This window comes from Leclercia sp. (assembly GCF_036780805.1).
In the GTDB taxonomy this organism is placed as follows: Bacteria; Pseudomonadota; Gammaproteobacteria; order Enterobacterales; family Enterobacteriaceae; genus Enterobacter.
Map to the genome: position 1 here is coordinate 1 of NZ_DAIQCE010000020.1, position 48,720 is coordinate 48,720.

Here is a 48,720-nt window from a genome sequence, read left to right on the forward strand (position 1 = left end):
TGGCGTTTGGCCGGGATGCCGCGGGCTGGCACTGGGCGAGCGGGGCGATGCTCGACGAGCTGCTGCCGTGGCGCGCGCCGCGTATTTTTGCCGCGCTGATTGCCGGGGTGATGCTGGCGGTCGCCGGGTGCATTATCCAGCGCCTGACCGGCAACCCGATGGCGAGCCCGGAAGTGTTGGGGATCAGCTCTGGTGCGGCGTTCGGCGTGGTGGTGATGCTGTTCTTTGTGCCGGGTAATGCCTTCGGCTGGCTGATGCCGGCGGGCAGTATCGGTGCGGCGGTCACGCTGCTGATCATCATGATTGCCGCCGGACGCGGCGGCTTCTCGCCGCATCGGATGCTGCTGGCGGGGATGGCGCTGAGCACCGCCTTCACCATGCTGCTGATGATGCTGCAGGCCAGCGGCGATCCGCGCATGGCGCAGATCCTGACCTGGATTGCCGGCTCGACCTATAACGCCACCAACGAACAGGTGGTGAGTACGGGGCTGGCGATGATCGTGCTGCTGGCGCTGGTGCCGCTGTGCCGTCGCTGGCTGACGGTGCTGCCGCTGGGGGGCGACACGGCCCGTTCGGTGGGGATGGCGCTGAGCGCCTCGCGCATCGGCCTGCTGCTGCTGGCGGCGTCGCTGACGGCTACCGCGACCCTGACCATTGGTCCGCTGAGCTTTATCGGGCTGATGGCGCCGCATATCGCGCGGATGATGGGCTTCCGTCGGACGATGCCGCACATTGTGATGTCGGCATTAACGGGGGGGATTTTGCTGGTGTTCGCTGACTGGTGCGGCCGGATGGTGCTGTTCCCGTATCAGATCCCGGCGGGGCTGCTGTCGACCTTTATCGGAGCGCCGTACTTTATCTATCTGCTGCGCAAGCAGAGTCGGTAAAACGTGCGGCCTGTTGCCCTCTCCCGCAGGGAGAGGGTGCAAACATAAAAAACGGCAACCATTTGGTTGCCGTTTTGCATTGACCTCGTAGGCCGGGTAAGGCGAAGCCGCCACCCGGCAAAACACCACTCAGAGCTTCGCAAACACCCGGCGCGCCGCATCGATGGTGTTATTGATATCCTCTTCGCTGTGCGCGACCGACATAAAGCCTGCCTCAAACGCTGACGGCGCCAGGTAGACACCTTCCTCCAGCATCAGATGGAAGAAACGCTTGAAGCGTTCAACGTCGCACTTCACCACGTCCTGATAGCGGGTCACGGTTTTCGCATCGGTGAAGAAGATGCCGAACATGCCGCCGACGTGGTTTACCACCAGCGGAATACCGGCCTCTTCAGCCGCGTCCAGCAGGCCGTTTGCCAGCTGGGTGGTGCGCTCGGTGAGGGTGGAGTGGATGCCCGGCTGCGCGACTTCGGTCAGACAGGCGAAACCTGCCGCCATGGCGATTGGGTTACCGGAGAGCGTACCCGCCTGATAGACCGGGCCGGTTGGGGCCAGCGCGTCCATTACCTCTCTACGACCACCAAAGGCACCTACCGGCATGCCGCCGCCGATGATTTTGCCGAGACAGGTCAGATCCGGAACCACGTCGTAATACGCCTGCGCACCCGCGAGGGCAACGCGGAAACCGGTCATCACTTCGTCGATAATCAGCAGCGCGCCGAACTCGTCGCACAGCGCCCGCAGGCCCTGCAGGAAGCCCGGCTGCGGTGGAATACAGTTCATATTGCCCGCTACCGGTTCGACGATGATGCAGGCAATCTCCTGCGGATACTGCTCAAAGGCGGCACGCACCGAATCGAGATCGTTATAGGTGCAGGTCAGGGTGTGCTTCGCGAAGTCTGCCGGCACGCCCGGGGAGTTCGGCTGGCCGAGGGTCAGCGCGCCGGAACCCGCTTTCACCAGCAGGCAGTCGGCGTGGCCGTGGTAGCAGCCTTCGAATTTGATGATTTTGTCACGGCCGGTAAAGCCGCGGGCCAGACGGATGGCGCTCATGGTCGCTTCGGTACCGGAGTTCACCATACGTACCATATCCATGGTCGGCACCAGCTCGGTCACCAGCGCCGCCATTTTCACTTCCATCTCGGTTGGCGCACCGAAACTTAACCCACGCTGTGCCGCTTCGATCACCGCGTTGCGGATCGCCGGGTGGTTATGTCCCAGCACCATCGGGCCCCATGAGCCGACATAATCGATATAGGCTTTGCCATCCACATCGTACAGATAGGCACCATCGGCACGTTCGATAAACAGCGGTGTACCGCCGACGCCGGTAAAGGCACGGACCGGGGAGTTCACACCACCGGGGATAAGCTCGCGGGCTGCACTGTAGAGGTTTTCAGACTTGCTCATGGCGTCGTTCCTGGCTCGTATAAAATGATTAAGCCCACTATTCTAAGTGATTCGTGGAAGGTTATGAAATGTTTACCCGGGTAATCCATTAACAATTGTTAAGTAATTTTCCCGAGACGGTGGGACGGTCTCTGGTAAAATCCCTGCGGCGATTTGTATGACGAAAAACTAACAGGCAATGAAAGCAGATTCTCCCTCATTTGAAGAACAACAGCTTGCGCGGGCGCGATACCGTATCAGCATCCGGCAGCTGCTTAACCGCGACAAGACTCCCCTGGCGATTTTGCTGGGTGCCGCCGTGGTCGGCACGCTGGCGGGGCTGGTAGGCGTCGCGTTCGAAAAGGCCGTTAATGCCGTGCTGAACTGGCGTATCGGTACCGTTGCGGGCTATGCCGATCGTGAAGGGCTGGTCTGGATCCTGGCGTTTGGTTTATCCGCCCTGTTGGCGATGGTCGGATATTTTTTGGTGCGTAAATTCGCCCCGGAAGCGGGCGGCTCGGGGATCCCTGAGATCGAAGGGGCGCTTGAAGAGCTGCGTCCGGTCCGCTGGTGGCGCGTCCTTCCCGTGAAGTTTATCGGCGGGATGGGGACGCTTGGCGCAGGGATGGTGCTCGGACGAGAAGGGCCGACCGTACAGCTGGGCGGTAACGTTGGCCGTATGGTCAGCGATCTGTTCAGGATGCGCAGCGCCGAAGCACGCCATACGTTGCTGGCAACCGGTGCCGCCGCGGGGCTTTCCGCCGCCTTTAATGCCCCGCTGGCGGGGATCCTGTTTATCATCGAGGAGATGCGCGCTCAGTTTCGCTATAACCTGATCTCGATTAAAGCGGTCTTCACCGGCGTGATTATGTCGAGCATTGTCTTTCGGCTGTTCAATGGCGAAGGGGCGGTGATTGAGGTCGGCAAGTTGACCAACGCGCCGGTCAATACGCTGTGGCTGTATCTGATCCTCGGCATGATTTTTGGCATTGTCGGCCCGCTGTTTAATGCGCTTATTATTCGCGCTCAGGATATGTTCCAGCGGATCCACGGCGGCAACACCACTAAATGGGTGCTGGTGGGCGGCCTGCTGGGTGGCGTGTGCGGCGTGCTGGGCTTTATCGAACCCAACGCGGCTGGCGGTGGCTTTGGCCTGATCCCCATTGCGGCGGCGGGTAATTTCAGCATCGGCCTGCTGCTGTTTATGTTTATCTCCCGGGTGATCACCACCGTACTCTGCTTCTCCTCCGGCGCGCCGGGGGGCATTTTTGCCCCGATGCTGGCGTTGGGCACGTTGCTGGGCACGGCTTTTGGCATGGCCGCTGCCGCCGGCTTCCCGGCGTATCATCTTGAGGCCGGCACCTTTGCCATCGCCGGAATGGGGGCGCTGCTGGCGGCATCGTTGCGCGCGCCGCTGACCGGGATCGTGCTGGTGCTGGAGATGACCGATAATTACCAGCTCATTTTGCCAATGATCATTACCTGCCTGGGGGCCACACTATTAGCCCAGTTCCTCGGCGGACAACCGCTATACTCCACCATTCTTGCCCGTACCCTGGCGAAGCAGAATACTTGAATGAATTACCAGGGTATTAGATAATGACAACAAGAATTGGGTGATTTTTACCCACTAGCAGTATTCATGGGAGCATAAGATGAGTGATGACGTAGCGCTGCCGTTGCAGTTTACCGAAGCAGCAGCCAAAAAAGTAAAAGACCTGATTGCCGATGAAGACAACCCGGCGCTGAAATTGCGTGTGTACATTACGGGCGGCGGCTGCAGCGGCTTCCAGTATGGTTTCACCTTTGACGATCAGGTTAACGACGGCGATATGACCATTGAGAAGCAGGGCGTTGCGCTGGTCGTTGACCCGATGAGCCTGCAGTATCTGGTGGGCGGCGCGGTGGACTATACCGAAGGTCTGGAAGGTTCCCGCTTTGTGGTGACCAACCCGAACGCAACCAGCACCTGCGGGTGTGGCTCGTCGTTCAGCATCTAAAGAGTGTGCGGCCGGGTGCCCTCACCCCGGCCCTCTCCCACAGGGAGAGGGAGCAAACACTAAAAACGGTAACCCTGAGGTTACCGTTTTGCTTTTTACCTTCCGTTCTCATCCAGCGCAAAGGTTGGCAGCTTCAGGTGCCAGCGGATTGCCGCCAGGCGGATCCCCAGCGTGACCACCATCCCCAGCATCGCCGCCTGTTCCAGCGGGACGTGAAACGTGTACCAGGCCGTGGCGTGGACGATCCCACCCAGAATACAGGCCGTAGCGTAGATTTCCGTTCTGAGGATCATCGGCACTTCGCGCGCCAGAATATCGCGGATAATCCCGCCGCCTACGCCGGTGACCACTCCCATACAGATCGCCACCAGCGGGCCGGTGTCGGCCATAAAGGCTTTGTTAACGCCAATGCCGACAAACACCGCGAGGCCAACCGCATCCAGCACCGGCAGCAGCCATTTCGGCAGGCGGCGCGGCTGACGGACCAGGATAATGGTTAACATACAGGTGACCATCGCCACCACCAGATCGGTGGGATCCTTGACCCAGAATACCGGGCCATGATCGAGCGCCATGTCGCGGATCGTTCCACCCCCCACGGCGGTGACCACCCCTAACACCAGCACGCCAAACGGATCCATGCGTAATTTACCGGCCAGCAGAACGCCGGAGATCGCAAAAACGGCTGTGCCAAGAATATCCAGCCAATAAACGAGCATCGTCATCCTCGTGATAATGAGTGGCTCTGCGACAGCGCAGAGCAGAGTTGTTTTGCGGCGAGGATAATACGCGGGCTCGCGCGCTCAAACCAGTCGCTGTTCAGCGGAATCACGGGTATTTTTAGCTGACTTTGCCAGTACTGTTCTATTTTAGGAATATCGCCCGCCGAACCGCCTACCACAATCGCCTGCGGCTGGCGCGCCAGCACCTGCTCACGGCTCACCTGAGGCCAGGGAACACGGCTGGCGGCAAAGATATTTTCACCACCGCACACCTCAACTATCTGATGTTGCAGGGAGCCCTGGCTGGTAGTGAACAGCGGCTGTTGGCCAAACTGGATAAATACCCGCTTTTTCGGCAGGGCGCCGTAGGTGGTTTTTAAGGCGGCATAATCGGTCAGCATTTGCTGTGCGGCCTGTCGGGCCTTGTCTGGCGTCGGGCTCCAGGGTGCGAGGTCACGAAGGGCCTGGGCGACCTGTTCAATGCTGGTAGCATCGATCCACTGCACTTTTATCCCGAGCGAGGCCAGCTGGTTCACCTGACGTTCTGCGTTGCCGCCACGCCAGGCCAGCACCAGATCCGGCTTCAGGGCAACGATACGTTCGACGTTCATCCCTTGCCAGGTGGCGACCTGCTCAATTTTCGCCGCTTCAGGAGGATAGTCGGAAAAGCTGCTGACCCCGACGGGGGTGATCCCGGCGGCAAAGGCCAGTTCGGTATTGGCGGGGGAGAGGGTAATCACACGCGGCGCGGCCAGAAGCCACGCCGGTGTCAGCAGAAACAGCGCCAGTAGCGCCCTGAGGAGCGGCTTAGCCACGCGCCAGTTTCTGTACCAGAGTCTCAACCATCAGGCTGGACTGTTTGGCAGCAACCACGAGGAATTCGTCGAAGCTCAGGTGAGACTGCTGATCCGCGACGTCAGAGATGGCGCGAACCACCACGAAGGGGACGCTGAAGTTATGGCAGACGTGGGCAATGGCGGTCGCTTCCATCTCAACGGCAATCGCCTGCGGGAAGTTATGACGGATTTTTGCCAGACTCACGGAGCCATTGATAAAGGCATCGCCGCTGACAATCAGGCCACGCACGGCGTTGAGGTTCAGCTCTGCGATGCAGCTTTCTGCAGCGGCAACCAGTTTTTCGTCGGCTTTAAAACCGGCCGGGCAGCCCGGGAGCTGGCCGTACTCGTAACCGAAGGCGGTCACGTCGGCGTCGTGATAGCGTGCTTCGTCAGAAACCACGATATCGCCGACTTTCAGGGTGGGTGCCAGGCCACCCGCAGAGCCGGTGTTAATAATCACGTCTGGCTTGCAGCGTTCCAGCAGCAGGGTAGCGCCCAGCGCGGCGGAAACTTTACCGATACCCGATTTCAGCAGAGCAACTTCTGTACCGTTCAGCGTGCCGGTGTAAATCTCGCAGCCACCCAGGGAGAGGGTCTGACGGTTCTCAATTTTGTCACGCAGCAGCGTAACTTCTTCTTCCATTGCTCCAATAATACCGATTTTCATAGATTTACTCGCGATGTGCCTTGTTAAGATGCATAGTCTATCATGCGCTTCAGGGGAAACGCATTCTCACGCGGGGGAGCACATGGCACCAATCGATTTTCGCACCAAGATTAACTGGCATCGCCGGTACCGCTCTCCGCAGGGGAACAAGAGCGAACATGAGATCCTGCGGATTTTCGAAAGCGACCGCGGGCGCATCGTTAACTCGCCGGCGATCCGCCGCCTGCAGCAAAAAACGCAGGTTTTTCCCCTCGAACGCAACGCCGCCGTGCGCACCCGTTTAACCCACTCGCTGGAGGTGCAGCAGGTTGGGCGCTATATCGCCAAAGAGATCTTAAGCCGCCTCAAGGAGCAGCGCCTGCTGGAGACCTACGGGCTGGATGAGCTGACCGGGCCGTTCGAGAGTATCGTTGAGATGGCGTGCCTGATGCACGACATCGGTAATCCCCCCTTTGGTCATTTTGGCGAAGCGGCCATCAATGACTGGTTCCGCCAGCGCCTGTTCCCCTCCGATGCCGCCAGCCAGCCGCTGAGCGACGATCGCTGTCTGGTGCAGGCTCTGCGGCTGCGTGACGGCGAAGAGACGCTGAACGGGCTGCGGCGCAAGGTGCGTCAGGATCTGTGCCATTTTGAAGGTAATGCGCAGGGCATCCGTCTGGTGCACTCCCTGATGCGCATGAACCTCACCTGGGCGCAGGTGGGATGCATTCTGAAATATACCCGCCCCGCCTGGTGGCAGGGTGAGCCTCCCGCAACGCACAACTATTTAATGAAAAAACCGGGCTACTATTTCTCGGAGGAGGCGTATATCGAGCGGCTCCGTCAGGAACTTTCCCTAACGCAGTATGCGCGTTTTCCATTGACCTGGATTATGGAGGCGGCTGACGATATTTCCTATTGCGTGGCCGATCTGGAAGATGCGGTAGAAAAAAGAATTTTCAGCGTCGAGGGGCTTTATCAGCATCTTTATGATGCCTGGGACAATCACGAGAAAGGGTCTTTGTTTTCACAGGTGGTTGAAAACGCCTGGGAGAAATCACGCTCCAATTCTCTCAGTCGCAGCACCGAAGATCAGTTCTTTATGTATTTACGCGTCAATACATTAAATAAGCTGGTGCCCTACGCGGCTGAGCGTTTTATCGACAACATCGAACAGATTTACCACGGTGAATTCAACCATGCGCTGCTGGAGGATGACAGTAGCTTCAGCCAACTGCTTGAACTCTATAAAAATGTCGCCATGCGGCATGTGTTCAGCCACCCGGAGGTGGAACAGCTGGAATTACAGGGCTATCGGGTGATAACCGGCCTGCTGGAGATCTACCGTCCGCTGCTACAATTATCCGCGGAGGAGTTCAGCGAGCTGGTTGAAAAGGAACGGATGCGCCGTTTCCCGATTGAATCCCGGCTATTTCATAAACTGTCGCCGCGCCATCGGCTGGCGTATGTGGAATCGGTCAGTAAATTTGACCGGCATCAGCCCGACTGGCCGGTGCTGGAGTTTTATTATCGCTGCCGCCTGATTCAGGACTATATCAGCGGAATGACAGATTTGTATGCATGGGATGAATATCGCAAGTTGATGGCGGTGGAATAAGGCTGAGTTTTGTAAAGACGACCAATAAATTTTTACTTTTTCCAGAAACTTAATGCCGGAACTAAGCGCGTCGAAACGAATCTGATATACACAGCAATTGTGCGTGACCTGTAAATCGAGATTAAGAAACATGAAAAAAACCACTTTAGCAATGAGTGCACTGGCTCTGAGTTTAGGTTTAGCGTTATCCCCTCTGTCTGCCAGCGCAGCAGAGACCGTCTCTTCCGCAGCCACTGCGCAACAGATGCCAAGCCTGGCACCGATGCTGGAAAAAGTGATGCCGTCGGTGGTGAGTATCAACGTCGAAGGCAGCACCACCGTCAACACGCCGCGCATGCCGCGTAACTTCCAGCAGTTCTTCGGCGATAACTCGCCGTTCTGCCAGGAAGGTTCGCCGTTCCAGAGTTCGCCATTCTGCCAGGGCGGTGGCCCGGGTGACGATGGCGGTAACGGCGGCGGTCAGCAGCAGAAGTTTATGGCGCTGGGCTCCGGCGTGATCATTGACGCGGCCAAAGGCTATGTCGTCACCAACAACCACGTAGTGGACAATGCCAGCACCATCAAGGTTCAGCTGAGCGACGGGCGCAAGCTTGACGCCAAAGTCGTCGGGAAAGACCCGCGCTCTGATATCGCCCTGATTCAGATTCAGGATCCGAAAAACCTGACCGCGATTAAGCTGGCCGACTCTGACGCGCTGCGCGTCGGGGATTACACCGTGGCGATCGGTAACCCGTTTGGTCTGGGTGAGACGGTCACCTCCGGTATCGTTTCTGCCCTCGGCCGTAGCGGTCTGAACGCGGAAAACTACGAAAACTTTATCCAGACCGATGCGGCGATTAACCGCGGTAACTCCGGTGGTGCGCTGGTCAACCTGAACGGTGAGCTGATCGGGATTAACACCGCGATCCTCGCCCCTGACGGCGGCAACATCGGGATTGGCTTTGCGATCCCAAGCAACATGGTGAAAAACCTGACCGCGCAGATGGTGGAGTTTGGCCAGGTGAAACGCGGTGAGCTGGGTATTCTGGGGACAGAGCTGAACTCCGAGCTGGCGAAAGCGATGAAAGTTGACGCCCAGCGCGGTGCCTTTGTCAGCCAGGTGATGCCGAACTCTTCCGCAGCAAAAGCGGGGATCAAAGCCGGGGATGTGATCACCACCCTGAACGGCAAACCGGTGAGCAGCTTCGCGGCACTGCGTGCGGAAGTGGGCTCTATGCCGGTGGGCAGCAAAGTCTCCCTGGGTCTGCTGCGTGAAGGGAAGCCGGTGACGGTGACGCTGGAACTGCAACAGAGCAGCCAGCAGAATCAGGCCGGTGCCGCCGCTGTCTTCAGCGGGATCGAAGGTGCGGATATGAGCAACAAAGGCCAGGATAAAGGCGTATCGGTAGAGAACGTCAAAGCCAACAGCCCGGCTGCCCGTATCGGCCTGAAGAAAGGGGACGTGATTATCGGTGCCAACCAGCAGCCGATTAAGAACGTCGACGAACTGCGCAAGATTCTCGACAGCAAACCAGCGGTGCTGGCGCTGAACATCCAGCGTGGCGATACCTCTCTCTATCTGCTGATGCAGTAATCTGTTCCGCCCCTGTTTCTGCCTGGAAACAGGGGCTTTTTCATTCCTTTCTGTGAACCCTTCCACAAGTCCATACTTCTCCCTGTGAGTTTGTGCATTTGCACAATGCGGCCCTGATTAATCTTCCTTATGCTTGAGCTCTGCTCAGAGGAGGGCGACATGGCTGGCTGGCATCTTGATACCAAAATGGCGCAGGATATCGTGGCGCGAACAATGCGCATCATCGACACCAATATAAACGTGATGGATGCACGTGGCCGGATTATTGGCAGTGGCGATCGCGAGCGTATTGGGGAATTGCACGAAGGTGCGCTGCTGGTGCTCTCTCAGGGGCGCGTAGTGGATATTGATGACGCGGTGGCGCGGCATCTGCATGGCGTGCGCCAGGGGATCAACCTGCCGCTGCGTCTGGAGGGCGAGATTGTTGGGGTTATTGGCCTGACCGGCGAGCCGGAATCCTTGCGCAAATACGGCGAGCTGGTCTGTATGACGGCAGAGATGATGCTGGAACAATCCCGTCTGATGCACCTCCTGGCGCAGGACAGCCGCCTGCGTGAAGAGCTGGTCATGAACCTGATTCAGGCAGAAGAGCATACCCCGGCGCTGACCGAATGGGCGCAGCGTCTGGGCATTGACCTCAACCAGCCCCGCGTGGTGGCGGTGATTGAGGTCGACAGCGGTCAGCTGGGGGTCGATAGCGCGATGGTGGAGCTGCAGCAGTTGCAGAACGCCCTGGCGACGCCGGAGCGCAATAACCTGGTGGCGATCGTTTCGCTGACCGAGATGGTGGTACTTAAACCGGCATTAAACCAGTTTGGGCGCTGGGATGCGGAAGATCACCGTCGGCGGGTGGAGCAATTAATCGCGCGGATGAAAGAGAACGGACAGCTGCGTTTTCGGGTGGCATTAGGCAACTACTTTACCGGGCCAGGCAGCATTGCCCGTTCCTGGCGTACGGCCCGCACCACGATGATGGTCGGCAAGCAGCGAATGCCGGAAAATCGCAGCTACTTTTATCAGGATCTAATGCTGCCGGTGCTGCTCGACAGCCTGCGCGGCGGCTGGCAGGCCAACGAACTGGCCCGCCCGCTGGTACGTCTGAAAGCGATGGATAATAACGGCCTGCTGCGGCGCACGCTGCAGGCGTGGTTCCGCCATAACGTGCAGCCGCTGGCCACCTCAAAGGCGCTCTTTATTCATCGCAATACGCTGGAGTACCGCCTGAACCGTATTTCTGAGTTAACCGGGTTGGATCTGGGGAATTTTGACGATCGGCTGTTGTTGTATGTGGCGTTGCAGTTGGATGAACAGCGGTGATGTTGTTTGCCGGGTGGCGGCTGCGCCTTACCCGGCCTACGAAAACAGGTAGGCCCGGTAAGCGTAGCGCCACCGGGCAATAAAGCGACTTATTTATTACGGGTCAACTTCTCAAGATCGGCTTCGATTTCGGCGATCTTGTGGGTAACGACGCTTTCCAGATGACGCAGGTCATCCAGGATCTTCCGCTTCAGATCCACTTCAGTGCGATCGCGCTGGCAAATCTGATCCAGCTCATCAATCACATAGCGCAGATTCGGGCTGATCTCCTGCACCTCTTTGTAACCCTGGCCGACGCCATCGGCAACGACAGTTTTACGCTGGCGTGGATATTTAAACTTCACGCTCTTGGCGAAGAACTCGCCTTTATCCTTGTGGAAATAGATTTTCAGGATATCGTTGTTGGCTTCCTGACGGAGGCTGTAACGGTCAATTTCATCAGGATTAGTAATGCCCAGACTTTTCAGATTATCGTACATAGCGGTACCCTTGATCTCAACATAACCCATGAATAATTCACGAAAAAATCTATTTTCGCCACCCTCAGATATAAAAAAAGCGGGGTTGCCCCCGCTTTTTGTTATACCCGATTAATCGATGGTACGCAGCAGTTCGTTGATGCCAACTTTGCCGCGGGTTTTCGCATCGACTTTTTTGACGATAACCGCACAGTAGAGGCTGTATTTGCCATCTTTTGATGGCAGGTTGCCGGAGACCACCACGGAACCCGCCGGTACGCGACCGTAATGTACTTCGCCGGTTTCGCGATCGTAAATACGGGTGCTCTGGCCGATATAAACGCCCATGGAGATCACGGAGCCTTCTTCCACGATCACGCCTTCAACCACTTCGGAGCGTGCGCCGATGAAGCAGTTGTCTTCGATGATGGTCGGGTTCGCCTGCAGCGGCTCCAGAACACCACCGATACCCACGCCGCCGGAGAGGTGTACGTTTTTACCGATCTGCGCACAGGAGCCCACGGTTGCCCAGGTATCCACCATGGTGCCTTCGTCAACGTAAGCGCCGATGTTCACATAGGATGGCATCAGCACGGTGTTGCGGGCGATAAACGCACCCTGACGCACCGCTGCCGGTGGTACCACGCGGAAACCTTCTTTCTGGAAACGCGCTTCGTCGTAATCAGCGAATTTCATCGGGACTTTATCGAAGTAGCGGCTTTCCGCACCGTCGATAACCTGGTTATCGTTAATACGGAAAGAGAGCAGTACCGCTTTCTTCAGCCACTGATGAGTGACCCACTGACCGTCGATCTTCTCGGCTACACGCAGTGCGCCGGAATCAAGCAGAGAAATCACCTGATTAACCGCCTCACGGGTCACGGTATCCACATTTGCCGGAGTAATGTCGGCGCGACGCTCAAAAGCGGACTCAATAACGTTCTGTAACTGCTGCATAGTTCAACTCTTTCCAGGTAAAAAAAACATCACCCTTTATCGTTTGGATTGAGGGCTGCTGTCAACCGTTGTTGCACTTCCTGTTGCAGGGCATTATTAAGCCCACGACGGTCGGCTGTGGCGATTATAAATAAATCTTCTACTCGCTCGCCAATGGTTGTAATTCTGGCGCCGTGCAGCGAAATTCCCAGATCGGCAAACACCTGCCCAACCCGCGCCAGCAGCCCAGGCTGGTCGAGGGCGATCAGCTCGAGGAAGGATTTTCGGTCGGTATGCGTCGGCAGGAAATTGACCTCGGTATCGACGGTAAAGTGGCGCAGTTTGGCCGGCTGCCGACGCGGCTGCGGTGGCTGCCAGCTGTGCTGGGTGATCGCCTGCTCCAGCCCGTAGCGAATTGGCTCGTGACGATCCGCCGACAGCGGACTGCCGTCCGGCTCCAGTACGATAAAGGTATCCATCGCCATGCCGTCGCGGGTCGTGAAGATCTGCGCATCGTGCACGCTGAGGTTACGGCGGTCGAGTTCCGCGCAGACCGCGGCAAACAGGTAAGCGCGGTCAGGGCTCCAGATAAAGATCTCCGTTCCCCCGCGGGTGGCCTGCGGACTGAGCAGGATCAGCGGCTTAGTCAGGTCGTGCTGCAGCAGATGGCGTGCGTGCCAGGCCAGCTGGTTCGGGCTGTGGCGCACAAAATAGTTGGCGCGACAGCGGGCCCAAATCAGATGCAGCGCCTCTTCATTTATATTCTCCATCCGCAACAGCGCCAGGGCCTGCATCTGGTGATGGCGCACGCGCTCGCGCATGTCCGGCGTGCTCTGCATCCCGCGACGCAGCTGCTTCTCGGTGGCGAAGTAGAGTTCGCGCAGCAGGCTCTGCTTCCAGCTGTTCCACAGCGTTTCGTTGGTGGCGCAGATATCGGCTACCGTCAGGCAGACCAGGAAACGCAGGCGATTCTCAGTCTGCACCGCTTCGGCAAACTGTTTGATCACCTCGGGATCCTGAATATCGCGCCGCTGGGCGGTGACCGACATCAGCAGGTGATGGCGTACCAGCCAGGCGACCAGCTGGGTTTCGCGCGAATTGAGCCCGTGCAGCTCGGCGAATTTCAGCACATCTTCCGCGCCCAGAATTGAGTGGTCACCGCCGCGCCCTTTGGCAATGTCATGGAACAGGGCAGCAATCAGGATCAGCTCCGGGTTGGTCAGCCGCGGCCACAGTTCCACGCAGAGCGGGTGGCGGCTGCGCACCTCCTCCTGGGCGAAGCTTTCCAGCTTCAGCATCACGCGGATGGTGTGCTCATCAACGGTATAGGCATGGAACAGGTCAAACTGCATCTGGCCGACAATATGCGACCACTGCGGCATATAGGCCCAGAGTACGCTGTGACGGTGCATCGGCAGCAGCCCGCGGCTGACCGCACCGGGGTGGCGCAACATGCTCAGAAACAGCGATCGCGCTTCCGGGATGTAGCACAAAGGCTGGGTCAGATGGCGGCGGGCATGGCGCAGGTGGCGCAGGGTGGTGGAGTAGATCCCGGTGATGGTGCTGTTACGCACCATGGCGTAGAACATCCGCAGGATCGCTTCTGGCTTACGGATAAACAGCGTTTCGTCGCGCAGGTCGATTAAGGTGCCGCGCAGCTGGAACTCATCATCAATCGGGCGCGGTTTTTCATCCGCGGTCAGGGCCAGGATCGCCTCGTCGAACAGCTGTAACAGCATCTGATTCAGTTCACCCACGCGACGGGTGACGCGGAAGAAGTCCTTCATCATCTGTTCGACCGGCTCGTTGCCCTCGCCGCTGTAGTGCAGGCGCTGGGCGACGCTCAGCTGACGGTCGAACAGCAGGCGATTATCGTAGCGGGTCACTTCAAGATGCAGGGCAAACCGGATGCGCCACAGCAGATGCAGACACTCATTCAGCTCGGTCCGTTCGGCTTCGGTGAGAAAACCAAAGCCGACCATCTCATCCAGCGAGGTGGCGCCGAAATGGCGTCGGGCGACCCACTGTAGGGTGTGAATGTCGCGCAGGCCGCCGGGGCTGCTTTTGATATCCGGCTCCAGGTTGTAGCTGGTGCCGTGGTAGCGCTGGTGACGCACCTGCTGCTCATCGACCTTCGCGGCGAAGAACTTCTCCGACGGCCAGAAGCCGTCGCTGAAAATGTGCTTTTGCAGCTCCAGGAACAGGGCCACGTCGCCGATCAGCAGGCGCGATTCAATCAGGTTGGTGGCGACGGTGAGATCGGATAACCCCTCCAGCAGGCACTCTTCCAGAGTGCGCACGCTGTGGCCGATTTCAAGCTTAACGTCCCACAGCAGGGTCAGCAGCTCGCCGATTTTCTGCGCCTGTTCGTCAGCCAGCTTTTTCCGGCTCAGGATCAGCAGGTCGATATCCGACAGGGGATGCAGCTCGCCGCGGCCATAGCCGCCGACGGCGACCAGCGCCACGTCGCCCAGTTGGCCGAAACCGTAATTAATCCATAAGCGCTGCAGGAGCTGATCGATGAATTCCGTACGCGCTTCGATAAGCGCTTCGGCGGAGATCCCGCTGTCAAAGGCGTCACCCAGCCAGCGCTGGAAGGTATCGATATGCGCTTTGATGCCGGCGCAGGTCAGATCGGCCGTCGGCCAGACGCCGGGGTTATCCGGCTGGTCAGGCAGGGTGGGGAGTGCCGTATTGGCATACTGTTCGGGTAAAAGATTACTCATTGCGCGCCACCCATAAGAAAAAACGATAGCCATTAAAAAAGCCGGCATTTGCCGGCTTCTTATCATGCGTCTTGCGAGAGTATCGCCGGGATGGTGTCATCCTTGCGTAACGTCAGAATTTCGCAGCCGTTGTCGGTCACCACAATAGTATGCTCGTACTGGGCAGACAAGCTCCGGTCTTTGGTTTTCACCGTCCAGCCATCTTTCATGGTACGGATGCGGTAGTCGCCGGCGTTGACCATCGGCTCGATGGTGAAGGTCATGCCCGCCTGGAGCACCACGCCGCCGTCATCCGCATCATAGTGCAGAACCTGTGGCTCTTCGTGGAAGACACGGCCAATCCCGTGACCGCAGTATTCGCGCACCACGGAGAAACCTTCTGCTTCAACGAATTTCTGGATAGCCGCACCGAGGGTACGCAGACGAATGCCCGGCTTGACCATCTTCAGGGCCAGGTAGAGGCTCTCCTGGGTCACTTTACACAGGCGCTCCCCCAGAATGGTCGGTTTGCCGACGATGAACATTTTGGAGGTGTCACCGTGGTACTCGTCTTTAATGACGGTCACGTCGATGTTGACGATGTCGCCATCTTTCAGCAGCTTTTCGTCATCCGGGATGCCATGGCAAACCACTTCATTAATAGAGATGCAGACTGATTTTGGGAAGCCGTGGTAGTTAAGGCATGCGGAGACCGCCTGCTGCTCGTTCACGATGTAATCATTACAGATGCGGTCCAGTTCGCCGGTGCTGACGCCCGGTTTGACGAACGGCTCGATCATTTCCAGCACTTCAGCGGCCAGACGACCGGCGACGCGCATCTTTTCAATTTCTTCAGGTGTCTTAATAGAGATAGCCATGTAATCTGTCCATCAGTGTCGTTTTTTTCGACAATACTAGTCTAAGTGTTGTCAATGGTATCAGTCTGGCGCACATGCTGCCAAATTGAGATTCCTTCACCGCACACACCGCCAACAATTGTTGGTTTCGGGTAGCGTTTTGTGGTATAAAGCGCGCCGGACTTCCGATCCATTTCAGATACACAGGATGGACGGGAGCGACAAATCTCACTTTGTGTAACAACACACACGTATCGGCACATATTCCGGGGTGCCCTTTGGGGTCGGTAATATGGGATACGTGGAGGCATAACCCCAACTTTTAAATAGAGGTTTTAAACATGGCAACTGTTTCCATGCGCGACATGCTCAAGGCTGGTGTTCACTTCGGTCACCAGACCCGTTACTGGAACCCGAAAATGAAGCCTTTCATCTTCGGCGCGCGTAACAAAGTTCACATCATCAACCTTGAGAAAACTGTACCAATGTTCAACGAAGCCCTGGCTGAGCTGAACAAGATCTCTTCCCGTAAAGGTAAGATTCTGTTCGTTGGTACTAAGCGCGCTGCAAGCGAAGCTGTGAAAGAAGCTGCTAACAGCTGCGACCAGTTCTTCGTGAACCATCGCTGGCTGGGCGGTATGCTGACTAACTGGAAAACCGTTCGTCAGTCTATCAAGCGCCTGAAAGATCTGGAAACCCAGTCTCAGGACGGTACTTTCGAAAAGCTGACCAAAAAAGAAGCGCTGATGCGCACTCGTGAGCTGGACAAGCTGGAAAACAGCCTGGGCGGTATCAAAGATATGGGCGGCCTGCCAGACGCGCTGTTCGTTATCGATGCTGACCACGAGCACATCGCAATCAAAGAAGCTAACAACCTGGGTATCCCAGTATTCGCAATCGTTGATACCAACTCCGATCCGGACGGTGTTGACTTCGTTATCCCGGGTAACGACGATGCAATCCGTGCTGTTAGCCTGTACCTGAGCGCTGTAGCTACTACCGTTCGTGAAGGCCGTTCCCAGGATCTGGCTTCTCAGGCGGAAGAAAGCTTCGTAGAAGCTGAATAATAAGGTTCTACCCCTTATTAGTACCGTGTATGAATAGGGGCCCATTATCGGCCCCTTTTTTCAATTTATACTGTTTGGCTTCTGGCCGGGCAGTTCACATCTCCCGAGGATTTAAGAATGGCTGAAATTACCGCATCCCTGGTAAAAGAGCTGCGTGAACGTACTGGCGCAGGCATGATGGATTGCAAAAAAGCGCTGACTGAAGCGAACGGCGACATCGAGCTGGCAATCGAAAACATGCGTAAATCTGGTGCGATCAAAGCAGCTAAAAAAGCAGGCAACGTTGCTGCTGACGGCGTGATCATCACTAAGATCGACGGCACCTACGGCATCATTCTGGAAGTTAACTGCCAGACTGACTTCGTTGCTAAAGATGGCGGTTTCCAGGCATTTGCTAACAAAGTTCTGGACGCAGCTATTGCTGGCAAAATCACTGACGTTGAAGTTCTGAAAGCACAGTTCGAAGAAGAGCGTGTTGCCCTGGTTGCTAAAATCGGTGAGAACATTAACATCCGTCGCGTTTCTTCCCTGGAAGGCGACGTACTGGGTTCATACCAGCACGGTGCGCGTATCGGTGTTCTGGTTGCGGCTAAAGGCGCTGACGAAGAGCTGGTTAAACAGCTGGCAATGCACATCGCTGCAAGCAAGCCAGAATTCGTTAAGCCAGAAGACGTGTCTGCTGAAGTAGTAGAAAAAGAGTACCAGGTTCAGCTGGACATCGCCATGCAGTCTGGCAAGCCAAAAGAAATCGCAGAGAAAATGGTTGAAGGCCGCATGAAGAAATTCACCGGCGAAGTTTCTCTGACTGGCCAGCCTTTCGTTATGGATCCAAGCAAAACTGTTGCTCAGCTGCTGAAAGAGCACAACGCTGACGTAACTGGCTTCATCCGCTTCGAAGTGGGCGAAGGCATCGAGAAAGTTGAGACTGACTTCGCAGCAGAAGTTGCTGCAATGTCCAAGCAGTCTTAATCAGCGAAAAGAAGCCGCCTGAGGGCGGCTTCTTTTTGTGTACGTTATGTGTAAATCAGCCAGATGCCTATAGTGTCTGTGTTGAGATGCGATATATCATGTCGCCAGAATTAACCCCATCTTAATCGTTGACAGTCCCAGGAAAGAAATATGGCTACCAATGCAAAACCCGTTTACAAACGCATTCTGCTTAAGCTGAGTGGCGAAGCGCTGCAAGGGTCGGAAGGCTTCGGTATTGACGCAAGCATCCTTGACCGCATGGCGCAGGAAATCAAAGAACTGGTTGAACTGGGTATCCAGGTTGGCGTAGTCATTGGCGGTGGTAACCTTTTCCGTGGCGCGGGTCTGGCAAAAGCAGGCATGAATCGCGTGGTGGGCGACCACATGGGTATGCTGGCAACGGTCATGAATGGCCTGGCTATGCGTGATGCACTGCATCGTGCCTATGTGAATGCACGCCTGATGTCCGCTATTCCGTTGAATGGCGTGTGTGATAACTACAGCTGGGCCGAAGCTATCAGCCTGCTGCGCAACAACCGCGTGGTGATCCTCTCCGCCGGTACGGGTAACCCGTTCTTTACTACCGATTCCGCGGCCTGCCTGCGCGGTATTGAGATCGAAGCCGACGTGGTATTGAAAGCGACCAAAGTCGATGGCGTGTTTACTGCCGATCCGGCAAAAGATCCTGCTGCGACCATGTACGATCAGCTGTCCTATAGCGAAGTGCTGGATAAAGAGCTGAAAGTAATGGATCTTGCCGCCTTCACGCTGGCTCGTGACCACAAACTGCCGATCCGTGTCTTCAACATGAACAAACCTGGCGCACTGCGTCGCGTGGTCATGGGTGAAAAAGAAGGCACTTTGATCACGGAATAATTTCCGTCGACGATAAATACAGGTAAGATTCCGCTTTACTTTGTAGTGATATCTTACCTGGACGCGCCTTTGGCGTTGTCATGAATTAAACGCGACTATACTTAGCACACCTGTAGCGATGTGCTGGTGGATAGTCTGCCTGAGACAAGTTTCCAAGGATTCGTAACGTGATTAACGACATCAGAAAAGATGCTGAAGTACGCATGGACAAATGCGTAGAAGCGTTCAAAACCCAAATCAGCAAAATCCGTACTGGCCGTGCTTCTCCAAGCCTGCTGGATGGCATCGTCGTGGAATACTACGGTACGCCAACCCCGCTGCGTCAGCTGGCACAGGTGACGGTAGAAGATACCCGTACGCTGAAGATCAACGTCTTCGATCGTTCAATGGGCCCGGCCGTTGAGAAAGCCATCATGGCCTCCGATCTGGGTCTGAACCCAAGCTCTGCAGGCACGGATATCCGTGTTCCACTGCCAGCGCTGACCGAAGAGCGTCGTAAAGATCTGATCAAAGTGGTACGTGGTGAAGCAGAGCAGGGTCGTGTGGCCGTGCGTAACGTTCGCCGTGACGCGAACGATAAAGTGAAAGCACTGCTGAAAGACAAAGAGATCAGCGAAGATGACGATCGCCGTTCTCAGGACGACGTGCAGAAACTGACCGATGCGGCTATCAAGAAACTTGATGCGGCGCTGGCAGAAAAAGAAGCGGAACTGATGCAGTTCTGATTTCTGACGTAATCTGATAAAACGCCGTACAGAAGGCCCGATGGGCTTTGCTGGCGGCGTTTTGCTTTGCTGGTTTCACTACTTCTGGATAATTCATGAAGCAATTAACACTCCTCGGCTCAACCGGCTCCATCGGTTGCAGCACGCTCGACGTCGTTCGCCACAATCCTGAACACTACACCGTGGCCGTGCTGGTCGCCGGGAAAAACGTTCAGCGGATGGTTGAACAGTGTCTTGAGTTTTCGCCACGCTATGCGGTTATGGACGACGAGGAGAGTGCTCGCCAGGTAAAAGCGTTGCTGATTGAGAACGGCAGCCGGACCGAGGTATTAAGCGGTCAGCAGGCCGCCTGCGACATGGCAGCCCTGGATGACGTAGACCAGGTGATGGCGGCTATCGTAGGTGCTGCGGGCCTGCTGCCGACGCTGGCAGCGATCGATGCCGGGAAAACGGTGCTGCTGGCCAATAAAGAGTCGCTGGTAACCTGCGGACGCCTGTTTATGGAGGCGGTGAAGCAGCGCGGTGCGCGTCTTTTGCCGGTAGATAGCGAACATAACGCTATTTTTCAGAGTTTACCGCAACCGTTCCAGCAAAACCTGGGGTACGCTGATCTGGAGCAGAATGGCGTCTCTTCTATCCTGCTTACCGGGTCTGGTGGCCCGTTCCGAGATACGCCGTTGTCTGACCTGGTCTCAATGACCCCGGATCAGGCCTGTCGTCATCCGAACTGGTCGATGGGGCGTAAAATCTCCGTTGATTCTGCCACCATGATGAATAAAGGTCTGGAATACATTGAAGCCCGCTGGTTATTTAACGCCTCGGCAGCGCAGATGGAAGTGTTGATCCACCCGCAGTCGGTGATCCACTCCATGGTCCGTTATCGGGATGGCAGCGTGATGGCGCAGTTAGGCGAGCCCGATATGCGTACGCCTATCGCCCATACGATGGCGTGGCCAAACCGCGTGGTCTCCGGCGTTAAGCCGCTCGACTTCTGCAAATTAAGTGCGCTAACGTTCAGTGCGCCGGATTATCAGCGCTATCCATGCCTGAAGCTGGCGATGGAGGCATTCGAGCAGGGACAAGCGGCGACAACCGCTCTCAACGCGGCAAACGAAGTGGCTGTCGCGGCCTTTCTTGAACAGCGGATCCGCTTTACGGATATCGCTGCGCTGAACCTGTCCGTTCTTGAGGCAATAGATTTACGCGAGCCGCAGAGTGTGGATGATGTGCTGACCGTCGATGCAAAAGCCAGGCTCACGGCGCAAAAAGCGGTGACGCACCTCGCAAGCTGGTGATAATCCAGCCGCGTGTGGTCATGCTATTTGTTAGCGTTGGGCTTCAGTGATATAGTCTGCGCCACCTGATTACGGGTAGTTGACGTTACGTGGTCAGGTAAGCCGTGGTATGACACGGCTTTTTTACGTAAAGGCTTCAGTATTCCTGAGTACCGTTAAATCCTTTCAGGGACCAAAAACGCGTTATGTTGTCTGCGAATCAACCAATAAGCGAGAACTTGCCAGCACATGGCTGTCGTCATGTAGCAATCATCATGGATGGCAATGGCCGCTGGGCGAAAAGACAAGGGAAGATCCGAGCCTTTGGGCATAAAGCTGGGGCGAAATCTGTGCGCCGCGCCGTTTCTTTTGCCGCCAATAACGGCATTGACGCGTTAACGCTCTATGCTTTCAGCAGTGAAAACTGGAATCGACCTGCGCAGGAAGTTAGCGCGTTGATGGAATTGTTCGTGTGGGCGCTCGACAGCGAAGTAAAAAGCCTGCACCGCCACAACGTTCGCCTGCGTATTATCGGCGATACCAGTCGTTTTAACTCACGTCTCCAGGAACGCATTCGTAAAGCGGAAGCGTTAACCGGGCAAAACACCGGCTTAACGCTCAATATCGCGGCGAATTATGGCGGACGTTGGGATATTGTCCAGGGTGTACGGCATTTGGCTAAACAAGTTCAGGAAGGGCTATTACAGCCGGACCAGATTGATGAAGAGGCGCTGAGTCAGCAAATCTGCATGAGTGAACTGACACCCGTGGATTTAGTAATTAGGACAGGGGGAGAACATCGCATCAGTAACTTTTTGCTGTGGCAAATTGCCTACGCCGAACTTTACTTTACAGATGTTCTTTGGCCCGAATTTGATGAACAAGACTTTGAAGGTGCGCTGCATGCCTTTGCCAATCGAGAGCGTCGTTTCGGTGGTACCGAGCCTGGTGGCGACAACGCCTGATGGGGGTAGCTTTTGCTGAAGTATCGCCTGATTTCTGCGTTTGTTTTAATACCTGTTGTCATCGCGGCGCTGTTTTTACTGCCACCGGTGGGCTTCGCTATTGTCACACTGGTCGTTTGCATGCTTGCAGCATGGGAATGGGGGCAGTTTAGCGGCTTTACCTCGCGTTCTCAGCGGGTATGGCTGGCGGTGCTATGTGGCCTGATACTGGCGCTGATGCTCTTTATGCTGCCAGAGTACCATCACAATATTCATCAGCCGATAATAGCGGGTTCGCTCTGGCTTTCGCTGGGATGGTGGCTGGCAGCACTGCTGCTGGTGCTCTTCTATCCCGGTTCGGCGTCGCTATGGCGTAATTCAAAATTACTGCGCCTCTGTTTTGGGCTATTCACCATCGTTCCTTTCTTCTGGGGAATGCTTGCCCTCCGTACCTGGCACTACGACGACAATCCTTACAGCGGGGCGTTATGGCTGCTTTATGTCATGATTCTCGTCTGGGGGGCTGACTCTGGCGCCTATATGTTTGGTAAACTGTTTGGCAAACATAAACTGGCACCTAAGGTCTCTCCGGGCAAAACCTGGCAGGGCTTTATCGGCGGCCTGTTTACGGCGGCGATTATCTCCTGGGGTTATGGCGTATGGGCCAACCTTGAGGTGGCACCGGCAACATTATTGGTCTGTTCAATTGTCGCAGCGTTGGCTTCCGTGCTGGGTGATTTGACCGAAAGTATGTTTAAGCGTGAAGCAGGGATCAAAGACAGTGGCAATCTTATTCCAGGGCACGGTGGTATCCTGGATCGCATAGACAGCCTGACGGCGGCAGTTCCCGTGTTTGCTTGCCTGTTTTTGCTGGTGTTTGGGACGATTTAACGGAAGGTTTTATGCTTAGCATTCTCTGGAATCTGGCGGCATTCATTGTTGCACTGGGTGTACTTATCACGGTGCATGAATTTGGCCATTTCTGGGTTGCTCGGCGCTGTGGCGTACGGGTAGAGCGCTTTTCAATTGGCTTTGGGAAAGCGCTCTGGCGTCGTAATGACCGCCACGGCACAGAATTTGTTATTGCCCTTATCCCACTTGGCGGCTACGTCAAAATGTTGGATGAGCGCGTAGAGCCATTGGCGCCTGAAGTGCGCCACTACGCGTTCAACAACAAAACCGTCGGCCAGCGCGCCGCCATCATTGCTGCTGGTCCGGTGGCAAACTTCATCTTCGCTATCTTTGCCTACTGGCTGGTGTTTATCATCGGTGTCCCTGGTGTTCGTCCGGTTGTTGGTGAAATTACGCCCAACTCCATCGCGGCCAGCGCGCAAATTAATCCGGGCATGGAACTTAAAGCGATTGATGGCATCGAAACCCCTGATTGGGATGCCGTGCGGTTACAACTGGTTGCCAAAATTGGCGACGAGCAGACCACCGTCAGCGTATCGCCTTTCGGTTCCAGTACGCGTCAGGATAAAGTTCTGAATTTACGCAACTGGACCTTTGAGCCAGATAAAGAAGATCCCGTTGCGGCGTTAGGCATTCGTCCACGCGGCGCGCAGATTGAACCGGTGCTGGCCGAAGTCCAGTCTGATTCCGCAGCGCGTAAAGCAGGTTTGCAAGCGGGCGACAGGATCGTTAAAGTCGATGGTCAGCCTTTAACGCAGTGGATGACCTTTGTTACTCTGGTGCGTGATAATCCAGGTACGCCGCTGGCGCTGGAGATAGAAAGGCAGGGGAGTCCGCTCTCCTTAACGCTTATCCCGGATACCAAACCGGGTGGCGGAAAGGCAGAAGGATTTGCTGGCGTGGTGCCAAAAGTGATCCCGCTGCCTGATGAGTACAAGACAATACGCCAGTATGGGCCGTTCAGCGCCATCCTTGAAGCCACGGATAAAACATGGCAACTGATGAAACTGACCGTGCAAATGCTGGGGAAATTGATTACCGGTGACGTAAAACTGAACAACCTCAGTGGGCCGATTTCGATCGCTCAGGGGGCTGGGATGTCAGCAGAGTTCGGGGTGATTTACTATCTCATGTTTCTTGCGCTCATTAGCGTGAACCTCGGGATAATCAACCTGTTCCCACTGCCTGTTTTAGATGGGGGTCATCTGCTGTTTTTAGCGATTGAGAAGCTAAAAGGCGGGCCGGTATCCGAGCGAGTTCAAGACTTTAGTTATCGCATTGGTTCGATTTTGCTGATGCTGTTAATGGGGCTTGCACTTTTCAATGATTTCTCTCGGTTGTAAGAGAGTGTTAGGAAGAACGCATAATAACGATGGCGATGAAAAAGTTGCTCATAGCGTCGCTGCTGTTTAGCAGCGCGACCGTATACGGTGCTGACGGGTTCGTAGTGAAAGATATTCATTTCGAAGGCCTTCAGCGTGTCGCCGTTGGTGCGGCCCTCCTCAGTATGCCAGTGCGCCCAGGCGACACGGTTAATGATGAAGATATTAGTAATACCATTCGCGCTCTGTTTGCCACCGGCAACTTCGAGGACGTTCGCGTTCTGCGCGATGGTGACACGCTGCTGGTTCAGGTAAAAGAGCGTCCAACGATTGCCAGCATCACCTTCTCCGGCAACAAGTCGGTGAAAGACGATATGCTCAAGCAAAACCTTGAGGCCTCTGGCGTCCGTGTCGGCGAATCTCTGGATCGCACCACCCTCTCAGATATCGAGAAAGGGCTGGAAGATTTCTACTACAGCGTCGGTAAATACAGCGCGAGCGTTAAAGCGGTGGTGACTCCGCTGCCGCGTAACCGTGTCGATCTGAAGCTGGTGTTCCAGGAAGGCGTTTCCGCGAAGATCCAGCAGATTAACATCGTCGGTAACCATGCGTTCAGCACCGATGAGCTGATCTCCACCTTCCAGCTGCGCGATGAAGTGCCGTGGTGGAACGTGGTGGGCGATCGTAAATACCAGAAACAGAAACTGGCGGGCGACCTCGAGACCCTGCGCAGCTACTATCTGGACCGCGGCTACGCGCGCTTCAACATCGACTCGACGCAGGTCAGTCTGACGCCAGATAAAAAAGGCATCTACATCACCGTTAACATTACCGAAGGCGATCAGTACAAGCTTTCTGGGGTGGAAGTGAGTGGTAACCTCGCGGGTCACTCTGCCGAGATCGAAAGCCTGACCAAACTGCAGCCGGGTGAACTGTATAGCGGCGCGAAAGTGACCAAGATGGAAGACGGCATTAAAAAGCTGCTCGGCCGTTATGGTTATGCTTACCCGCGCGTGCAGACTCAGCCTGAAATCAACGACACGGATAAAACCGTTAAGCTCCACGTTAACGTCGATGCGGGTAACCGTTTCTACGTACGTAAGATCCGCTTTGAAGGCAACGATACCTCTAAAGATGCCGTTCTGCGTCGCGAAATGCGCCAGATGGAAGGGGCGTGGCTGGGCAGCGATCTGGTTGATCAGGGTAAAGAGCGTCTGAACCGTCTGGGTTATTTCGAAACCGTCGATACCGACACCCAGCGCGTGCCAGGTAGACCGGATCAGGTAGATGTCGTCTACAAGGTTAAAGAGCGTAATACCGGTAGCTTCAACTTTGGTGTCGGTTACGGTACGGAAAGCGGGATCAGCTTCCAGGTGGGCGTGCAGCAGGATAACTGGTTAGGTACCGGCTATTCTGTGGGTATCAACGGTACCAAGAACGACTACCAGACTTACTCTGAACTCTCCGTTACTAACCCTTACTTCACCGTTGATGGTGTGAGTCTGGGCGGTCGTATTTTCTACAACGACTTTAAAGCGGATGATGCGGACCTGTCGTCGTACACCAACAAGAGCTACGGCGTTGATGGTACGCTCGGCTTCCCGATCAACGAATACAACACCCTGCGTGCTGGCTTAGGTTATGTGCATAACGACCTGTCCAACATGCAACCGCAGGTGGCGATGTGGCGTTATCTGGACTCTATCGGACAGTCCGCCAGCACCTCGGGCAGTGACAACGGCTTTGCCGCAGATGACTTCACCTTTAACTATGGCTGGACGTACAACCGCCTCGACCGTGGTTTCTTCCCGACCGAAGGTTCGCGTGTCAACCTGAACGGTAAAATCACGGTCCCGGGCTCTGATAATGAGTTCTACAAAGTCACTGTTGATACTGCGTCCTACTTCCCGATCGACGAAGATCATAAATGGGTGGTTCTGGGTCGTACGCGCTGGGGTTACGGCGACGGCTTAGGTGGCAAAGAGCTGCCATTCTATGAAAACTTCTATGCGGGCGGTTCAAGTACCGTACGTGGCTTCCAGTCTAATAACATTGGTCCGAAAGCGGCCTATTACGGCGGAAACGACGACGATAACTGTGATAAGGCTTCATCGAGCGAAGTCTGTAGCTCTGATGATGCGGTCGGTGGTAACGCCATGGGCGTCGCCAGCCTGGAGTTTATTACGCCTACGCCGTTTATTAGCGATAAGTATGCCAATTCCGTACGTACCTCCTTCTTCCTGGATGCAGGTACCGTGTGGGATACTAACTGGCAGAACACCAGTGAGACTAAAGCAGCAGGCATTCCGGACTATAGCGATCCGAGCAATATTCGTATGTCTGCAGGTCTCGCACTACAATGGATGTCACCGCTGGGGCCGTTGGTCTTCTCCTACGCCCAGCCGTTTAAGAAATACGAGGGAGACAAAGCGGAGCAGTTCCAGTTTAACATTGGTAAAACCTGGTAATTGCCCGCCGCAAAGGAATGCGTTGGCAGTGTAGCGCTGACAACTGGCGATCGCAGGATCGCCTTGCCACGCAAAGAACGGTACCTTCGGGTACCAATGGGATGGTAAGGAGTTAATTGTGAAAAAGTGGTTATTAGCTGCAGGTCTCGGTTTAGCGATGGCAACTTCTGCTCAGGCAGCGGACAAAATTGCAATCGTCAATATGGGTAACTTGTTCCAGCAGGTTGCGCAGAAAACAGGTGTTTCTGCAACTCTGGAGAACGAGTTCAAAGGCCGTGCCGGCGAACTGCAGGGTATGGAAAAAGATCTGCAAACCAAAATGCAGCGTCTGCAGCGCGATGGTTCTACCATGAAAGCGAGCGACCGCAGCAAACTGGAAAAAGACGTAATGGCTCAGCGTCAGACCTTCTCTCAGAAAGCGCAAGCTTTTGAGCAGGATCGTCAACGTCGTTCTAACGAAGAGCGCGGCAAACTGGTTACCCGTATCCAGTCCGCTGTGAAAGCTGTTGCTGCCGATCAGAGCATCGATCTGGTTGTTGATGCTAACGCTGTTGCATTCAACAGCAGCGATGTTAAAGACATCACCGCTGATGTCCTGAAACAGGTTAAATAAGTAATGCCTTCAATTCGACTCGCTGATTTAGCTCAGCAGTTGGATGCAGAATTACACGGTGATGGCGATATCGTCATCACCGCTGTTGCGTCCATGCAGTCTGCTAAAGCAGGCTCTATCACCTTCATGGTAAGCCCGAAGTACCGTGAACATCTGGCGCTTTGCCAGGCGTCTGCTGTCGTACTGACGCAGGACGATTTGCCGTTTGCCGCAGGTGCTGCGCTGGTAGTGAAGAATCCCTACCTGACGTATGCCCGTATGGCACAAATTCTCGATACCACGCCGCAGCCGGCACAGAACATCGCACCCAGTGCGATGATTGATCCGACGGCGCAGCTGGGTAACAACGTATCAATTGGGGCTAATGCGGTTATCGAATCAGACGTCGTGCTGGGCGATAACGTGGTGATTGGCCCTGGTTGCTTCGTGGGTAAAAAAACAAAAATTGGTGCAGGCTCTCGCCTGTGGGCCAATGTCTCCGTTTACCATGAGATCGAAATCGGCGAACATTGCCTGATCCAGTCCAGCACCGTCATTGGCGCGGATGGGTTCGGCTATGCTAACGATCGTGGTAACTGGGTGAAAATCCCGCAGCTGGGCCGGGTGATCATCGGCGATCGCGTCGAAATTGGTGCATGCACCACCATTGACCGTGGTGCGCTTGATGACACGATTATCGGTAATGGTGTTATCATCGATAACCAGTGCCAGATTGCACATAACGTTGTGATTGGCGACAATACTGCGGTTGCCGGTGGCGTTATTATGGCAGGCAGCCTGAAGATTGGCCGTTACTGTATGATTGGCGGTGCCAGCGTCATTAACGGGCATATGGAAATATGCGATAAAGTCACGGTCACAGGGATGGGCATGGTTATGCGTCCTATCACCGAGCCGGGCGTCTACTCCTCAGGCATACCGTTGCAGCCTAACAAGGCGTGGCGTAAAACTGCTGCCCTGGTGATGAATATTGATGATATGAGCAAGCGCCTCAAGGCCATTGAGCGCAAAATCGATCAACAAAACTAAGCGTTCACCCGTTTAACGCACACTTCCCGGCCTGTCGGCTTTCTTATAAACCGGCAGGCCGTGTTATTATTGCCATTCAGATATTTTGACAGGAAGAGTATTTTGACTACTGACACTCATACTCTGCATATTGAAGAGATTTTAGAACTTCTGCCGCACCGCTACCCGTTTTTGCTGGTAGACCGTGTGCTGGATTTTGAAGAAGGTCGTTTTCTGCGCGCAGTGAAAAATGTTTCTGTAAACGAGCCATTCTTCCAGGGGCATTTCCCTGGGAAGCCTATCTTCCCGGGCGTATTGATCCTGGAAGCGATGGCTCAGGCTACCGGTATTCTGGCGTTTAAAAGCGTTGGTAAACTGGAGCCGGGTGAGCTGTATTACTTCGCGGGTATCGACGAAGCGCGCTTTAAGCGCCCGGTTGTGCCTGGTGATCAGATGATCATGGAAGTGACTTTTGAAAAAACGCGTCGTGGCCTGACTCGCTTTAAAGGCGTAGCTCTGGTTGACGGCAAAGTTGTTTGCGAAGCTACCATGATGTGTGCGCGTAGCCGGGAGGCCTGATACGTGATTGATAAAACCGCCTTTATTCATCCAACCGCCATTGTGGAAGAGGGTGCCGTTATCGGTGCTAACGTCCACATTGGTCCATTTTGTATTGTTGGACCCGATGTCGAAATTGGTGAGGGTACCGTACTGAAATCTCACGTCGTGGTGAATGGTCATACGACCATTGGCCGCGATAACGTGATCTATCAGTTCGCCTCCATCGGCGAAGTTAACCAGGATCTGAAATATGCTGGCGAACCGACCCGTGTGGAAATTGGCGATCGTAACCGCATTCGCGAAAGCGTCACCATTCATCGTGGCACAGTACAGGGTGGTGAATTGACGAAGGTGGGCAGCGACAACCTGTTTATGGTCAACGCGCATATTGCGCATGACTGTACCGTAGGTAACCGCTGTATTCTCGCCAACAACGCAACGCTGGCGGGACACGTATCAGTTGACGATCATGCCATCATTGGCGGCATGACCGCGGTCCATCAGTTCTGCATCATTGGTGCGCACGTGATGGTTGGCGGCTGCTCCGGCGTGGCGCAGGACGTCCCGCCGTATGTGATTGCACAGGGCAACCATGCAACGCCGTTTGGCGTCAACATCGAAGGCCTGAAGCGTCGCGGCTTCAGCCGTGAAGCGATTATGGCTATCCGTAACGCCTACAAACAGCTGTACCGTAACGGTAAAACGCTGGAAGAGGCGAAGCCGGAAATCGCTGAACTGGCGAAACAGCATCCAGAGGTGAACGCGTTCGTGGAATTCTTCGCACGCTCAACTCGCGGTCTGATTCGTTAATGGTTGATAGTCGCCCGCTGACGATCGCCCTTGTCGCCGGAGAAACCTCCGGCGATATTCTTGGTGCAGGTCTTATTCGAGCGCTCAAAGCGCGCGTACCCAACGCGCGCTTTGTCGGCGTTGCTGGGCCATTGATGCAGGCTGAAGGTTGTGAAGCCTGGTACGAGATGGAAGAGCTGGCGGTGATGGGCATTGTCGAGGTGCTGGGGCGACTGCGTCGTTTACTGCACATCCGCGCCGATCTGACGCGCCGTTTTACTGAACTGAAGCCCGATGTGTTCGTTGGCATTGATGCGCCTGACTTCAATATTACCCTCGAAGGTAATCTTAAAAAGCAGGGAATCAAAACCATCCATTACGTCAGTCCGTCCGTCTGGGCGTGGCGACAGAAACGCGTTTTCAAAATAGGCAGATCGACGAATCTGGTGCTGGCCTTCCTGCCTTTCGAAAAAGCGTTTTATGATAAATTCAACGTGCCGTGCCGCTTTATCGGCCACACCATGGCCGATGCCATGCCGCTGGATCCCGATAAAAATGCGGCCCGCGACGTGCTCGGCATTCCCCATCACGTTCACTGTCTGGCCCTGCTGCCGGGGAGCCGTGGTGCAGAAGTGGAAATGCTCAGCGCAGATTTCCTGAAAACGGCACAGATCCTGCGTCAGACCTACCCTGATCTCGAAGTGGTCGTGCCGCTGGTAAATGCCAAACGCCGGGAGCAGTTCGAGCGCATTAAGGCGGAGGTCGCCCCGGATCTGCATGTTCATCTGCTGGATGGCAAAGGCCGTGAGGCGATGGTCGCCAGCGATGCCGCGCTACTGGCATCGGGCACCGCCGCGCTGGAGTGCATGCTGGCGAAATGCCCGATGGTGGTGGGCTATCGCATGAAGCCGTTCACCTTCTGGCTGGCGAAACGTCTGGTGAAAACCGATTACGTTTCCCTGCCGAACCTGCTCGCCCGACGCGAGCTGGTGAAAGAGCTGCTGCAGGATGAGTGCCAGCCGCAGGCGTTAGCCGCTGCGCTGTTGCCGCTGCTGGCCGATGGCAAGACCAGCCATGAAATGCATGACACCTTCCGGGAACTGCATCAGCAAATCCGCTGTAATGCCGATGAGCAGGCGGCTGACGCGGTGCTGGAGTTAGCGCAATGATGGAATTTGTTTACCCTCACACCCATCTGGTGGCGGGTGTGGATGAGGTGGGGCGTGGGCCGCTGGTGGGTGCCGTTGTCACTGCCGCGGTGATCCTCGATCCTGCCCGTCCAATTATCGGTCTGAATGACTCGAAGAAATTATCCGAAAAGCGCCGCCTGGCGTTATACGATGAAATTAAAGAGAAAGCGCTGGCCTGGAGTCTGGGGCGAGCGGAGCCGCATGAGATCGACGAACTGAACATTCTGCATGCCACCATGCTGGCGATGCAGCGTGCGGTGGCCGGGCTGAGCGTGGTGCCGGAGTATGTGCTGATCGACGGAAACCGTTGTCCTGTGCTGCCGATGCCATCCCTGGCAGTCGTCAAAGGCGACAGCCGGGTAGCCGAAATCAGCGCCGCCTCGATCATTGCTAAGGTCACCCGCGATGCCGAAATGGCCGCGCTGGATCTCACTTTTCCCCAGTATGGCTTTGCCCAGCATAAGGGGTATCCTACCGCTTTCCATCTGGAAAGACTGGCTGAACACGGCGCAACTGAACATCACCGCCGCAGTTTTGGACCGGTGAAACGCGCACTGGGACTGATGTCCTGAATCAAGACGCCAATAAGTAACGCGGAATCTGAAGATGGCTGAACCACGTTTCGTACACCTGCGGGTGCACAGCGACTATTCCATGATTGATGGGCTGGCGAAGACCGGGCCGCTGGTGAAAAAGGCGGCCGCGCTTGGCATGCCTGCCCTGGCGATCACCGACTTCACCAACCTGTGCGGTCTGGTGAAGTTCTACGGAACGGCGCACGGTGCCGGTATGAAGCCGGTGATTGGTGCCGATTTTCACGTTCAGAGCGAGCTTCTCGCCGATGAAATGACGCAGATCACCGTCCTGGCGATGAATAACGCGGGTTATCAGAACCTGACGCTGCTGATCTCCCGGGCCTATCAGCGCGGCTACGGTCCGCAGGGACCGTGGATCGATCGCGCATGGCTGGCGGAGCTGAACGAAGGGCTGCTGCTGATCTCCGGCGGGCGCATGGGCGACGTTGGCCGATGCCTGCTGCGTGGCAATAGCGCGCTGGTAGAACAGTGCGTCGATTTTTATAAAGAATACTTCCCGGATCGCTTCTATCTGGAGCTGATCCGCACCGGCCGTCCTGATGAAGAGAGCTATCTGCACGCCGCAGTTGCCCTTGCAGAAGAGCACGGTCTGCCGGTTGTGGCCTCTAACGATGTGCGCTTTATCAACGCCGACGATTTTGATGCCCATGAAATTCGCGTCGCTATCCACGACGGTTTTACCCTCGACGATCCGAAACGTCCGCGCAACTATTCGCCGCAGCAGTACATGCGCAGCGAAGAGGAGATGTGCGAGCTGTTTTCTGATATCCCGGAGGCGCTGGAAAACAGCGTAGAGATAGCCAAACGCTGCAACGTCACCGTCCGTCTGGGCGAGTACTTCCTGCCGCAGTTCCCGACCGGGGACATGACCACCGAAGACTTCCTGGTTGTGAAATCGAAAGAGGGTCTGGAAGAGCGTCTGGAATTCCTCTTCCCGGATCCGACCGTTCGCGCCGAGAAGCGCCCGGCCTATGACGAACGTCTGGATATTGAACTCCAGGTTATTAACCAGATGGGGTTCCCCGGCTACTTCCTGATCGTCATGGAGTTTATCCAGTGGTCGAAGGATAACGGCGTACCGGTTGGACCGGGCCGTGGTTCGGGTGCCGGCTCGCTGGTGGCCTATGCGCTGAAAATTACCGATCTCGATCCGCTGGAATTTGACCTGCTGTTTGAACGTTTCCTTAACCCGGAACGTGTCTCGATGCCCGACTTCGACGTCGACTTCTGCATGGAGAAACGCGACCAGGTGATCGAACACGTGGCGGACATGTACGGCCGTGACGCGGTATCGCAGATCATTACCTTCGGTACCATGGCGGCAAAAGCGGTTATCCGCGACGTAGGCCGCGTGCTGGGGCATCCGTACGGTTTTGTTGACCGCATCTCGAAGCTGATACCGCCCGATCCAGGGATGACCCTGGCGAAAGCCTTCGAAGCAGAACCGCAGCTGCCGGAAATCTACGAGGCTGACGAAGAGGTCAGAGCGCTGATCGACATGGCGCGCAAGCTGGAAGGCGTCACCCGTAACGCCGGTAAGCACGCCGGTGGGGTGGTTATTGCCCCGACCAAAATTACCGACTTTGCGCCGCTGTACTGCGACGAAACCGGCTCGCACCCGGTCACCCAGTTCGATAAGAACGACGTGGAATACGCCGGCCTGGTGAAGTTCGACTTCCTCGGCTTACGTACGCTCACCATCATCGACTGGGCGCTGAAGATGATCAACCCGCGCCGGGCCAAACAGGGCCTGGAGCCGATTGATATCGCCGCGATCCCGCTGGATGACAAGAAAAGCTTCGACATGCTGCAGCGCTCGGAGACCACAGCGGTCTTCCAGCTTGAATCCCGCGGCATGAAAGATCTGATCAAACGTCTGCAGCCTGACTGCTTCGAGGATATGATCGCGCTGGTGGCCCTGTTCCGTCCGGGCCCGCTGCAGTCGGGGATGGTAGATAACTTTATCGACCGTAAGCACGGTCGCGAAGAGCTCTCTTATCCTGATGTGCAGTGGCAGCATGAATCCCTGAAACCGGTACTGGAGCCCACCTACGGCATCATCCTGTATCAGGAACAGGTCATGCAGATTGCCCAGGTGCTCTCCGGCTACACCCTCGGCGGCGCGGACATGCTGCGTCGTGCGATGGGTAAGAAAAAGCCGGAAGAGATGGCCAAGCAGCGCGGCACCTTTGAAGAAGGGGCGCGGAAAAACGGCGTTGATGGCGAACTGGCAATAAAAATCTTCGATCTGGTGGAGAAGTTTGCCGGATACGGGTTTAACAAGTCCCACTCCGCGGCCTACGCGCTGGTCTCCTATCAGACGCTGTGGCTGAAAGCACACTACCCGGCAGAGTTTATGGCCGCGGTAATGACCGCCGATATGGACAACACCGAGAAGGTGGTGGGTCTGGTGGATGAGTGCTGGCGCATGGGGCTGAAGATCCTGCCGCCGGACATCAACTCCGGTCAGTACCATTTCCACGTTAACGATGACGGGGAGATTGTTTACGGTATCGGCGCCATTAAAGGCGTGGGTGAAGGTCCGATCGAAGCGATCATCGAAGCCCGTAACCAGGGCGGTTACTTCCGCGAGCTGTTCGACCTCTGCGCCCGTACCGATATCAAAAAGCTTAACCGCCGGGTGCTGGAAAAGCTGATCATGTCCGGGGCCTTTGATCGCCTTGGGCCGCATCGCGCCGCGCTGATGAACTCGCTGGCCGACGCCCTGAAGGCTGCCGATCAGCACTCGAAAGCCGAAGCCATTGGCCAGGCGGATATGTTCGGCGTGCTGGCCGAAGAGCCGGAGCAGATCGAACAATCCTATGCCAGCTGTCAGCCGTGGCCGGAACAGACGGTATTGGACGGCGAGCGTGAAACGCTGGGCCTCTACCTGACCGGGCACCCGATCAACCAGTATCTTAAAGAAATTGAGCGCTATGTCGGAGGCTACCGGCTGAAAGACATGCATCCGACAGAACGTGGTAAGATTACCACGGCTGCGGGGCTCGTCATTGCCGCGAGGGTTATGGTCACCAAGCGCGGCAATCGTATCGGCATCTGTACGCTGGATGACCGTTCCGGGCGGCTGGAGGTGATGTTATTCACCGACGCACTGGATAAATACCAGCAGTTGCTGGAAAAAGACCGCATACTTATCGTCAGCGGACAGGTCAGCTTTGATGACTTCAGCGGGGGGCTTAAAATGACCGCCCGCGAAGTGATGGACATTGACGAAGCCCGGGAAAAATATGCTCGCGGGCTTGCTATCTCGCTGACGGACAGGCAAATTGATGACCAGCTTTTAAACCGACTCCGTCAGTCTCTGGAACCCCACCGCTCGGGGACCATTCCAGTACATCTCTACTATCAGAGGGCGGATGCGCGTGCACGGTTGCGCTTTGGTGCGTCGTGGCGTGTCTCTCCGAGCGATCGTTTACTTAACGATCTGCGTGGCCTCATTGGTTCGGAGCAGGTGGAACTGGAGTTTGACTAATACAGGAATACTATGAGTCTGAATTTCCTTGATTTCGAACAGCCGATTGCAGAGCTGGAAGCGAAAATCGATTCTCTGACCGCCGTTGGCCGTCAGGATGAAAAACTGGATATTAACATCGACGAAGAAGTGCATCGTCTGCGTGAAAAGAGCGTAGAACTGACGCGCAAAATCTTTGCCGATCTCGGCGCATGGCAGGTTGCCCAGATGGCGCGCCATCCACAGCGTCCGTACACCCTGGATTATGTCCGCCTGGCGTTCGATGAATTCGACGAGCTGGCAGGCGATCGCGCCTATGCCGACGATAAAGCTATCGTTGGCGGTATCGCACGCCTCGACGGTCGTCCGGTGATGATTATTGGCCACCAGAAAGGGCGCGAAACCAAAGAAAAAATTCGCCGCAATTTCGGGATGCCAGCGCCGGAGGGTTACCGTAAAGCCCTGCGTCTGATGGAGATGGCCGAGCGTTTCAACATGCCGATCATCACCTTTATCGACACCCCGGGTGCTTACCCGGGCGTCGGTGCAGAAGAGCGCGGCCAGTCTGAAGCGATTGCCCGCAACCTGCGCGAAATGTCACGCCTGAGCGTGCCGGTTATCTGCACCGTTATCGGTGAAGGTGGCTCCGGTGGTGCGCTGGCGATTGGCGTGGGCGATAAAGTGAATATGCTGCAGTACAGCACCTATTCCGTTATCTCCCCGGAAGGCTGTGCATCCATTCTGTGGAAAAGCGCCGACAAAGCGCCGCTGGCTGCGGAAGCAATGGGGATTATCGCCCCACGCCTGAAAGAGCTGAAGCTGATCGATACCGTTATCCCGGAACCTCTGGGTGGCGCGCACCGTAAGCCAGAAGTGATGGCAGCTTCCCTGAAGGCACAGCTGCTGGCCGACCTCGCCGACCTCGACGTACTGAGCAAAGAAGATCTGCTTAACCGTCGTTACCAGCGTCTGATGAGCTACGGTTACGCCTGAGTCAGGTCATACTCCGAAAAGCCGCACATCGTTGCGGCTTTTTTTATGCCTGCGGTTTACCTCAACTATGCTTAGTGAATGTTTTTTAAGGAGGTAAACCGTGAACATCATTGCCATTATGGGGCCGCACGGCGTCTTTTATAAAGACGAACCCATCAAGGAGCTGGAGCAGGCGTTATCGTCGCGCGGGTTTCAACTCATCTGGCCGCAGAACAGCGCCGATCTACTGAAGTTTATCGAACACAACCCGCGTATTTGCGGCGTCATTTTCGACTGGGACGAATACGACCTCGAGCTGTGCAGCGATATCAATCAACTCAATGAATATTTGCCGCTGTACGCCTTTATCAATACCCACTCCACGATGGACGTCAGCGCCCACGATCTGCGGATGGCGCTGTGGTTCTTCGAATATTCGCTGGGCGTGGCAGACGACATTGCTACCCGCATTCAGCAATACACCGGGGAATACCTTGATACCATCACCCCGCCGTTTACCCGGGCGCTTTTCACCTATGTGAAAGAGGGGAAATATACTTTCTGCACCCCAGGCCATATGGCGGGAACGGCATATCAAAAAAGCCCGGTCGGCTGTCTGTTCTATGATTTCTTTGGCGGGAACACGCTGAAGGCGGATGTGTCGATCTCGGTGACGGAGCTGGGATCGCTGCTGGATCATACCGGGCCACATCTTGAAGCCGAAGAGTACATCGCCCGCACCTTTGGTGCCGAGCAGAGCTATATGGTGACCAACGGCACCTCGACTTCGAACAAGATTGTCGGCATGTACGCTGCCCCGGACGGCAGTACCCTGCTGATTGACCGCAACTGCCATAAATCGCTGGCGCATCTGCTGATGATGAGCGACGTGGTGCCGATCTGGCTGTCTCCTACCCGTAATGCGTTGGGTATTCTGGGCGGGATCCCGCGCCGTGAGTTTTCCCATGCGGCGATTGAGAGCAAAGTGGCGGCCGTGCCGGGAGCAAGCTGGCCGGTTCACGCGGTGATCACCAACTCCACCTACGACGGCCTGCTCTACAACACCAACTGGGTGAAGCAGACCCTGGATGTGCCCTCGATCCATTTTGACTCGGCGTGGGTGCCCTATACCAATTTCCACCCGATCTATGCCGGTAAGAGCGGGATGAGCGGCGATCGGGTGCCGGGAAAAGTGTTCTTTGAAACCCAGTCGACGCACAAGATGCTGGCGGCGTTTTCCCAGGCCTCGCTGATCCACATTAAAGGTGAATACGACGAAGAGACCTTCAACGAAGCCTTTATGATGCACACCACCACCTCGCCGAGCTACCCGCTGGTGGCCTCGATCGAAACAGCGGCGGCGATGCTGCGCGGTAATCCCGGTAAGCGTCTGATCAACCGCTCCGTTGAGCGTGCCCTGCATTTTCGTAAAGAGGTCCAGCGCCTTAAAGATGAGGCCGACGGCTGGTTCTTCGATATCTGGCAGCCGGACGATATCGACGAAGCCGAATGCTGGCCGGTTGCACCTGGCGAAAGCTGGCATGGCTTCCGCGATGCCGATGCGGATCATATGTTCCTCGATCCGGTCAAAGTTACCATTCTTACGCCGGGGATGGACGAGCAGGGAGTCATGAGCGAGGAGGGGATCCCGGCGGCGCTGGTGGCGAAGTTCCTGGATGAGCGCGGCGTGGTGGTTGAGAAGACCGGGCCCTATAACCTGCTGTTTCTGTTCAGTATCGGTATCGATAAAACCCGGGCGATGAGCTTGCTGCGCGGGCTGATGGAGTTTAAGCGCGCCTACGATCTGAACCTGCGGGTCAAGAACATGCTGCCGGATCTCTATGCCGAGGATCCTGACTTTTACCGCAATATGCGTATTCAGGATCTGGCCCAGGGGATCCACAAGCTTATCCGCCAGCATGACCTGCCGCGCCTGATGCTGCAGGCGTTTGACGTTCTGCCGGAGATGAAGCTCACTCCGCACCATGCCTGGCAGCGCCAGGTGAAAGGGGAAGTGGAGACGGTCGATCTGGAGGATCTGGTCGGGCGGATCTCAGCCAACATGATCCTGCCTTATCCGCCGGGCGTGCCGCTGCTGATGCCGGGGGAGATGATCACCGAGAAGAGCAGGGCAGTACTCGATTTCCTGCTTATGCTCTGCTCGATTGGTCGTCACTATCCAGGGTTCGAAACCGATATCCACGGTGCTAAACGGGATGAAAATGGCATCTACCGGGTACGGGTCCTAAAAGCGCAGTGACCCCTTGCACGGCAAGGGGGTTCGGATATAACGTTCAGGCACATTAAAAAGGAGAGACTATGCTGGGCTTAAAGCAGGTTCACCATATTGCCATTATTGCCACCAATTACGCCGCGAGTAAGGCGTTTTACTGCGATACGCTGGGATTTACCCTGCAGAGTGAGTTTTACCGCGAAGAGCGCGACTCCTGGAAGGGCGATCTGGCGCTGAACGGCCAGTACGTCATTGAGCTGTTTTCGTTCCCCTTCCCGCCGGCGCGCCCGTCCCGGCCGGAAGCCTGCGGTTTACGTCACCTCGCCTTTAGCGTGGATGACATTGACCAGGCCGTGCAGCATCTCGAATCGCATGGCGTAAAATGTGAAGCCATTCGTATCGACCCCTTCACCGGGAAACGCTTCACCTTCTTTAACGATCCTGATGGCCTGCCGTTGGAGCTGTACCAGCAGTAACGCTTGCCTCCCCGCGCAATGCCCGGTAACGTGCCGGGCATCTTCCTGCATAAATAACGACGATGACCACAGCCGATCTTCAGCAAGCCCTCCACCCGTACCGCCGACTGCTGGTGGGATTTAGCGGTGGCCTGGATTCCACGGTGTTGTTGCATCAGCTGATGCGCTGGCGTAAACAGGATCCCGGTCTCGAACTGCGCGCTATTCATGTTCATCACGGTCTGAGCCCGCATGCGGACAGCTGGGTCGCCCATTGCGAAAGTCTCTGTCGCGAATGGGCTATCCCGCTGATCGTGACGCGGGTGACGCTGGCGGAAGAGGGGCTGGGGCTGGAAGCGCAGGCGCGGAAGGCGCGTTATGCTGCGTTCCGCGAGGCGCTTCTGCCCGGCGAAGCACTGGTCACGGCGCAACACCTGGACGATCAATGTGAAACCTTTCTGCTGGCGCTAAAGCGCGGCAGCGGTCCGGCAGGGCTGTCGGCTATGCCCGCGCGGGCGCGTTTTGCCGGGACCGAACAGATTCGCCCCTTGCTCGGTGAGACGCGCGAGTCGCTTCTTGGCGAGGCGCGGCGTTGGGGCCTTCGCTGGATAGAGGATGAAAGCAACCAGGACGACAGCTATGACCGCAATTTCCTGCGGCTGCGCGTCGTCCCTCTGCTGGCACAGCGCTGGCCGCATTTTGCCCAGGCTACGGCACGCAGCGCCACGCTGTGCGCGGAGCAGGAGCAGCTGCTTGATGAGCTGCTGGCGGACGAGCTGTCGTCACTGGTCTCCGAAGACGGGGCGCTGGCTATCGCGCCATTGGAGCAGATGAGCGCGGTACGTCGGGCGGCGCTGCTGCGAAGATGGCTGGCGACGCACGGTGCCTTAATGCCGTCTCGCGCCATGCTCACCCGGCTCTGGGATGAGGTGGCGCTTGCCCGGGAGGACGCAGCACCGCAACTGCGTTCCGGTGAAGGAGAGATCCGGCGCTTTAAGGGGCAGCTGTGGTGGGTGAAAAGCCATGCCTCGCTGGCCGATCGGGTTATCGACTGGCCCTCACTGGAAAAGCCCCTGCTGCTGCCGGAAGGGCTGGGCGCACTGTATTTGAAGGCAGGGGGAAATCTGCGTCTGCCCCAGCCCGGTGAACCCGTGACGGTGCGCTTTCGCGCCAGCGGAACGCTGCACATTGTCGGGCGCAACGGTGGACGTAAGATCAAAAAAATATGGCAGGAGCTGAATATCGCCCCCTGGCGTCGGGATGCCACACCGCTGCTGTTTTACGGTGAAACGCTGATTGCGGCTGCGGGGGTGTTTGTGACGCGAGAAGGCGCGACGGATGATACGGAAACGGGGATACAGCTGGAGTGGAAAGCATAACGGACAGCGGGCTGCCCGTTACAGAGGATCAGGACTCGCTCACCACGACGGTGCCGATTTCGGGATGACTGAAGCTGGCAATTTTATCGAGGCGGAGTTCGCGCGTTGCGCCGCCGTCCTCGACCACCAGGTACTCCACATTTTTACGGGATACCAGATCGTTCGCTTTAGCCTTCAGGACTTCGCCATCTTTTAACGCCAGCGTCAGAACCAGATGATGCTGGCAGGCGAGTTCGAGGTTGTCATAGTCATCGCAATTGATGGGTTGATAAGTTTCATTCATTGACATAATCGCTCACCAGTAAATTCGCAGCAGCATAGGCTGCCTTTTCTCTGACCGATTCTGAAAGCGTGTCATCCGACGCAATTTCATTCAGAACTTTCAACACACAGCCCAACGCATCAGGGATGTATCCCAGATCGCCGCTGGCAATTTCCGCATACCGTTTGCGAATTAACTCACAATAATTATTCACATCCCCTCCTGCCAGCGCACTGACTTTACTGTGAGATACAATTAAGCCTACGAGCATAAACCCGGTTTAGCAAGGTGACTATACCATACTCATTTAAGCAATATCAGCAGGTTGATGTCGCAGACATTCGCGAGCCTGTAACAGCCTTTTGGCGGAGTTTTCGCTACAATGCGCACCTGATTCGAAAGGAGTTCTCTCATGGCGCTTAAAGCGACAATTTACAAAGCCGCGGTCAATGTGGCGGATTTAGACCGCAATCAGTTTCTGGATGCGACCCTGACGCTGGCGCGTCATCCATCAGAAACGCAGGAGCGCATGATGCTGCGTCTGCTGGCATGGATTAAGTATGCCAACGAGCGGCTGCAATTCACCCGCGGATTGAGTGCGGAAGACGAGCCGGAAGCCTGGCTGCTCAATGACCATCTGGGCATCGATCTGTGGATCGAACTTGGCCTGCCGGATGAGCGCCGTATTAAGAAAGCCTGCACCCAGTCTGCCGAAGTGGCGCTCTTCACCTATAACAGCCGCGCCGCGGAGATCTGGTGGCAGCAGAACAAGAATAAATGCGCGCAATTCAATAATCTGTCGGTCTGGTACATGAATGATGAACAGCTTTCTGCGCTGAGCGCGTTTGCCGGGCGAACCATGATCCTGCAGGCGACAATTCAGGATGGCGCCATCTGGTTATCGGATGCTGAGAATAATCTGGAAATTCATCCTGAAGCCTGGCAGTCCCGCTCATGATTGTCCTGTCCCGAACTGTCACCCTTCCTGATAACGAAGTTGAGATCACCGCAATCCGCGCGCAGGGAGCGGGCGGCCAGCATGTGAATAAAACCTCAACGGCCATTCATCTGCGCTTTGACATTCGGGCATCCAGCCTGCCAGAGTACTATAAAGAACGCCTGCTCGCCGCCAGTCATCATTTAATCACCAGCGAAGGGGTAATCATCATCAAGGCGCAGGAGTACCGCAGCCAGGAGATGAACCGTGAAGCGGCGCTGGCCCGGTTGGTGGCGGTGATCCAGGAGTTAACGGCAGTGCAAAAAAGCCGTCGGGCCACCCGTCCGACCCGCGCCTCGAAAGAGCGTCGTCTGGCTTCGAAATCACAGAAATCGTCCGTTAAGGCGCTGCGTGGCAAAGTCCGGCGCTCTCAGGATTAACGGGCGACAGTCGGGATACGATAAGGAATTTAAAGTGAAAACAGCGATATTTTCAGTAGTGGCAGCAAGCACGCTGTTCGTCCTGATGGGGTGCCATAACCGCGCAGAGATGCAGGCGCTGGAACCAACCCAGGCAGAGGCGTTAAAACCGATGCAGCAGAGCTGGCGTGGCGTCTTGCCCTGCGCCGATTGCGAAGGTATCGAAACCTCGCTGTTTCTGGAAAAAGACGGCACCTGGGTGATGAACCAACACTACCAGGGGGCTAAAGCGCCTTCTTCGTTTGCCAGCTACGGCACCTGGGCGCGAACCGCCGATAAGCTGGTGCTGACGGATACAGCGGGTGAAAAGCGCTATTTCCGTGCCAAAGGCGAAGGGCTGGAGATGCTCGATATGCAGGGCAACCCTATAGAGTCGCAGTTTAACTACACGCTCGCGCCGGTCACCGCCGCGCTGCCCGCAACGCCAATGGCAATGCGCGGGATGTATTTCTATATGGCTGATGCCGCGATTTTCACCGACTGTGCCACCGGCAAAAAGGTGAGTGTGGCGAATAACGCTCAGCTGGAGCGGGATTACGCGGCGGCGCGCGGAAGCGATACCAAACCGGTCCTGCTCACGGTTGACGGCCACTTTACGCTTGAGGCCAACCCGGACAGCGGCGAGAGAGTAAAAACGCTGGTGCCGGATCGTGGCGCCAGGTTTGAAGCAGGCAAGAATTGCGACAGCAAGTAGCTGAAATAAAAAACCCCGCCGGAGCGGGGTTTTTTGTGGCTTAGCCCTTGATGGCTTTCACCAGGTAATCAAGTACGTCACCGGTTTTGATCATTTGCTTCTCGCCGTTACGACGATACTTATACTCGATCTCTTCGTTATCGAGGTTACGATCGCCAATGACCACGGTGTGTGGAATACCGATCAGTTCCATATCGGCAAACATCACGCCCGGACGCTCTTTACGATCGTCCATCAGCACTTCGATACCCTGCGCACGCAGCTCGCTGTACAGCTTCTCGGCCAGCTCCTGCACGCGGTAGGACTTGTGCATGTTCATTGGCAGGATCGCGACCTGGAACGGCGCAATGTTATCCGGCCAGACGATACCGCGCTCGTCATGGTTCTGCTCAATCGCAGCGGCCACCACGCGTGTTACCCCGATACCGTAGCAGCCCATGGTCAGGATCTGGTTACGGCCATCTTCGCCCTGAACCGATGCGTTCAGCGCCTGGGAGTACTTGGTGCCCAGCTGGAAGATGTGACCCACTTCGATACCGCGTTTGATCTGCAGTACGCCCTGGCCATCCGGGCTCGGATCGCCTGCGACCACGTTACGAATGTCCGCCACTTCCGGCGTCGCCACGTCGCGATCCCAGTTGATGCCAAAGAAGTGCTTACCATCAACGTTGGCACCGGCAGAAAAATCGCTCATCGCTGCAACGGTACGGTCGATGACTACCGGGACCGGCATATTGACCGGGCCGAGAGAGCCTGGACCGGCATTCACCACCGCGCGGATTTCCGCTTCGGTTGCGAAGGTCAGCGGGCTGGCAACCTGTGGCAGTTTTTCGGCTTTCACTTCGTTCAGCTCATGATCGCCACGAACCAGCAGGGCAACCAGCGGGTAGCTGCTGCCTTCAACCGCTTTGACCAGCAGGGTCTTAACGGTTTTTTCAACCGGCAGATTGAACTGCTCAACCAGCTCGGCAATGGTTTTGGCGTTCGGCGTATCAACCGTGGTCATCGCTTCAGTTGCTGCTGCGCGTGGCGTCGTTGGTGCCAGGGCTTCAGCAAACTCGATGTTGGCCGCGTAGTCAGAAGTATCAGAGAAGATCACGTCGTCTTCGCCGCTCTGTGCCAGCACCTGGAATTCATGAGATGCGCTACCGCCGATGGAACCGGTATCGGCCTGCACAGCACGGAAATCCAGACCCATACGGGTGAAGATTTTGCTGTACGCGTCGTACATCTTGTCATAGGTCTCTTGCAGAGATTCCTGGGAGGTATGGAAGGAGTATGCATCCTTCATCAGGAACTCACGGGAGCGCATCACGCCAAAACGCGGGCGCACTTCGTCACGGAATTTGGTCTGGATCTGATAGAAGTTCAGCGGCAGCTGTTTGTAAGAGCTCAGCTCGTTACGGATCAGATCGGTGATCACTTCTTCATGCGTTGGACCCAGAACAAACGGACGCTCGCCGCGATCGACAAAGCGCAGCAGCTCCGGACCGTACTGCTCCCAACGGCCGCTCTCAGCCCACAGGTCTGCGGGCTGAACCACGGGCATGGACACCTCAATGGCACCGGCGTTATCCATCTCTTCACGCACGATGTTCTCGACTTTTCTCAGGACGCGCAGGCCGGTCGGCAACCAGGTATACAACCCGGAGGCCAGCTTGCGGATCATCCCGGCGCGCAGCATCAGCTGGTGGCTGATGACTTCGGCGTCGGCAGGTGTCTCCTTCAGTGTGGAGAGCAGATATTGGCTAGTACGCATGTTGTTACGGTTCCATTTCGACGATTGGAACAGGCTGACAGGGCAGCCTGACACAAAAAAAGTGGTTTAGTTTACCAGTGTGGCAATGATGCCAAAAGAGAAGAGAATAAAATTACTGCGGCTCGAGGGCAAACACTTCGAAGCCCGCCGCCGTGACGCGCCAGCGAACGTTAAAATCCAGCAGCAGAACGGCGTAGGTTTTCCCGGTCTCTTCCTCTTTTCGGTAGGCCGGACGGGGATCCTGCGCCAGCACCTCGACGATAAAATCCCGCAGGCGAGGGTAGCGTTTTTCCAGCTCGATTAACCGGGGAGCCAGCTCGTCGGTAAAGTAAACGGGCATATCCGCCTGCGGAGCCTGCTGGGCGTAACTGGCACGCGCATCCGGCACCGCTTCGGCAAAGGGCAGATAGGGTTTGATATCTACCACCGGCGTGCCGTCGACCAGATCCAGGCTGCCAAGCTCGAGGATCACCTGATCCTTCTGACAACGAATGCCTTTCAGCTCAACGAGCGACATCCCGACAGGATTCGGACGGAAGGTTGAGCGTGTGGCAAATACCCCCATCCTGGCATTACCCCCAAGACGCGGCGGGCGAACGGTCGGTCGCCAGCCGCCTGCCATGGTCTGATGAAAGATAAACAGCACCCACAGGTGGCTAAAGGCTTCCAGTCCGCGCACGGCATCGGTCTGATTATACGGGGCAAGCAAGTGAAGTTCGCCGCCACCGCTTTTTACCAGCCCGGGCTGGCGGGGTACGGCAAACTTCTCTTTATAGGGCGAGCGGATAACGCCTATCTGCTCGAACTGGAATGCACTCATTTTGCCGAGACGTTAAGGGCAGAACCCACGCAAACGGCCTGACGGTAGCAGCCTGGCGTACCGCTGGTCACTTCACAGCTGTGCAGCAGAACCGCATTAGCCTTCATTTTGGAAGCGTTGACCTGCATGCGTTTACGCGCAGTCGGGATATTCGGAGGAGAGTCCTGATTGGTGGCCTGGCAGGAATCGCCGGAGACCTCACCCAGATCGCGGAACGGTTTACCCACTAAGGCTTCAGCGCTGGTATAGATTTTGACGGGCGCAGGGCGTGGCGCTTTTGGTTTTTCAGGCTCCACTTTAGGCGGGGTTGCTGTGCTTTTAACAGGTTCAACAGGAGATCTGCTTAGCATAGAACAGCCGCTCAGCATCAGTGCTAAAAGACAGATCGGTAAAGCACGCATAATATTTCCTCTATGAATAATCAAATCGTCAGATATTGAATCAGTTGCCCGCATAAATGACAAGACGGGCTTTCGCCCGTCCTGAATGATATTACACAGAGGTCAGATTACCAGCCTTTAACTGCGCCGCCGTTAAAGACTTTGTTCGCTTCCTGGTAAACTTCGTCAGACTGGTAAGCCTGGACGAATTTCTTCACGTTTTCCGCGTCTTTATTGTCTTCACGGGTCACGATCAGGTTAACGTACGGAGAGTCTTTGTCTTCAACGAAGATACCGTCTTTCGCTGGGGTCAGGTTGATCTGGCTGGCGTAAGTGGTATTGATAACGGCCAGGGCGATCTGTGCATCATCCAGAGAACGTGGCAGCTGTGGTGCTTCCAGCTCAACAATTTTCAGGTTTTTTGGGTTCTCGGTAACGTCCAGAACGGTTGGCAGCAGGCCAACACCGTCTTTCAGTTTAATCAGGCCCACTTTCTGCAGCAGCAGCAGGGAACGGCCGAGGTTAGTTGGATCGTTCGGTACTGCAACCTGAGAACCGTCCTGCAGCTCATCCAGAGATTTGATTTTTTTAGAGTAGCCCGCGATTGGGTATACGAAGGTATTGCCTGCCGCAACCAGCTTGTAGCCGCGATCCTTGATCTGCTGATCCAGGTACGGTTTGTGCTGGAAGGCGTTAGCATCGATATCGCCTTTGCTCAGCGCTTCGTTCGGCAGAACGTAATCGTTGAAGGTTACCAGCTCAACGTCGAGGCCATATTTCTCTTTCGCCACTTTTGCGGCCGTCTCTGCAACCTGCTGTTCCGCACCGACGATAACGCCCACTTTGATGTGGTTTGGATCTTTTTCATCCTGGCCGCAGCCTACCAGTGCCAGAGAGCCGATCAGCGCGCCTACCGCAGCAAAGGTCTTCAATTTAAACGCCATGTTCTTATCCTTAACTCGTCGAGTTTGTGTTGTGTAACGTTATTTGTGCGTAACAGCCCGGACGATGCGATCGCCAGACAATTGAATGAGATAAACCAGCACAACCAGAAGAACCAGCACGGTATTCATGACGGTGGCATTGTAGCCAATGTAGCCGTACTGATAACCGATCTGACCCAGACCGCCTGCACCGACAGCTCCACCCATCGCAGAGTAACCCACCAGGGTAATCAGCGTGATAGTTGCCGCATTGACCAGACCCGGCAAGGCTTCTGGCAGTAAGATTTTGCGAACGATCTGCATCGGTGTCGCACCCATGGCGCGTGACGCTTCAATCAGACCCGATGGGATCTCTAACAGCGCGTTCTCAACCATACGGGCAATAAAGGGCGCAGCACCAACGGTGAGAGGCACAATCGCCGCCTGCAGACCGATGGAGGTTCCCACAATAACGCGGGTGAAGGGAATCATCCACACCAGCAGAATAATGAAGGGAATCGAACGGAAGATGTTCACCAGCGCAGAGAGCGTGCGATACAGCTTTGCGTTCTCAATAATTTGACCCGGGCGGGTGACATACAGCAGCACGCCCACCGGCAGACCAATGACAAAACCGAAAAAGCCGGATACAAAGGTCATCGCCAGCGTTTCCCATACGCCGCGCGCCAGCAACCACATCATTGCCTCAGACATAACCCAGTACCTCTACTTTTACATGATGCTCTTGCAGCCAGGCGATAGCCGCCTGGGTGTCCTGTTGCGTGCCGTGCATTTCGGTCAGCATAATGCCGAACTTCACGCCACCGGCGTAATCCATCTGCGCGCTAATAATGTTGTTGTTCACGTTAAAACGACGGGCGGTTTCAGACAGCAGCGGGGCATCCACTGACTTGCCGGTAAACTCCATTCGCAGCATCGGAACGCTGTTGGCTTCTGGTTGCGCTTTTAAACGTGCCAGATAGTCTTCCGGAATGTCCAGATGCAGGGTGGCCTGGATAAACTGCTGCGCCAGCGGCGTTTTCGGATGCGAGAACACTTCGCTCACGGTGTCTTGTTCAATCAGTTCACCCTGACTGATCACCGCCACGCAGTCACAGATGCGTTTAACGACGTCCATCTCGTGCGTAATAAGGAGGATGGTCAGCCCCAGGCGACGGTTGATGTCTTTTAACAGTTCCAGAATCGAGCGGGTGGTTGCAGGATCCAGGGCGCTGGTGGCTTCGTCACAGAGCAGCACTTTCGGATTGCTTGCCAGCGCACGTGCAATGGCCACGCGCTGTTTTTGCCCGCCGGATAAGTTTGCCGGGTAGATGTCATGCTTATCGCTCAGGCCGACCAGATCCAGCAGCTCGGTGACGCGACGTTTGATTTCGTCTTTAGGCGTATTGTCCAGCTCCAGCGGCAGGGCAACGTTGCCAAACACGGTGCGCGAGGAGAGCAGGTTGAAGTGCTGGAAGATCATGCCAATCTGGCGGCGAGCTTTGGTTAAATCCGCTTCGGAAAGGGTTGTCAGCTCCTGGCCATCAACCTGAACCTGACCTTCGGTCGGACGCTCGAGCAAATTAACGCAACGGATGAGCGTACTTTTGCCTGCACCTGAGGCGCCAATGACGCCATAAATTTGTCCAGCCGGAACATGCAGGCTAACGTTGTTCAACGCCTGAATGGTTCGGGTCCCTTGCTGGAACACTTTGGTGATATTCGAAAGTTTAATCATTAGATTATTTTTATCGTATGTAAGTTGGCCGTGGCATTTTCTGCTGCCTTAGACGGGCGATGACCGTCAACAAAACGGATGTTAAGGCATCCAGACGTCTAAATCAATCCAACTCTGCGCGATGAGCACTTTATTGCGCGGTGATTCATGAGATACTAGCCGGACATCCCTTTTCAGGAGCAAACCGGTGGCAAAATCAGTACCCGCAATTTTTCTCGATCGTGATGGCACGATTAATGTCGATCATGGCTACGTGCATGAGATAGACGAATTCGAATTCATCGATGGCGCTATAGATGCCATGCGTGAATTAAAAGAGATGGGTTTTGCGCTGGTGGTGGTGACCAACCAGTCAGGTATCGCGCGCGGTAAATTCACGGAAGCACAGTTTGAGACATTAACTGAATGGATGGACTGGTCGCTGGCCGATCGTGGCGTTGATCTCGACGGTATCTATTATTGTCCTCATCACCCGCAGGGAACCGTAGAAGAGTATCGTCAGACCTGTGATTGCCGTAAACCGCACCCGGGCATGTTCATCTCGGCACAAGAGTTCCTTCATATAGATATGAGCGCTTCCTATATGGTGGGCGACAAGCTGGAAGATATGCAGGCAGCTGCTGCGGCAGGTGTGGGTCATAAAATTCTGGTGCGTACCGGCAAACCCGTCACCCCAGAAGCAGAAAATGCAGCGGATTGGGTGATTAATAGCCTGGCGGCATTGCCGGAAACCATCAAAAAGCAGCAAAAATAGACGTTATGGCGAAAAGGTGAGCGGTTGAAATAAAATTGTCGTTTTCCGCTTGTCACTGCCAGAGAACTCCCTATAATGCGCCTCCATCGACACGGCGGATGTGAATCACTTCACACAAGCAGCCGAGTCGGTTGAAGAGAAAAGCGAAAATAATCGCTTGACTCTGAAAGAGGAAAGCGTAATATACGCCACCTCGCAACGG

The 48,720-nt window shown here is 55.8% G+C and carries 46 protein-coding genes; 30 read left to right on the forward strand and 16 right to left on the reverse strand.

Annotated features, from left to right (window positions below; translation table 11 throughout):
* Nucleotides 1–887, forward strand: an 887-nt coding sequence (locus V7Q49_RS22760; RefSeq protein ID WP_333855483.1) for an iron ABC transporter permease, incomplete at its 5' end; no start/stop codon positions are given.
* 129 nt (nt 888–1,016) lie between these two features.
* On the opposite strand, the gene hemL is transcribed toward V7Q49_RS22760, so the two are convergent.
* Nucleotides 1,017–2,297: a glutamate-1-semialdehyde 2,1-aminomutase gene (gene hemL, locus V7Q49_RS22765; RefSeq protein WP_333855485.1), complete on the reverse strand. Its 1,281-nt coding sequence runs from the start codon at nt 2,295–2,297 to the stop codon at nt 1,017–1,019.
* Nucleotides 2,298–2,475: 178 nt separating this feature from the next.
* Here hemL and clcA point away from each other — a divergent pair, with 178 nt between their 5' ends.
* Together clcA and erpA are read left to right on the forward strand one after the other, a co-directional pair.
* A complete protein-coding gene (clcA, locus tag V7Q49_RS22770) occupies nt 2,476–3,852 on the forward strand; it encodes a H(+)/Cl(-) exchange transporter ClcA (protein ID WP_333855487.1) in 1,377 nt (458 codons plus the stop codon).
* A 79-nt stretch (nt 3,853–3,931) separates the two neighbouring features.
* On the forward strand, nt 3,932–4,276 hold the full coding sequence (gene erpA / locus V7Q49_RS22775) for an iron-sulfur cluster insertion protein ErpA (RefSeq protein WP_142488288.1): 345 nt from the start codon (nt 3,932–3,934) through the stop codon (nt 4,274–4,276).
* A 95-nt stretch (nt 4,277–4,371) separates the two neighbouring features.
* Here erpA and V7Q49_RS22780 read toward each other — a convergent pair whose 3' ends face one another.
* Genes V7Q49_RS22780 through mtnN form a run of 3 tightly spaced genes read right to left on the reverse strand, consistent with a single transcriptional unit; the run spans nt 4,372 to nt 6,504 of the window.
* Nucleotides 4,372–4,995: a TRIC cation channel family protein gene (locus tag V7Q49_RS22780; RefSeq protein ID WP_333855489.1), complete on the reverse strand. Its 624-nt coding sequence runs from the start codon at nt 4,993–4,995 to the stop codon at nt 4,372–4,374.
* Nucleotides 4,996–4,997: 2 nt separating this feature from the next.
* Complete coding sequence (gene btuF, locus V7Q49_RS22785) at nt 4,998–5,813, reverse strand: vitamin B12 ABC transporter substrate-binding protein BtuF (RefSeq protein ID WP_333855491.1); 816 nt, start codon at nt 5,811–5,813, stop codon at nt 4,998–5,000.
* Nucleotides 5,806–6,504: a 5'-methylthioadenosine/S-adenosylhomocysteine nucleosidase gene (gene mtnN, locus V7Q49_RS22790; protein ID WP_333855493.1), complete on the reverse strand. Its 699-nt coding sequence runs from the start codon at nt 6,502–6,504 to the stop codon at nt 5,806–5,808. The genes btuF and mtnN overlap by 8 nt, the downstream gene beginning before the upstream one ends.
* Nucleotides 6,505–6,586: 82 nt before the next feature.
* Between mtnN and dgt the strand changes: the two genes are divergently transcribed.
* The 3 genes from dgt to cdaR all read left to right on the forward strand — a co-directional run bounded on the left by dgt (nt 6,587) and on the right by cdaR (nt 10,991).
* Nucleotides 6,587–8,101 carry a dGTPase gene (gene dgt / locus V7Q49_RS22795; protein ID WP_333855494.1) on the forward strand — a complete coding sequence of 505 codons (1,515 nt, stop codon included), beginning with the start codon at nt 6,587–6,589 and terminating at the stop codon, nt 8,099–8,101.
* Nucleotides 8,102–8,231: 130 nt separating this feature from the next.
* The gene (gene degP / locus V7Q49_RS22800) at nt 8,232–9,674 is read left to right on the forward strand and encodes a serine endoprotease DegP (RefSeq protein WP_333855496.1); all 1,443 of its coding nucleotides are present in this window, start codon (nt 8,232–8,234) and stop codon (nt 9,672–9,674) included.
* Nucleotides 9,675–9,833: 159 nt separating this feature from the next.
* Nucleotides 9,834–10,991: a DNA-binding transcriptional regulator CdaR gene (gene cdaR / locus V7Q49_RS22805; RefSeq protein ID WP_039030313.1), complete on the forward strand. Its 1,158-nt coding sequence runs from the start codon at nt 9,834–9,836 to the stop codon at nt 10,989–10,991.
* A gap of 89 nt (nt 10,992–11,080) precedes the next feature.
* On the opposite strand, the gene V7Q49_RS22810 is transcribed toward cdaR, so the two are convergent.
* From V7Q49_RS22810 to map, 4 genes are all read right to left on the reverse strand, one after another.
* Nucleotides 11,081–11,470 (reverse strand): DUF3461 family protein, encoded by a 390-nt coding sequence (locus V7Q49_RS22810; protein WP_333855498.1) that lies wholly within the window; start codon nt 11,468–11,470, stop codon nt 11,081–11,083.
* A gap of 111 nt (nt 11,471–11,581) precedes the next feature.
* Complete coding sequence (gene dapD, locus V7Q49_RS22815) at nt 11,582–12,406, reverse strand: 2,3,4,5-tetrahydropyridine-2,6-dicarboxylate N-succinyltransferase (RefSeq protein ID WP_039030312.1); 825 nt, start codon at nt 12,404–12,406, stop codon at nt 11,582–11,584.
* Nucleotides 12,407–12,435: 29 nt separating this feature from the next.
* Nucleotides 12,436–15,111, reverse strand: coding sequence for a bifunctional uridylyltransferase/uridylyl-removing protein GlnD (gene glnD / locus V7Q49_RS22820; protein WP_333855500.1), 2,676 nt, complete (start codon nt 15,109–15,111; stop codon nt 12,436–12,438).
* 62 nt (nt 15,112–15,173) lie between these two features.
* Nucleotides 15,174–15,968, reverse strand: a complete 795-nt coding sequence (gene map / locus V7Q49_RS22825; RefSeq protein WP_333855503.1) for a type I methionyl aminopeptidase — start codon at nt 15,966–15,968, stop codon at nt 15,174–15,176.
* Between the two features lie 320 nt (nt 15,969–16,288).
* On the opposite strand from map, the gene rpsB reads away from it, so the two are divergent.
* The 20 genes from rpsB (at nt 16,289) to tilS (ending at nt 39,772) form a co-directional block, all read left to right on the forward strand.
* Nucleotides 16,289–17,014 carry a 30S ribosomal protein S2 gene (gene rpsB / locus V7Q49_RS22830; protein ID WP_103178332.1) on the forward strand — a complete coding sequence of 242 codons (726 nt, stop codon included), beginning with the start codon at nt 16,289–16,291 and terminating at the stop codon, nt 17,012–17,014.
* 117 nt (nt 17,015–17,131) lie between these two features.
* A complete protein-coding gene (tsf, locus tag V7Q49_RS22835; RefSeq protein ID WP_039030310.1) occupies nt 17,132–17,983 on the forward strand; it encodes a translation elongation factor Ts in 852 nt (283 codons plus the stop codon).
* Nucleotides 17,984–18,133: 150 nt separating this feature from the next.
* The gene (pyrH, locus tag V7Q49_RS22840) at nt 18,134–18,859 is read left to right on the forward strand and encodes a UMP kinase (RefSeq protein WP_166181630.1); all 726 of its coding nucleotides are present in this window, start codon (nt 18,134–18,136) and stop codon (nt 18,857–18,859) included.
* Nucleotides 18,860–19,026: 167 nt separating this feature from the next.
* Nucleotides 19,027–19,584: a ribosome recycling factor gene (gene frr / locus V7Q49_RS22845; protein ID WP_032616614.1), complete on the forward strand. Its 558-nt coding sequence runs from the start codon at nt 19,027–19,029 to the stop codon at nt 19,582–19,584.
* A 95-nt stretch (nt 19,585–19,679) separates the two neighbouring features.
* Nucleotides 19,680–20,879, forward strand: coding sequence for a 1-deoxy-D-xylulose-5-phosphate reductoisomerase (gene ispC, locus V7Q49_RS22850; protein WP_333855509.1), 1,200 nt, complete (start codon nt 19,680–19,682; stop codon nt 20,877–20,879).
* A 185-nt stretch (nt 20,880–21,064) separates the two neighbouring features.
* Nucleotides 21,065–21,823: a (2E,6E)-farnesyl-diphosphate-specific ditrans,polycis-undecaprenyl-diphosphate synthase gene (gene ispU / locus V7Q49_RS22855; RefSeq protein ID WP_333855512.1), complete on the forward strand. Its 759-nt coding sequence runs from the start codon at nt 21,065–21,067 to the stop codon at nt 21,821–21,823.
* A 12-nt stretch (nt 21,824–21,835) separates the two neighbouring features.
* Nucleotides 21,836–22,693 (forward strand): phosphatidate cytidylyltransferase, encoded by an 858-nt coding sequence (cdsA, locus tag V7Q49_RS22860; protein ID WP_106994303.1) that lies wholly within the window; start codon nt 21,836–21,838, stop codon nt 22,691–22,693.
* 11 nt (nt 22,694–22,704) lie between these two features.
* The gene (gene rseP, locus V7Q49_RS22865; RefSeq protein ID WP_333855515.1) at nt 22,705–24,057 is read left to right on the forward strand and encodes a sigma E protease regulator RseP; all 1,353 of its coding nucleotides are present in this window, start codon (nt 22,705–22,707) and stop codon (nt 24,055–24,057) included.
* Between the two features lie 29 nt (nt 24,058–24,086).
* Entirely contained in the window at nt 24,087–26,504 is a 2,418-nt protein-coding gene (gene bamA / locus V7Q49_RS22870) for an outer membrane protein assembly factor BamA (protein ID WP_333855518.1), read from the forward strand.
* A gap of 118 nt (nt 26,505–26,622) precedes the next feature.
* The gene (gene skp, locus V7Q49_RS22875) at nt 26,623–27,117 is read left to right on the forward strand and encodes a molecular chaperone Skp (protein ID WP_333855520.1); all 495 of its coding nucleotides are present in this window, start codon (nt 26,623–26,625) and stop codon (nt 27,115–27,117) included.
* Nucleotides 27,118–27,120: 3 nt separating this feature from the next.
* A complete protein-coding gene (lpxD, locus tag V7Q49_RS22880; protein ID WP_333855522.1) occupies nt 27,121–28,146 on the forward strand; it encodes a UDP-3-O-(3-hydroxymyristoyl)glucosamine N-acyltransferase in 1,026 nt (341 codons plus the stop codon).
* Nucleotides 28,147–28,248: 102 nt separating this feature from the next.
* A complete protein-coding gene (gene fabZ / locus V7Q49_RS22885) occupies nt 28,249–28,704 on the forward strand; it encodes a 3-hydroxyacyl-ACP dehydratase FabZ (protein WP_007373234.1) in 456 nt (151 codons plus the stop codon).
* 3 nt (nt 28,705–28,707) lie between these two features.
* Complete coding sequence (gene lpxA, locus V7Q49_RS22890) at nt 28,708–29,496, forward strand: acyl-ACP--UDP-N-acetylglucosamine O-acyltransferase (protein WP_333855524.1); 789 nt, start codon at nt 28,708–28,710, stop codon at nt 29,494–29,496.
* Nucleotides 29,496–30,644, forward strand: coding sequence for a lipid-A-disaccharide synthase (gene lpxB / locus V7Q49_RS22895; RefSeq protein ID WP_285111167.1), 1,149 nt, complete (start codon nt 29,496–29,498; stop codon nt 30,642–30,644). Before lpxA ends, lpxB begins: the two co-directional genes overlap by 1 nt.
* Complete coding sequence (gene rnhB / locus V7Q49_RS22900; RefSeq protein WP_333855527.1) at nt 30,641–31,237, forward strand: ribonuclease HII; 597 nt, start codon at nt 30,641–30,643, stop codon at nt 31,235–31,237. Before lpxB ends, rnhB begins: the two co-directional genes overlap by 4 nt.
* A gap of 34 nt (nt 31,238–31,271) precedes the next feature.
* Complete coding sequence (dnaE, locus tag V7Q49_RS22905) at nt 31,272–34,754, forward strand: DNA polymerase III subunit alpha (protein WP_333855529.1); 3,483 nt, start codon at nt 31,272–31,274, stop codon at nt 34,752–34,754.
* A gap of 12 nt (nt 34,755–34,766) precedes the next feature.
* Nucleotides 34,767–35,726, forward strand: a complete 960-nt coding sequence (accA, locus tag V7Q49_RS22910) for an acetyl-CoA carboxylase carboxyl transferase subunit alpha (protein ID WP_106994311.1) — start codon at nt 34,767–34,769, stop codon at nt 35,724–35,726.
* A 100-nt stretch (nt 35,727–35,826) separates the two neighbouring features.
* Nucleotides 35,827–37,965 (forward strand): lysine decarboxylase LdcC, encoded by a 2,139-nt coding sequence (locus tag V7Q49_RS22915; protein ID WP_333855531.1) that lies wholly within the window; start codon nt 35,827–35,829, stop codon nt 37,963–37,965.
* A gap of 59 nt (nt 37,966–38,024) precedes the next feature.
* Nucleotides 38,025–38,414: a VOC family protein gene (locus V7Q49_RS22920; protein ID WP_333855533.1), complete on the forward strand. Its 390-nt coding sequence runs from the start codon at nt 38,025–38,027 to the stop codon at nt 38,412–38,414.
* 62 nt (nt 38,415–38,476) lie between these two features.
* Nucleotides 38,477–39,772: a tRNA lysidine(34) synthetase TilS gene (tilS, locus tag V7Q49_RS22925; RefSeq protein WP_333855535.1), complete on the forward strand. Its 1,296-nt coding sequence runs from the start codon at nt 38,477–38,479 to the stop codon at nt 39,770–39,772.
* A 28-nt stretch (nt 39,773–39,800) separates the two neighbouring features.
* On the opposite strand, the gene rof is transcribed toward tilS, so the two are convergent.
* Both rof and V7Q49_RS22935 read right to left on the reverse strand, forming a co-directional pair.
* Nucleotides 39,801–40,061 carry a Rho-binding antiterminator gene (gene rof / locus V7Q49_RS22930; RefSeq protein WP_059308693.1) on the reverse strand — a complete coding sequence of 87 codons (261 nt, stop codon included), beginning with the start codon at nt 40,059–40,061 and terminating at the stop codon, nt 39,801–39,803.
* Complete coding sequence (locus V7Q49_RS22935) at nt 40,048–40,248, reverse strand: YaeP family protein (protein ID WP_325932543.1); 201 nt, start codon at nt 40,246–40,248, stop codon at nt 40,048–40,050. The genes rof and V7Q49_RS22935 overlap by 14 nt, the downstream gene beginning before the upstream one ends.
* Nucleotides 40,249–40,446: 198 nt before the next feature.
* On the opposite strand from V7Q49_RS22935, the gene V7Q49_RS22940 reads away from it, so the two are divergent.
* The 3 genes from V7Q49_RS22940 to nlpE are packed head-to-tail and all read left to right on the forward strand — an operon-like array spanning nt 40,447 to nt 42,144.
* Nucleotides 40,447–40,992, forward strand: coding sequence for a YaeQ family protein (locus V7Q49_RS22940; RefSeq protein WP_333855539.1), 546 nt, complete (start codon nt 40,447–40,449; stop codon nt 40,990–40,992).
* The gene (arfB, locus tag V7Q49_RS22945; RefSeq protein WP_333855541.1) at nt 40,989–41,411 is read left to right on the forward strand and encodes an alternative ribosome rescue aminoacyl-tRNA hydrolase ArfB; all 423 of its coding nucleotides are present in this window, start codon (nt 40,989–40,991) and stop codon (nt 41,409–41,411) included. Before V7Q49_RS22940 ends, arfB begins: the two co-directional genes overlap by 4 nt.
* 34 nt (nt 41,412–41,445) lie before the next feature.
* Entirely contained in the window at nt 41,446–42,144 is a 699-nt protein-coding gene (nlpE, locus tag V7Q49_RS22950; protein WP_333855543.1) for an envelope stress response activation lipoprotein NlpE, read from the forward strand.
* A 40-nt stretch (nt 42,145–42,184) separates the two neighbouring features.
* Here nlpE and proS read toward each other — a convergent pair whose 3' ends face one another.
* From proS to metN, 6 genes are all read right to left on the reverse strand, one after another.
* Nucleotides 42,185–43,903, reverse strand: a complete 1,719-nt coding sequence (proS, locus tag V7Q49_RS22955) for a proline--tRNA ligase (protein ID WP_333855545.1) — start codon at nt 43,901–43,903, stop codon at nt 42,185–42,187.
* A gap of 112 nt (nt 43,904–44,015) precedes the next feature.
* Entirely contained in the window at nt 44,016–44,723 is a 708-nt protein-coding gene (gene tsaA / locus V7Q49_RS22960) for a tRNA (N6-threonylcarbamoyladenosine(37)-N6)-methyltransferase TrmO (protein WP_333855547.1), read from the reverse strand.
* Nucleotides 44,720–45,124 (reverse strand): Rcs stress response system protein RcsF, encoded by a 405-nt coding sequence (gene rcsF, locus V7Q49_RS22965; protein WP_333855549.1) that lies wholly within the window; start codon nt 45,122–45,124, stop codon nt 44,720–44,722. Before rcsF ends, tsaA begins: the two co-directional genes overlap by 4 nt.
* Nucleotides 45,125–45,231: 107 nt before the next feature.
* Complete coding sequence (gene metQ / locus V7Q49_RS22970) at nt 45,232–46,047, reverse strand: methionine ABC transporter substrate-binding lipoprotein MetQ (protein WP_333855551.1); 816 nt, start codon at nt 46,045–46,047, stop codon at nt 45,232–45,234.
* 39 nt (nt 46,048–46,086) lie between these two features.
* A complete protein-coding gene (locus V7Q49_RS22975) occupies nt 46,087–46,740 on the reverse strand; it encodes a methionine ABC transporter permease MetI (RefSeq protein ID WP_333855552.1) in 654 nt (217 codons plus the stop codon).
* On the reverse strand, nt 46,733–47,764 hold the full coding sequence (metN, locus tag V7Q49_RS22980; protein ID WP_333855555.1) for a methionine ABC transporter ATP-binding protein MetN: 1,032 nt from the start codon (nt 47,762–47,764) through the stop codon (nt 46,733–46,735). Before metN ends, V7Q49_RS22975 begins: the two co-directional genes overlap by 8 nt.
* Nucleotides 47,765–47,951: 187 nt before the next feature.
* Between metN and gmhB the strand changes: the two genes are divergently transcribed.
* On the forward strand, nt 47,952–48,518 hold the full coding sequence (gene gmhB / locus V7Q49_RS22985) for a D-glycero-beta-D-manno-heptose 1,7-bisphosphate 7-phosphatase (protein ID WP_333855558.1): 567 nt from the start codon (nt 47,952–47,954) through the stop codon (nt 48,516–48,518).
* Nucleotides 48,519–48,720: the final 202 nt, after the last annotated feature.

Excerpts from the sequence above, each read along its gene's own strand:
- hemL (WP_333855485.1), bottom strand. The coding sequence starts at position 2,297 with ATGAGCAAGTCTGAAAACCTCTACAGTGCAGCCCGCGAGCTTATCCCC.
- clcA (WP_333855487.1), top strand. The coding sequence starts at position 2,476 with ATGAAAGCAGATTCTCCCTCATTTGAAGAACAACAGCTTGCGCGGGCG.
- erpA (WP_142488288.1), top strand. The coding sequence starts at position 3,932 with ATGAGTGATGACGTAGCGCTGCCGTTGCAGTTTACCGAAGCAGCAGCC.
- V7Q49_RS22780 (WP_333855489.1), bottom strand. The coding sequence starts at position 4,995 with ATGCTCGTTTATTGGCTGGATATTCTTGGCACAGCCGTTTTTGCGATC.
- mtnN (WP_333855493.1), bottom strand. The coding sequence starts at position 6,504 with ATGAAAATCGGTATTATTGGAGCAATGGAAGAAGAAGTTACGCTGCTG.
- dgt (WP_333855494.1), top strand. The coding sequence starts at position 6,587 with ATGGCACCAATCGATTTTCGCACCAAGATTAACTGGCATCGCCGGTAC.
- degP (WP_333855496.1), top strand. The coding sequence starts at position 8,232 with ATGAAAAAAACCACTTTAGCAATGAGTGCACTGGCTCTGAGTTTAGGT.
- cdaR (WP_039030313.1), top strand. The coding sequence starts at position 9,834 with ATGGCTGGCTGGCATCTTGATACCAAAATGGCGCAGGATATCGTGGCG.
- V7Q49_RS22810 (WP_333855498.1), bottom strand. The coding sequence starts at position 11,470 with ATGTACGATAATCTGAAAAGTCTGGGCATTACTAATCCTGATGAAATT.
- dapD (WP_039030312.1), bottom strand. The coding sequence starts at position 12,406 with ATGCAGCAGTTACAGAACGTTATTGAGTCCGCTTTTGAGCGTCGCGCC.
- glnD (WP_333855500.1), bottom strand. The coding sequence starts at position 15,111 with ATGAGTAATCTTTTACCCGAACAGTATGCCAATACGGCACTCCCCACC.
- map (WP_333855503.1), bottom strand. The coding sequence starts at position 15,968 with ATGGCTATCTCTATTAAGACACCTGAAGAAATTGAAAAGATGCGCGTC.
- rpsB (WP_103178332.1), top strand. The coding sequence starts at position 16,289 with ATGGCAACTGTTTCCATGCGCGACATGCTCAAGGCTGGTGTTCACTTC.
- tsf (WP_039030310.1), top strand. The coding sequence starts at position 17,132 with ATGGCTGAAATTACCGCATCCCTGGTAAAAGAGCTGCGTGAACGTACT.
- pyrH (WP_166181630.1), top strand. The coding sequence starts at position 18,134 with ATGGCTACCAATGCAAAACCCGTTTACAAACGCATTCTGCTTAAGCTG.
- ispC (WP_333855509.1), top strand. The coding sequence starts at position 19,680 with ATGAAGCAATTAACACTCCTCGGCTCAACCGGCTCCATCGGTTGCAGC.
- ispU (WP_333855512.1), top strand. The coding sequence starts at position 21,065 with ATGTTGTCTGCGAATCAACCAATAAGCGAGAACTTGCCAGCACATGGC.
- rseP (WP_333855515.1), top strand. The coding sequence starts at position 22,705 with ATGCTTAGCATTCTCTGGAATCTGGCGGCATTCATTGTTGCACTGGGT.
- bamA (WP_333855518.1), top strand. The coding sequence starts at position 24,087 with ATGGCGATGAAAAAGTTGCTCATAGCGTCGCTGCTGTTTAGCAGCGCG.
- lpxD (WP_333855522.1), top strand. The coding sequence starts at position 27,121 with ATGCCTTCAATTCGACTCGCTGATTTAGCTCAGCAGTTGGATGCAGAA.
- lpxB (WP_285111167.1), top strand. The coding sequence starts at position 29,496 with ATGGTTGATAGTCGCCCGCTGACGATCGCCCTTGTCGCCGGAGAAACC.
- rnhB (WP_333855527.1), top strand. The coding sequence starts at position 30,641 with ATGATGGAATTTGTTTACCCTCACACCCATCTGGTGGCGGGTGTGGAT.
- dnaE (WP_333855529.1), top strand. The coding sequence starts at position 31,272 with ATGGCTGAACCACGTTTCGTACACCTGCGGGTGCACAGCGACTATTCC.
- accA (WP_106994311.1), top strand. The coding sequence starts at position 34,767 with ATGAGTCTGAATTTCCTTGATTTCGAACAGCCGATTGCAGAGCTGGAA.
- V7Q49_RS22920 (WP_333855533.1), top strand. The coding sequence starts at position 38,025 with ATGCTGGGCTTAAAGCAGGTTCACCATATTGCCATTATTGCCACCAAT.
- tilS (WP_333855535.1), top strand. The coding sequence starts at position 38,477 with ATGACCACAGCCGATCTTCAGCAAGCCCTCCACCCGTACCGCCGACTG.
- rof (WP_059308693.1), bottom strand. The coding sequence starts at position 40,061 with ATGTCAATGAATGAAACTTATCAACCCATCAATTGCGATGACTATGAC.
- V7Q49_RS22940 (WP_333855539.1), top strand. The coding sequence starts at position 40,447 with ATGGCGCTTAAAGCGACAATTTACAAAGCCGCGGTCAATGTGGCGGAT.
- arfB (WP_333855541.1), top strand. The coding sequence starts at position 40,989 with ATGATTGTCCTGTCCCGAACTGTCACCCTTCCTGATAACGAAGTTGAG.
- proS (WP_333855545.1), bottom strand. The coding sequence starts at position 43,903 with ATGCGTACTAGCCAATATCTGCTCTCCACACTGAAGGAGACACCTGCC.
- tsaA (WP_333855547.1), bottom strand. The coding sequence starts at position 44,723 with ATGAGTGCATTCCAGTTCGAGCAGATAGGCGTTATCCGCTCGCCCTAT.
- rcsF (WP_333855549.1), bottom strand. The coding sequence starts at position 45,124 with ATGCGTGCTTTACCGATCTGTCTTTTAGCACTGATGCTGAGCGGCTGT.
- metQ (WP_333855551.1), bottom strand. The coding sequence starts at position 46,047 with ATGGCGTTTAAATTGAAGACCTTTGCTGCGGTAGGCGCGCTGATCGGC.
- V7Q49_RS22975 (WP_333855552.1), bottom strand. The coding sequence starts at position 46,740 with ATGTCTGAGGCAATGATGTGGTTGCTGGCGCGCGGCGTATGGGAAACG.
- metN (WP_333855555.1), bottom strand. The coding sequence starts at position 47,764 with ATGATTAAACTTTCGAATATCACCAAAGTGTTCCAGCAAGGGACCCGA.